46 protein-coding genes are annotated in these 51073 nt (G+C 41.8%); 24 read left to right on the top strand and 22 right to left on the bottom strand.

Annotated features, from left to right (window positions below):
* Positions 1 to 71: 71 nt before the first annotated feature.
* The 4 genes from WHS63_RS05965 to WHS63_RS05950 all read left to right on the top strand — a co-directional run bounded on the left by WHS63_RS05965 (position 72) and on the right by WHS63_RS05950 (position 6790).
* Positions 72 to 449, top strand: coding sequence for a GxxExxY protein (locus WHS63_RS05965; RefSeq protein WP_445204313.1), 378 nt, complete (start codon positions 72 to 74; stop codon positions 447 to 449).
* Positions 450 to 1003: 554 nt separating this feature from the next.
* Entirely contained in the window at positions 1004 to 4480 is a 3477-nt protein-coding gene (locus tag WHS63_RS05960) for an Eco57I restriction-modification methylase domain-containing protein (protein ID WP_445204312.1), read from the top strand.
* 15 nt (positions 4481 to 4495) lie between these two features.
* Positions 4496 to 6187 carry an RNA-binding domain-containing protein gene (locus WHS63_RS05955; RefSeq protein WP_445204311.1) on the top strand — a complete coding sequence of 564 codons (1692 nt, stop codon included), beginning with the start codon at positions 4496 to 4498 and terminating at the stop codon, positions 6185 to 6187.
* A 138-nt stretch (positions 6188 to 6325) separates the two neighbouring features.
* Positions 6326 to 6790 (top strand): hypothetical protein, encoded by a 465-nt coding sequence (locus WHS63_RS05950; RefSeq protein ID WP_445203244.1) that lies wholly within the window; start codon positions 6326 to 6328, stop codon positions 6788 to 6790.
* A gap of 45 nt (positions 6791 to 6835) precedes the next feature.
* Here the strand turns inward: WHS63_RS05950 and WHS63_RS05945 are convergent, their stop codons facing one another.
* A complete protein-coding gene (locus WHS63_RS05945; RefSeq protein WP_445204310.1) occupies positions 6836 to 7483 on the bottom strand; it encodes an NUDIX hydrolase in 648 nt (215 codons plus the stop codon).
* Between the two features lie 219 nt (positions 7484 to 7702).
* On the opposite strand from WHS63_RS05945, the gene WHS63_RS05940 reads away from it, so the two are divergent.
* The 7 genes from WHS63_RS05940 to WHS63_RS05910 all read left to right on the top strand — a co-directional run bounded on the left by WHS63_RS05940 (position 7703) and on the right by WHS63_RS05910 (position 15660).
* Entirely contained in the window at positions 7703 to 9085 is a 1383-nt protein-coding gene (locus tag WHS63_RS05940; RefSeq protein ID WP_445204309.1) for a tetratricopeptide repeat protein, read from the top strand.
* A 5-nt stretch (positions 9086 to 9090) separates the two neighbouring features.
* Entirely contained in the window at positions 9091 to 10464 is a 1374-nt protein-coding gene (locus WHS63_RS05935; protein ID WP_445204308.1) for an LPP20 family lipoprotein, read from the top strand.
* 548 nt (positions 10465 to 11012) lie between these two features.
* On the top strand, positions 11013 to 11291 hold the full coding sequence (locus tag WHS63_RS05930; protein ID WP_369489950.1) for a co-chaperone GroES: 279 nt from the start codon (positions 11013 to 11015) through the stop codon (positions 11289 to 11291).
* Between the two features lie 35 nt (positions 11292 to 11326).
* Positions 11327 to 12961: a chaperonin GroEL gene (gene groL, locus WHS63_RS05925; RefSeq protein ID WP_445204307.1), complete on the top strand. Its 1635-nt coding sequence runs from the start codon at positions 11327 to 11329 to the stop codon at positions 12959 to 12961.
* 82 nt (positions 12962 to 13043) lie between these two features.
* Complete coding sequence (locus WHS63_RS05920) at positions 13044 to 13961, top strand: PAS domain-containing protein (protein ID WP_445204306.1); 918 nt, start codon at positions 13044 to 13046, stop codon at positions 13959 to 13961.
* A 54-nt stretch (positions 13962 to 14015) separates the two neighbouring features.
* Positions 14016 to 15008, top strand: a complete 993-nt coding sequence (locus tag WHS63_RS05915; RefSeq protein WP_445204305.1) for a PAS domain-containing protein — start codon at positions 14016 to 14018, stop codon at positions 15006 to 15008.
* Positions 15009 to 15021: 13 nt separating this feature from the next.
* Positions 15022 to 15660, top strand: coding sequence for a response regulator (locus tag WHS63_RS05910; protein WP_445204304.1), 639 nt, complete (start codon positions 15022 to 15024; stop codon positions 15658 to 15660).
* Here the strand turns inward: WHS63_RS05910 and WHS63_RS05905 are convergent.
* Together WHS63_RS05905 and WHS63_RS05900 are read right to left on the bottom strand one after the other, a co-directional pair.
* Positions 15657 to 16037: a response regulator gene (locus WHS63_RS05905; RefSeq protein WP_445204303.1), complete on the bottom strand. Its 381-nt coding sequence runs from the start codon at positions 16035 to 16037 to the stop codon at positions 15657 to 15659. The genes WHS63_RS05910 and WHS63_RS05905 overlap by 4 nt on opposite strands.
* 18 nt (positions 16038 to 16055) lie before the next feature.
* On the bottom strand, positions 16056 to 16598 hold the full coding sequence (locus tag WHS63_RS05900; RefSeq protein ID WP_445204330.1) for a methyl-accepting chemotaxis protein: 543 nt from the start codon (positions 16596 to 16598) through the stop codon (positions 16056 to 16058).
* A 751-nt stretch (positions 16599 to 17349) separates the two neighbouring features.
* Here WHS63_RS05900 and WHS63_RS05895 point away from each other — a divergent pair.
* Together WHS63_RS05895 and WHS63_RS05890 are read left to right on the top strand one after the other, a co-directional pair.
* Positions 17350 to 17676, top strand: coding sequence for a hypothetical protein (locus WHS63_RS05895; protein WP_445204302.1), 327 nt, complete (start codon positions 17350 to 17352; stop codon positions 17674 to 17676).
* Positions 17677 to 17709: 33 nt separating this feature from the next.
* Complete coding sequence (locus WHS63_RS05890; RefSeq protein WP_445204301.1) at positions 17710 to 18165, top strand: GatB/YqeY domain-containing protein; 456 nt, start codon at positions 17710 to 17712, stop codon at positions 18163 to 18165.
* On the opposite strand, the gene WHS63_RS05885 is transcribed toward WHS63_RS05890, so the two are convergent.
* Together WHS63_RS05885 and trhA are read right to left on the bottom strand one after the other, a co-directional pair.
* Complete coding sequence (locus tag WHS63_RS05885) at positions 18162 to 18497, bottom strand: DUF2185 domain-containing protein (RefSeq protein WP_369489942.1); 336 nt, start codon at positions 18495 to 18497, stop codon at positions 18162 to 18164. The genes WHS63_RS05890 and WHS63_RS05885 overlap by 4 nt on opposite strands.
* A 12-nt stretch (positions 18498 to 18509) precedes the next feature.
* Positions 18510 to 19151 carry a PAQR family membrane homeostasis protein TrhA gene (gene trhA, locus WHS63_RS05880; RefSeq protein WP_445204300.1) on the bottom strand — a complete coding sequence of 214 codons (642 nt, stop codon included), beginning with the start codon at positions 19149 to 19151 and terminating at the stop codon, positions 18510 to 18512.
* Positions 19152 to 19453: 302 nt separating this feature from the next.
* Between trhA and lepA the strand changes: the two genes are divergently transcribed.
* Together lepA and WHS63_RS05870 are read left to right on the top strand one after the other, a co-directional pair.
* Positions 19454 to 21241 (top strand): translation elongation factor 4, encoded by a 1788-nt coding sequence (gene lepA, locus WHS63_RS05875; protein ID WP_445204299.1) that lies wholly within the window; start codon positions 19454 to 19456, stop codon positions 21239 to 21241.
* Between the two features lie 9 nt (positions 21242 to 21250).
* Entirely contained in the window at positions 21251 to 22027 is a 777-nt protein-coding gene (locus WHS63_RS05870) for a hypothetical protein (protein ID WP_445204298.1), read from the top strand.
* 52 nt (positions 22028 to 22079) lie between these two features.
* Here WHS63_RS05870 and WHS63_RS05865 read toward each other — a convergent pair whose 3' ends face one another.
* The 6 genes from WHS63_RS05865 to WHS63_RS05840 all read right to left on the bottom strand — a co-directional run bounded on the left by WHS63_RS05865 (position 22080) and on the right by WHS63_RS05840 (position 27768).
* Positions 22080 to 23315 (bottom strand): glycoside hydrolase family 16 protein, encoded by a 1236-nt coding sequence (locus tag WHS63_RS05865; RefSeq protein WP_445204297.1) that lies wholly within the window; start codon positions 23313 to 23315, stop codon positions 22080 to 22082.
* A 19-nt stretch (positions 23316 to 23334) separates the two neighbouring features.
* The gene (locus tag WHS63_RS05860) at positions 23335 to 23715 is read right to left on the bottom strand and encodes a DUF1987 domain-containing protein (protein WP_445199973.1); all 381 of its coding nucleotides are present in this window, start codon (positions 23713 to 23715) and stop codon (positions 23335 to 23337) included.
* Between the two features lie 110 nt (positions 23716 to 23825).
* Positions 23826 to 24518: a response regulator transcription factor gene (locus WHS63_RS05855; protein WP_369489936.1), complete on the bottom strand. Its 693-nt coding sequence runs from the start codon at positions 24516 to 24518 to the stop codon at positions 23826 to 23828.
* Between the two features lie 11 nt (positions 24519 to 24529).
* Positions 24530 to 26119 carry a sensor histidine kinase gene (locus WHS63_RS05850; RefSeq protein WP_445204296.1) on the bottom strand — a complete coding sequence of 530 codons (1590 nt, stop codon included), beginning with the start codon at positions 26117 to 26119 and terminating at the stop codon, positions 24530 to 24532.
* A gap of 118 nt (positions 26120 to 26237) precedes the next feature.
* On the bottom strand, positions 26238 to 26645 hold the full coding sequence (locus WHS63_RS05845) for an IPExxxVDY family protein (protein WP_445204295.1): 408 nt from the start codon (positions 26643 to 26645) through the stop codon (positions 26238 to 26240).
* A 67-nt stretch (positions 26646 to 26712) separates the two neighbouring features.
* Positions 26713 to 27768 (bottom strand): endonuclease/exonuclease/phosphatase family protein, encoded by a 1056-nt coding sequence (locus WHS63_RS05840; protein ID WP_445204294.1) that lies wholly within the window; start codon positions 27766 to 27768, stop codon positions 26713 to 26715.
* A gap of 155 nt (positions 27769 to 27923) precedes the next feature.
* Between WHS63_RS05840 and WHS63_RS05835 the strand changes: the two genes are divergently transcribed.
* The 3 genes from WHS63_RS05835 to WHS63_RS05825 are packed head-to-tail and all read left to right on the top strand — an operon-like array spanning position 27924 to position 33597.
* Entirely contained in the window at positions 27924 to 30641 is a 2718-nt protein-coding gene (locus WHS63_RS05835) for a carboxypeptidase-like regulatory domain-containing protein (RefSeq protein WP_445204293.1), read from the top strand.
* A 21-nt stretch (positions 30642 to 30662) separates the two neighbouring features.
* Positions 30663 to 31526 carry a DUF5689 domain-containing protein gene (locus WHS63_RS05830; RefSeq protein WP_445204292.1) on the top strand — a complete coding sequence of 288 codons (864 nt, stop codon included), beginning with the start codon at positions 30663 to 30665 and terminating at the stop codon, positions 31524 to 31526.
* Positions 31527 to 31542: 16 nt separating this feature from the next.
* Positions 31543 to 33597 carry a DUF5689 domain-containing protein gene (locus WHS63_RS05825; protein WP_445204291.1) on the top strand — a complete coding sequence of 685 codons (2055 nt, stop codon included), beginning with the start codon at positions 31543 to 31545 and terminating at the stop codon, positions 33595 to 33597.
* Positions 33598 to 33662: 65 nt separating this feature from the next.
* Here WHS63_RS05825 and WHS63_RS05820 read toward each other — a convergent pair whose 3' ends face one another.
* The 7 genes from WHS63_RS05820 to WHS63_RS05790 all read right to left on the bottom strand — a co-directional run bounded on the left by WHS63_RS05820 (position 33663) and on the right by WHS63_RS05790 (position 39822).
* Complete coding sequence (locus WHS63_RS05820; protein ID WP_445204290.1) at positions 33663 to 34826, bottom strand: sigma-54-dependent transcriptional regulator; 1164 nt, start codon at positions 34824 to 34826, stop codon at positions 33663 to 33665.
* Positions 34827 to 34991: 165 nt separating this feature from the next.
* Positions 34992 to 35909: a Ppx/GppA phosphatase family protein gene (locus tag WHS63_RS05815; protein WP_445204289.1), complete on the bottom strand. Its 918-nt coding sequence runs from the start codon at positions 35907 to 35909 to the stop codon at positions 34992 to 34994.
* Positions 35906 to 36547 carry an HD domain-containing protein gene (locus tag WHS63_RS05810; RefSeq protein WP_445204288.1) on the bottom strand — a complete coding sequence of 214 codons (642 nt, stop codon included), beginning with the start codon at positions 36545 to 36547 and terminating at the stop codon, positions 35906 to 35908. Before WHS63_RS05810 ends, WHS63_RS05815 begins: the two co-directional genes overlap by 4 nt.
* A gap of 139 nt (positions 36548 to 36686) precedes the next feature.
* Positions 36687 to 37004 (bottom strand): lipoprotein, encoded by a 318-nt coding sequence (locus tag WHS63_RS05805; protein ID WP_445204287.1) that lies wholly within the window; start codon positions 37002 to 37004, stop codon positions 36687 to 36689.
* Positions 37005 to 37544: 540 nt separating this feature from the next.
* Positions 37545 to 37727: a hypothetical protein gene (locus WHS63_RS05800; RefSeq protein WP_445204286.1), complete on the bottom strand. Its 183-nt coding sequence runs from the start codon at positions 37725 to 37727 to the stop codon at positions 37545 to 37547.
* Positions 37728 to 38197: 470 nt separating this feature from the next.
* Entirely contained in the window at positions 38198 to 38590 is a 393-nt protein-coding gene (locus tag WHS63_RS05795) for a hypothetical protein (protein ID WP_445204285.1), read from the bottom strand.
* Between the two features lie 92 nt (positions 38591 to 38682).
* Entirely contained in the window at positions 38683 to 39822 is a 1140-nt protein-coding gene (locus WHS63_RS05790; protein ID WP_445204284.1) for a PcfJ domain-containing protein, read from the bottom strand.
* A gap of 358 nt (positions 39823 to 40180) precedes the next feature.
* Between WHS63_RS05790 and WHS63_RS05785 the strand changes: the two genes are divergently transcribed.
* From WHS63_RS05785 to WHS63_RS05770, 4 genes are all read left to right on the top strand, one after another.
* Positions 40181 to 41347: an ATP-binding protein gene (locus WHS63_RS05785; RefSeq protein WP_445204283.1), complete on the top strand. Its 1167-nt coding sequence runs from the start codon at positions 40181 to 40183 to the stop codon at positions 41345 to 41347.
* 112 nt (positions 41348 to 41459) lie between these two features.
* On the top strand, positions 41460 to 42746 hold the full coding sequence (locus WHS63_RS05780; RefSeq protein ID WP_445204282.1) for a radical SAM protein: 1287 nt from the start codon (positions 41460 to 41462) through the stop codon (positions 42744 to 42746).
* Positions 42747 to 42756: 10 nt separating this feature from the next.
* Positions 42757 to 42987: a hypothetical protein gene (locus WHS63_RS05775; protein ID WP_445204281.1), complete on the top strand. Its 231-nt coding sequence runs from the start codon at positions 42757 to 42759 to the stop codon at positions 42985 to 42987.
* 18 nt (positions 42988 to 43005) lie between these two features.
* Positions 43006 to 43251, top strand: coding sequence for a thioredoxin family protein (locus WHS63_RS05770; RefSeq protein ID WP_445204280.1), 246 nt, complete (start codon positions 43006 to 43008; stop codon positions 43249 to 43251).
* Between the two features lie 37 nt (positions 43252 to 43288).
* On the opposite strand, the gene WHS63_RS05765 is transcribed toward WHS63_RS05770, so the two are convergent.
* The 3 genes from WHS63_RS05765 to WHS63_RS05755 all read right to left on the bottom strand — a co-directional run bounded on the left by WHS63_RS05765 (position 43289) and on the right by WHS63_RS05755 (position 46887).
* Positions 43289 to 44221, bottom strand: a complete 933-nt coding sequence (locus WHS63_RS05765; RefSeq protein ID WP_445204279.1) for an NYN domain-containing protein — start codon at positions 44219 to 44221, stop codon at positions 43289 to 43291.
* 136 nt (positions 44222 to 44357) lie between these two features.
* The gene (locus WHS63_RS05760) at positions 44358 to 45017 is read right to left on the bottom strand and encodes a response regulator transcription factor (RefSeq protein ID WP_445204278.1); all 660 of its coding nucleotides are present in this window, start codon (positions 45015 to 45017) and stop codon (positions 44358 to 44360) included.
* Entirely contained in the window at positions 45010 to 46887 is a 1878-nt protein-coding gene (locus WHS63_RS05755; protein WP_445204277.1) for a histidine kinase, read from the bottom strand. The genes WHS63_RS05760 and WHS63_RS05755 overlap by 8 nt, the downstream gene beginning before the upstream one ends.
* Positions 46888 to 46975: 88 nt before the next feature.
* Between WHS63_RS05755 and WHS63_RS05750 the strand changes: the two genes are divergently transcribed.
* Both WHS63_RS05750 and secDF read left to right on the top strand, forming a co-directional pair.
* Positions 46976 to 47410: an aspartyl protease family protein gene (locus WHS63_RS05750; RefSeq protein WP_445204276.1), complete on the top strand. Its 435-nt coding sequence runs from the start codon at positions 46976 to 46978 to the stop codon at positions 47408 to 47410.
* A 92-nt stretch (positions 47411 to 47502) separates the two neighbouring features.
* Positions 47503 to 50472, top strand: coding sequence for a protein translocase subunit SecDF (gene secDF / locus WHS63_RS05745; RefSeq protein ID WP_445204275.1), 2970 nt, complete (start codon positions 47503 to 47505; stop codon positions 50470 to 50472).
* A 247-nt stretch (positions 50473 to 50719) separates the two neighbouring features.
* Here the strand turns inward: secDF and WHS63_RS05740 are convergent.
* The coding region (locus WHS63_RS05740; protein ID WP_445204274.1) for a transposase at positions 50720 to 51073 on the bottom strand (354 nt) is incomplete at its 5' end.

The raw sequence follows: 51073 nt of genomic DNA, 5'->3' as shown, positions 1-51073 counted from the left end.
CTATGAACGCAAAAAAACTCTGATAACTTTGCGATTTCTTTGCGCCCTTTGCGGTTAAAAAAACATGATATATGACTGAAAACGAATTATCAAATATTATAATTGGTACTGCAATAGAGGTACATAAAGCCCTTGGCCCTGGATTGCTGGAAAGCGCATATAAAGAATGTCTGTTTTATAAATTGAAACAACAAGGGCTACAAATTGTGAAAGAAAAACCTATACCTCTAATATTTGAAGAAGTAAAACTCGATTGTGGATATCGTATAGACATTTTGGTTGAAAATAAAGTTGTTATTGAAATAAAAAGTGTTGATGCCCTGAATGATATTCATTTGGCACAAACCCTTACATATCTTAAACTTGGCAATTTTAAGCTTGGTTTATTGATTAATTTTAATGTAGTTTCTTTGAAATCAGGTATAAAAAGAGTTGTAAATGGATTATAAGAATAAACCGCAAAGAACGCGAAGTTTTACGCTAAGAACGCAAAGAATCTCAGCGACTTTTGCGATACCTTTGCGCCCTTTGCGGTTAAAGAGTAGTTAATGGATTGTAATTTTATATCCGCAATGAACGCGAAGGCTTACCCTAAGGACGCTAATATTTACTCTGCGACCTCTACGAGACTTCTTTGCGAACTTTGCGGTTAAAAAGTAGTTAATGGATTGTAATTTTATAACCGCAAAGAACGCGAAGTTCTACGCTAAGAACGCAAAGAATCTCAGCGACTTTTGCGATACCTTTGCGCCCTTTGCGGTTAAAGAGTAGTTAATGGATTGTAATTTTATAACCGCAATGAACGCGAAGGCTTACCCTAAGGACGCTAATATTTACTCTGCGACCTCTACGAGACTTCTTTGCGAACTTTGCGGTTAAAGAATAGTTAATGGATTGTAATTTTATAACCGCAAAGAGCGCAAAGTCTTACGCTAAGAACGCAAAGAATTTCGGCGACTTTTGCGATATCTTTGCGTCCTTTGCGGTTAAAAACAGAAATATTATGAGCACTATTAGTAAAAATCAGTTTAAAAAGTATATCGAGGATTTTGATTTTACAAATTTATTCAATCAACTCGGTTGGACATATCTTCATGAACAAACCCCTGTTAAACTTAAAGAAGAAACCTATATTTTCCATTCTGTAGCGGAAAAAAGCGGCTTTAGAATAATGGTTTTTATTCCTTCCGAAAATCAGGATTTGCCTGATTATGCTACCCGTTTGCAACTCGACCGAAAAATCGGGAAATTATACCGAGAACACTTGATTATTTTTTGTGATAAAAACCTTACAACTCAAATCTGGCAATTATTTGTCAAGCAATTGGGCAAGCCATCCCGGTTGAGTGAAACCCGCTGGCATAAAGGTCAGGATCCGGAATTACTATATCAAAAAACTTCAAACCTGTTCTTTACACTCGACCAGGAAGAAAATATTACTATTGCCGATGTGGTGGATGTGGTAAATGAAAACTTTAGTAAGAATGTTGAACAGGTTACCAAGAAATTTTATGAGAATTTCCGTAAAGAGCATAAAAAATTCATTGAATTTATTAAAGGTATTTCAGTCGTAACCGACCGTGAATGGTATGCCTCATTAATGCTTAACCGTTTGATGTTTTGCTACTTCATTCAAAAAAAAGGATTTCTCGATAATAATCTGGACTATCTGAAAAATAAATTAACCTATTGCCAGCAGAAAAAAGGGAAAGATAAATTCTATGTCAGTTTTTATAAAAACTTTCTTTTAGCTCTGTTTCATCAGGGATTAGGTTCTCCCGAGCAATCAGAAGAACTGAAAAAAGAAATTGGCAAAATTCCATACCTCAATGGTGGTTTGTTTGACGTTCACGAACTGGAGAAGCAATACGATAATATTGATATTAGCGATGAGGCATTTGAAAACATTTTTAATTTCTTTGACCAATACAACTGGCATCTCGATACTCGTATTACAGCTACCGGAAGAGATATTAACCCCGATGTTATAGGTTACATTTTTGAAAAATACATAAACGACCGTGCCCAGATGGGTGCATATTACACAAAAGAAGACATTACCGACTATATCAGTAAAAACTGTATTATACCTTTCCTGTTTGATGAAACCGAACGCACCCTTCGACAGGCTCAGGGTGCTGCTAAAACCGAAGGCATATTTGCTGAAATCTGGCAGGTGCTTAAAGAATCGGGCGACACGTATATTTACGACGCAGTTAAGAAAGGGATTGACACCGAAAAACTCAACTTTTCAACTTCTTTATCGCTTGACGACCCCAATCATCCATTATGGAGCGATTTGCCCGATGAAATTCGCAATGGTTTCAGAGTTGACTTAAAAAACAAAATAGTTGTTGCCGATGAAGAACCACACCTGTGGCAAATCCGGAAAGAATGGAATAAGCCTGCCCCCGAAAGCATTGCCCTTCCAACTGAAATATACCGTGAACTCATTGAACGCAGAAAACGTTACTGGGAAATACGCAAAAAGATTGATGCTGGTAAAATAACTCATATTAACGATTTTATTACCTACAACCTGAATATTCGTCAGTTTGCTCAGGATGTGGTAGATAACCATAGTGATCCTGAATTTATAAAGCATTTTTATCAGGCATTAAATAATATTACCATACTCGATCCCACTTGTGGCTCCGGTGCATTCCTGTTTGCCGCCATGAATATTCTTGAGCCCCTTTATGAAAGCTGCCTTATGCGTATGCGTGCGTTTGTGGAGGACGAAGATTTTGAAAATAATAAAGACAAATCTTCATTTCGCAATAGGTTCAAGTACTTTCGTGATGTGCTTGCCGAAACGCAAAACGAACACCACCCCAACCTACCCTACTTTATTTTTAAAAACATTATACTCCGCAATCTATATGGAGTTGACATTATGAAGGAAGCGGTTGAAATTGCCAAACTGCGTCTGTTCCTTAAGCTGGTGGCCACAGTTGACCCTGACTATTATAAACCAAACCTTGGACTGGAGCCATTACCCGATGTTGATTTTAACATTAGAGCTGGAAATACTTTAGTAGGATTTGCCAATGAAGCCGAACTGATCAGGAATATTCAGGTAGATATCACTGGCCAATTTAGGAGTGGTTATGAAAAAGAGCTAGTTTCAATTAAAGAAAAATGCGAAATTGTTGCCCGTACTTTTAAAAGATACAAAGAAATACAGCTAGACCAGGACAACGATTATCTAGATTTTAAAGCTGCAAAAGACGAACTTAATAATCGCCTGAAACAATTGGGTAACGATTTTAATATTTTACTTGCCAAAAGCCATTATAATATTGATTATAATGAAAAATCTGAAGCATCAATAAATATTTACAACAAATGGCTAAAAACCCACCAACCCTTCCATTGGTTTGCCGAATTCTATGAGATTATTCACGATAAAGGAGGGTTTGATGTGATTATTGGAAATCCACCTTATGTGGAGTATTCAAATGTAAAAAAAAATTATACCATTAAAGGGTATGAGACAGAAAGTTGTGGTAACTTATATGCTTATGTAATCGAAAGATGTTTAATCATTGGGAATGAAACTAGCAGATTAAGTATGATTATACCAATGAGCGGTACAGTTACTTTAAGAATGGGTTCATTACAAAAAATATTATCAAAAAACAAATTAACTCGTTGTTTGTATTTTGCGGGTGACTCGAATCCGGGACAATTATTTGATGGTGTTAAAAGTCAACTTAGTATATTTAATACAGAAAGATGTGATGGAATTAATAAAATCTGGACATCAAAATATAAAAGATGGTTTTATGAAGAAAGAGGTTTCTTATTTGAAACTTTAAGTTTATGTGATTCAACAAATTTTATTAAAGAATCTCATTTCAAGAAAATTCATTATGAAATTGAAAAGAGCATTTTAAATAAGTTACTAAAAAATAGATTATTGGGTGTTTATTTAACAAATTCCAACCATGATATTTTATATTATAAAAATGCGGGTAATGCTTATTATAGGATGTGTTATACGACAAAACCTATTACTAAAGAGAATGGTGTGTTAAAAGATTCATCAACATTAAATACAATTTCGTTCACATTTGGCAAACGAATCGCGCAAGGAATTATTTCTTCGAATCTTTTTAATTATTATTGGTTTATTTTTTCTGATTGTTATCATCTAACAAAACAAGATATTTGTGATTTTAGATTCATAGAAATTGAAAGAGTTACTGAAGAAAAAAGATTCAAACTGGAACAAATTTCTGTAAAATTAGAAGATAACTATCAAGCAAATTCTATTCTAAAAAAAACTAATTATAAAACTAAAGGCACAATTGAATATCAAGAGTTTTATCCACGTTTGTCTAAGTTCATTATTGATGAAATAGATATCGTATTAGCAGAACTTTATGGATTTACTGAAGAGGAGTTGGATTTTATTATCAATTACGATATTAAGTATAGGATGGGGAAGGAAATGGAGAATGGAGAGGAGGAATAAACTTGAATTTATAAAATGCTTACAGAAAAAGAAATAAAACAACTTTTGGATAAAGGCGAGGGTACGCGCATTGAGTTTAAACAAGCCCGGATTGGAGTCCCTGCTACTTTATACGATACCGTTTGCGCTTTTCTGAACAAAGAGGGAGGAATTATTTTATTGGGTGTTACGGATAACGGTGTTGTTCCTGGGCTCGATGCCGCCAATATTATGCAACTGAAACAAAATATTGTTACCGCGTTGAATAACCCCGATGTAATCAATCCGCCATACCCTTTGCCTGTAAGAGATGCAGAATATGAGGGGAAAAATATTCTTTATATCCGGGTTCCTGTAAGCTCGCTGGTGCATAAACATGCAGGAATTATTTATGACCGCGAAAACGATAGCGATATTAAGGTTATCGATGAAAGACAAATAGGCGAAATATATTTCAGGAAGCGACAAAGTTTTACCGAAACGCAGATATTCCCCGAATTAAAAATGGAGCATCTGAGTACGGATGTGTTTGCCAAGGTCAGAAAGCTTATTGCGGCCGTAAACACTACGCATCCATGGCTCACTGCTACTGATGAAAGAATACTACGCGATGTTAATTTCATAAGACGAGATTTTTCAACAGGAGAGGAAGGCTTAACCCTTGCATCTGCTCTGGTTTTCGGGAAAGACGAAACTATAGGTAATATTCTGCCCGCATATAAGTTAGATGTAATGGTGCGCAGGGAAAACACCGACCGATGGGACGATCGTCTTCCGCCACTAAGAACAAACCTTGTAGATACTTACATTAAAGTTTTAGATTTTGTAAAATCAAAATGGCCTGAAAAGTTCTATATTGAAGAAACTCAGCGAAAAGATCTGCGGGAATTGATTTTCAGAGAACTGGTGGCCAATGTTATTATTCATAGAGAGTATAATACCGCTCTGGCAAGCGAGATTATTATTTATACCGACAGGGTTGAGGCAAAAAATCCCAATAAACCCCGATTCACTGGGCCTTTGGACTTAGACACATTCAGTGCAGAACCTAAAAACCCCAATATTAGAAGGTTTTTCAGCGAATTAAACTGGGCAGACGAAATAGGTTCAGGGGTAAAAAATATTACCAAGTACTTAAATATCTATACTCCCGGTGCAAAACCATCTTTCATTGAAGGCGATACGTTTATAACTACTATTCCCCTGATTATTGACAGAATTGGCAGTAGATACGCCATGTTTATTGGTTTAGCCCGGTTAAATTCCAATCAGGTAGGGGAACGAAAATTAAATATATTAAAGAATATACCACTTAACTCAGAATTTAAAGAGTTGACAGATACTGATTTATTGGCAGTACAACTTGCTATGACATGGGAAGAAAAAAGCAGGGAGTTAGATAAATTAAGATTTTTGATTATCAACAACATACAGATTGAAAGAGTTAAAAAAGCGGTGAGTTGGGAGGAAAAAAGCGGGGAGTTATTAAAGAAAAGAGGCAAAACAATTCTGGGTATATTAATATTAACCCTTGAACCAGCAAGTCTTGAAGAACTTACAAAAACCCTTGGCTACAAAGACAAAGATCGTTTTAGAGATGATTATATAAAACCTCTCAGGGATAATGGTCTGCTTCAATACACAATCCCTGAGAAACCCAACGATCCAAATCAGGCATATTTGATTACACAACGAGGTAATGATTTTTTGGGAGGTCATCGGATTTAAGGTGAAAAAGCAGGAAGTAGTTTATGACGAAATTGCTGATAAAGATTGTGTTAGAACAAACATTAAAATATAAAGAGGGGGAGTTCGATTTAAAAAAGCGGGGAGTTTGTAAAGAAATCTTATATAACTGTGTTGAAAATGAAGATTGAACAACTATTTGGGAATGAAGAATTATTAAAACTGGAGAAGACAGCATTTCTCTGCAGTCGCAAGGTACCAGCCTCTGTGGTCTTAAAGTGCTATGACTGGGCTATCGAACAAAGAGAGCAAGGTAATTGTGTTATCAGCGGTTTTCATAGCCAGTTAGAGAAAGATGTATTGTATTATTTATTAAAAGGGAAACAGCCTATAATAATTGCATTAGCCCGTGGATTAAAGGAAAAAGTTGAACCAGAATTTAAAACACCGTTAGAACAAGGAAGAATCTTAATAATAACACCTTTTAATAAAACAGTTAAACGTGTAACCGAACAAACAGCAGAAATCAGAAATAAAATGATGATTGAACTTGCCGATACCATAACAGTTGGTTTTGTAAAAAAAGGCGGGAACCTTGATATGCTATTAAAATCAACAAATAAACCAATTACTAAACTTATATAGTCCTTTCGCTAAATAGTTTCTCAAACAAATCAGTATAGACCTTGCCTACTTTTCGGTAATTATTCTCCTCACCACCTCCTCAAATTCCGAGAGAATCATGGCGGTGGCCCCCCAAACCATCTCGTTCTGGAAACTATAATAGGGTGCGGTTATTGGGCGGCCATGGGAGGTTATCACCTTTACTGATTTTTTTGAGTCATCCAGCAAATGGGCTACATCAACCTCAACTATATACTCAACCTCCTGCAGGTTGGGTGAAAATTGTGGTTTCTGAGCAACTATGCCTACAAATGGTTGAACCAGAAGATTACTAACAGGAATAAATAGTTCCGTTAACTTACCAAGAATAGTAATTTGATTGGGTTCAACTCCAACCTCTTCATAGGTTTCCCTCAGTGCGGTTCCCTCAATGCTGGTATCGCTCTCGTCGACCTTACCACCAGGGAGGCTAACCTGTCCGCTATGGGGACCATCGTAGGTTTGGCGCTTAATCAGAACAAAGTCCAACCCTTGGCCGGAGGGGTAAAGCAGTATCATTACAGCGCTTTTCCGTGTTGCCATGTTGGGTGTAGTATTCCCAAGCAAATCGGCACGAACCGATGGCTCCATTCGCTTCTGCGCCTCATATCCGGGCAAAGGTTTTCCCAGGTTTAATTCTATTCCTTTAACAATTCTTACCGCTGAACTGCTCACATCAGTTGGTATTGTTTTTCAAAATTAGCTTTTTGGCTTACTTTTTGATTACTTACATCACAAAAAATGATATTAAAGCAAAACCAGAAAAAAGGTTTGCCAAATTTGTCTATATTTAAGGGTTGAATGAAAGTACTTAAATTAACTTAAATTGATTTTAATGTTAACCCATTGATATCATGCTTCTTAAAGAATATTAACCAAAAGCAATATTAGCCTATGAAACGACTTTTACTCCTACTTCTAGCAGCAACAGTTCTGGTTGGTGGCGGGTGTGCCTCAAAAAAGTATGCCAAAAAGGGAATGAAGTTTGAGCAAGCCGGTTTGTGGGAGCAAGCCGCCGATGCTTACATCCGTTCGCTTACCGCCAAGCGCGATAATATCGATGCCATTATTGGCCTTAAACGCGCAGGCCAACGCGTGCTGGATGAGCGTTCGCTAAAGGTTATTAAAGCATACGAGAACGACGACCTTAAACAAGCTGTTTACTCATACCTCGATGCTGAAAGCTTTAAAAACCAAGCCGCATCGCTTGGCGTTGAGCTTTCCATATCGAATATGGCAACCGATTACTTTAACGACGCAAAGCCCAAATACGTTGAAAAGATATACTCCGAAGCTCAAACCCTACTGGATGCAGAAAAGTTCAAGGATGCCGAGTCGCTGCTTACGGAGGTTAAACGCCTTCAGCCCGATTATGGAAATACGCAGGATATGCTAAAGGTTTCCAAATGCGAACCACTATACAGGCAAGCCAAGCAGTTCATGGATGCCGCCCAGTACCGTAAGGCCTATGCCAATTTAGATAAAATAGTAAAAGAGTTCACCAACTATAAGGATTCACGCGATTTACGCGATGAAGCCCTGCAAAAGGCAACCATTACCATAAGGGTTACCGACTTTAAATCAACAACCTACAGTACTGAAAGCATTGCCAAATCGGTTCAGGCCGAAGTTGTAAGCAAGCTAAACGCTCTAAATAACCCATTCATTAAGGTTATTGATGTTCAGAGTACCGATAAAATAATTGAGGAACAGCAACGAAGTGTAACTACAGGTTCCGACCTTGAGATAGGTAAATTACTTGCTGCAAAAGCCCTGCTAAGCGGCGACGTTTCGGTTATTGAAGCGACACAAGGCAAGCTAAATAAGACCGAAAAACGGGGATATATCCGCGAGGAAACTAAAACCAAGGATCCTAAAACCGGCGAGGAAAAGGTTAATGTCACCTACCGCAAGGTTATTTACTGGGTTTACAACCAAAAGAATAGCGTATCGGTTGCCCTAAAGTTCCAGCTTACCTCAACCGAAACGGGAGCAGTAATGGTATCGGATTTCATCCGGAGCAACCAAGCCGATGAGGTTAACTATGCCACATTCGATGGTCCATCATCCAAGCTGGTTCCCGGCTACTGGGAAAAAATAAATGCCGACTCGCCCAAGGATGTAATTAACGACAACCAGCTCGATGTGCGAAATCTACAGGAGTTACTTAAAGCTAAACGCGATATTGCAAGCATGAACACACTCATGTCAAACGCCATTGAGGATATAGCAAAGCGAACAGCACAAAAAATCAATCAGTACAACCCCGAAGAGTAAAAACGATGAAACGGATACTGGTATTACCGCTAGTAACAGCAATAATGCTGGGATGCGGAGGGAATAAAAAAGTTGCACAAGCACCTATCACCCCATCGTGGGTTCAGGGACGTCCCACTCAGGCCGGTTACTACATTGGAATAGGCTCCGCCCGAAAAACAACCCCTGACTACCAGCAGGCTGCCAAGCAGAGCGCTCTTGCCGACCTGGCTAGCGATATTTCGGTTTCCATTTCATCACAATCGGTGCTAAATGCCTTTGAAAGCCAAAACTACTTTTCTGAAGATTTCCGGTCATCAATTAGGGCTGAAGCACAAAAGGAACTTGAAGGTTACGAGGTGGTTGATAGCTGGGAAGACCAAAACACCTACTGGATCTACTATCGCCTATCAAAGGATACCTACAGGCGAATGGTTGAGGAGAAAAAGACAGCAGCAGCGGCCAAATCGCTCGACTTCTACGATAAGGCCATTGCAGCCATTGATGGGAACGATTCCCGAACTGCACTGCTAATGCTCATTAAGGCATTGGAACCTATTAAGCCATTTTTTGCCGAAACCATTACGGCAACATATCGCGATAAGCAAATCTTTCTGGGTAACGAGATTATATCTACCCTAACAAATACATTAAATTCGCTAACACTAAATGGACCTAAAGTTGTTAACGTTAAGTTAGGCTTTGGTATTGAAAGCAACCAGCTCACATACCTTGTTACCAGTAGTAACGGCATGCCACAAAAATCAATTCCGCTAAAAATCAACTACACTGAACGTCCACTTACCAACAACAGGATTATCACCAATAATCGGGGTGAAGCATCGTTTAGCATTGATGCCGTTCGCTCCCGCAAGCTAAGCGAAACCATTTCGGTAGAATTTGATTTTGAATCGATTGTAAAGGAAGCCACTCGCGATTTTGCTATAGGCAAAATTCTTGCCAGGTTTAAAACACCATCGGCCGAAACGCAGGTCAACGTAATCAGGCCAAAATTCATTGTGTCATCCACCGAAACCAACCTAGGTGCAGCTATAGAACGTAAGCCACTTGCCGAATCGCTTAAACGGAAAATCCTTGAAGCAGGCTTTCCCATAACCGAAAACCCAGCCGAAGCGGATTACAGGATCAACATAAACTCATCAACCAGGCAAACTGGCCAAAGCGGTCAGTATATCCAGGTTTCCCTGAACCTACAAGTTACCGTAACCAATGCAAGCGGCAATACAGTTTACTCTCACAGTACCGACCGTATAAATGCCTCGCATTTTGAAGCACAAACGGCAGGCGTAAATGCTTATACCAATGCAGCAAAGCGCATTGAGAGCAACATAGTTGAGGAACTTATTGAGAGGATAATCAAAGGCGATAGAGCTTATTAGTGTTCAGTTTATAGTGTATAGTGTTTAGTAGTGTTTGGTTTTTTGTGTTCAGCTTGCTTTAAAAACCGCTATTGGTCATTTGAAACACAAAAAACATCTTAACAAATTGTTTCTACTGACAAATTTCCTGTAAAAATATTTCAGGATACGCATTTCGGTTTAATGCACTCTAATCGCTCATTTTACCATTCCTAATCATTCCGTTCATTCCGGTTCATTCCAACCCATTTCCCCCACAATCAACTAACAACAATCAACCATCAACTACACTTGTCATCCTGAGCGCAGCGAAGGATCTGTAATAGACCACAATGGGATGATCCGCTAGCGCTCAACATGACAAAGTACTTAGAACAGCTGTCAACCAAAAACTATCAACTATCAACTTCAATTCCTGCCATTGCTGCCACTTTTAACTTTCCTCTGACATAATTCTGTCAGTTTTTTCATGCAAAAAAGTCAGTTTTAAGGTTTGGCACACGATGTGTAAATAACCTTAACGTGAAATTTTGGAAAACTAGTTGTAAACCTAAAAAACATAAGAAGCTATGTCGAACGTAAAGGTAAAACCTCTAGCCGATAGAGTGCTAGTAGAGCCCATGGAGGCCGAAGAAAAGACCTCGAGCGGAATCTACATTCCCGACACCGCAAAGGAAAAACCACAAAAAGGAACCATCATTGCAGTTGGTCCTGGCACCAAGGATGTTAACATGGAGGTAAAGGTTGGCGATGTTGTACTCTATGGCAAGTATGCAGGTACAGAAATCACCATCGATGGTAAGGATTACCTCATCATGAAACAATCCGACATTTTGGCTGTTATCTAAATCATTGATTGTAAACAATTAAAAAACGATAGACTATGTCATCAAAAGTATTAACCTTCGACATCGAAGCACGCGACAGGCTTAAAAAGGGTGTTGACCAGCTGGCAAATGCCGTAAAGGTTACCCTTGGCCCCAAAGGTCGCAACGTGGTTATTGAGAAGAAGTTTGGTTCGCAGCAGGTAACCAAGGATGGTGTAACCGTTGCCAAGGAAATTGAGCTCCCCGATCCTCTTGAAAACGTTGGGGCACAAATGGTTAAGGAGGTTGCCTCCAAAACCGCGGACAATGCTGGTGATGGTACTACCACTGCTACCGTTCTGGCACAAGCCATTGTTAACGTTGGTTTGAAAAACGTTACCGCTGGTGCTAACCCTATGGACCTAAAGCGTGGTATCGATAAGGCTGTAGCCAAAGTAGTTGAACACCTCAAAAAGCAATCGGTATCGGTTGGCGACGACTACCTGAAGATTGAACAGGTTGCTACCATATCGGCTAACAACGATAACGAGATAGGTAAACTCATTGCCGAGGCAATGAAAAAGGTGAAGAAGGAAGGTGTTATCACCGTTGAGGAGGCTAAAGGTATTGAAACAACCGTTGAGGTTGTTGAGGGTATGCAGTTCGACCGAGGATACATCTCGCCATACTTCATCACCGACCCTGAAAAGATGGAAGCCGTTCTGGAAAATCCCCTCATACTGATTACTGACCGCAAGGTTTCAACCATGAAGGATTTGCTTCCTATTCTGGAACCAGTTGCTCAGAACGGTCGTTCGTTGCTCATCATTGCCGAGGATGTTGAAGGCGAAGCCCTTGCTACCCTTGTTGTTAACAAGCTACGTGGCTCGCTAAAGATTGCTGCCGTTAAGGCCCCTGGCTTTGGCGATCGTCGCAAGGAAATGCTTGAGGATATTGCCATCCTCACCGGTGGAGTGGTAATTAGCGAGGAAAAAGGCTTACGCCTTGACAGCGCTAAGATGGATATGCTTGGCCGTGCCGAAAAGGTTACCATTGACAAGGAGAACACCACCATTGTTAACGGTGGCGGAAAGAAAGAAGCCATCGATAAGCGCGTGGCTCAAATCCGCACCCAGATTGAAAACACCTCCTCCGATTACGATCGCGAAAAACTACAGGAGCGCTTGGCTAAGCTAGCTGGTGGTGTTGCCGTACTCTATGTTGGTGCTGCCACCGAGACCGAAATGAAGGAAAAGAAAGACCGCGTTGACGATGCCCTTAGCGCTACCCGTGCCGCTGTTGAAGAGGGTATTGTTCCCGGTGGTGGAGTTGCCTACATCCGTGCCATTGAAGCTCTTGAGAACCTCAAGGGTAACAATGAGGATGAAACTACTGGCATCCAGATTGTGAAGAGGGCTATTGAAGAACCTCTCCGCCAGATTGTGGCTAACGCCGGCCTTGAAGGTTCAGTAATTGTTCAGAAGGTTAAGGAGGGCAAAGCCGACTTTGGTTACAATGCTCAAACCAACAGCTTTGAGAACCTGTTCCAGAGCGGTGTTATTGACCCAACCAAGGTTACCCGTGTAGCCCTTGAGAATGCCGCTTCAATTGCCGGTTTAATCCTTACCACTGAATGCGTAATTACCGAGAAGAAGGAAGATAAACCTGCCCCAATGGGTAACCCCGGAATGGGCGGTATGGACATGATGTAAAATTCATGGCAAAATATAGTGGAAACGGAGGGATAATTCCCTCCGTTTTTTTATATTTGGTTAATTCCAAATATTACCTGTCATGTCCAGTAAGAAAAAGAACCCTGCTTTTGTAAATCAAATTTTTGAAGAAACCCGAAAAAATATTTCTGACAAGCTTCATTTAATTGCCATGCTTGTTGCCATTCCTTCATGCACATTGTCAGGTATTCGTCTTTTTACCATTGGATTTAAACCACTTTTTCTTATCGATGTAGTCTTTGCTGTAATTGTTACCATTACATATATTTTTAAGACACGTTTTCACTACCAATTGCGTATAACTTTCCTATTGGCTTATTTTTTCTTAATTGGAATCCTATCGCTTCACACCTTCGGGTTGATGGGGTTTGGCATGTTAATACTTTTTATTGTATCGGTAATACTTACTGCGCTTTTTGGGCTTAGGTACGGACTGGTTGCCATTGTCATATCATTGATTACTGTTAGCTTTTCACTATATGCATTTTACAAGCATTGGATCACCTTCGATTTAAACTTTAATTTTCTTGCCTACGACGGATACCACCTATTTACTAGAGGTATTTTCTTTTTTTCTTATTTAATTGTAACCGTTGTTATAGTTGGCTTCATAAACCGAAGTTTTGCTCAGGCTTATAGTAAACTTGAAGTAAGCGAGTCGAGGCTAAACCTTGCCATATCGAGTGTAGATGAGGTGGTTTGGGATTTCAACCTAACTAATCGTAGCTTTTTTGTAAGCGAAAAGTTTGATGACGTAGTAAAAATTAGTTCAAAAGACAACTTTAAAACCCTAAAGGATTGGCTATTACGCATACATCCCGACGATAGAAAACCTTTGCTCGAAAGAATACGTAACCATATTTTAGGTGAAACCCCAGTGATTTGGGCAGAATATAGATTTAAAGACGACTATGGACAATGGCAATGGTTGCAAACCCGTGCTAGAATTATTGAACGAAAAGCCAATGGTTTCCCCTAAAGAGTTATTGGTACACACTCCAATATTACCATCTACAAAAAGTTACACGAAGAGTTGCTGGAGGTTGAAAACCGTTACCGAACTCTATTCTTAATGGCCAACGACCCAATACTTATAGTTGCGAAAAATGGTTTAATTGTTGATGCAAACCTAAAAGCATCAAAAATTTTTGGATACACATCCGATTCAATTACAGGTCAAAACATTGCTGACCTATGTTCGAAAAGCGATAGTAACTCACTGAACTTTTTCAATCTCTTTGCAGATAATAAAATTATCCCTACTAATCGGTTTGAATTAATAATGCTTCGGAATCAATCAGAACCATTTCCGGTTGAGGCAAGCATTGCTTCAATTACCGATCTTGGGGAAAGCTTACATCAAGTTGTAATACACGATTTAACCTTGCTGCAAAGGTTTGAGCGTGAAAAAATAAATGCGGTTGCTGAAATGGAAGAACGGGAAAGGCAGCGGCTTGCCAGTAATTTGCACGATGATGTGGGCCCCCTGCTTTCAAGCCTTAACATGTACCTTTCGCTTTTAGCTAACCATAAAGGCAATCAGGATGAACTGGTTGCCAGTATGCAAGACATACTCCGCGACACCATTGCCAGCGTTAGGGAGATTTCACACAATTTAAGCCCACAAAACCTACTAACTGACGGTCTGGTGATTGCCCTTACTCGTCATTTTGAACGGTATAACAGTATTATCAATATCCATTTTGATCATAATCTTGAAAATCAACGATTATCCAGGATAATTGAAATTACCTGCTACAGGATTTTAAAAGAGTTTCTGAATAACACCATTAAGTATGCGAATGCAAGTAATGTATACGTTAAGCTTTTCCTTGAGAACTCAAAATTAACACTCACGTACACTCACGATGGGGAGGGTTTCGATTTTAAGAAGGAAATGCAGAAATCAAAGGGTATTGGTTTGATAAACATAGTTGAAAGGCTTAACTCCATTAAGGCAAAATACAGGGTTAATAGCGAACCTTTCAAGAAAGGCTTCAGCTTTGAGCTAACCATGAATGTTTAAAACATAAGCTAATATGAGCCCCAAGCGAATAGTAATAGCTGATGATCACCAAATCCTTCGTGACGGTATAAAAGCGCTGCTTTTAGCCATGGATGATGTTACCCTGGTTGGAGAAGCAGCCAATGGCTCGGAACTCATTGACTTGATCAATAGAACAACTACCGACCTTATACTGCTTGACATTCGGATGCCAGTAATGGATGGAGTTGAAGCCGCAAAAATTATTAGAGGAAAAGGCTATCAGATGCCCATTCTGGTGCTTTCTATGTTCGACGATTTTAATTTTTACGATGCCCTGTTGGACATTGGGGTTAATGGCTTTTTGCTTAAGGAAAGCGGCTATAACGAATTGAGCCAGGCCATTAAATCGGCACTTGAAGGCAGAGCCTATTTCTCTCCCGAATTGATGTTAAGGTTGCTGCGATCAAAGAAGCAAGAAACATCAATTAAAATAAATGAAAGAGAACGCGAACTAATTACACTTATCTGCAGAGGGTTTTCATCGAACGAAATTGCCAAACAGCTGAACCGAAGCATAAGTGCAGTGGAAAAGGCGAGGGCCGAGTTACTTGTTAAGACAAAAACACCAAATTCTACCGCCCTGGCAGTTTATGCAATAAAGCATAATCTAGTTAACCTAAGCGATATCTAAAAATCAAAAATCTCGACTAATTTCTCAAGGGTAAGGTCGTCCTTATGAAGATAATATGTTGCACCAGAAAATAGCATGTTTTTCATGGTTTCAAGGTCTTTGTTAAACGAAACGGCCACCACTCTAGTGGCACGATAGTATTCCTTACTAATCTCCTTAGTAGCAGCAACACCGCCAATGCCTGGCATATTAACGTCCATGAAGATTACATTGTAAGGTGAATTCTTACTCACCATTTCAACTGCATCCTCACCATTTGATGCTGTTTCCAATTGGCTAAGCTTATTTCCTAACACTGTTTGAACTAACAGGCTTAATGTTTTTACAAAGGTTGGGTTATCATCAACAATCAAAACCCTATAGCTGTTAAGAGTCATGGTATTTCATTTTTTTAGTTAAATAAACTTAGATTTTAATCGCTTCACTCTAGATATATCTAGCTTAAAATATCCAATTGATTCAACCAATTGCTCTGCCTGGGCATTTATTTCCTCAGCACTGGAAGCCAGTTCCTCACTGGTTGAAGCATTTTGCTGAGCAATACTATTTAGTTGCTGTATAGCAGCATTAATCTGATTTATTCCATTCCGCTGTTCCTGAGTTGCAGCGGCTATCTCCTCAACTAAAAGGGAGGTCCTTTCAACTTCTGGGAGCAATCCATTAATAAGGCTCCCCGACTCCTCCGCAAGGTTTTGGCTGTTTTTTGAAATTTCAACTATCTCACTTGCTGCATTCTTACTATGCTCTGCCAGCCTGCGAACTTCAGCAGCAACTACAGCAAAACCTTTCCCATGTTCACCAGCACGAGCGGCCTCAACGGCAGCATTTAATGCTAATAGATTGGTTTGGAATGCTATATCGGATATTATATTGATTTTATCAGATATGGCACGTGCTGCATTAACACTTCTGCTTGAAGCCTCACGAACCCTTTCCATTTTACCCTGCATCTCTTTAGCAATAAATTTTGCCTGTTGTGAGTTGTCGGCATTCTGCTCGATATTGGATGCTATTTCCTCAATCGATGCCGAGACCTCCTCTACTGAGCTTGCTTGATTGTTTGCTCCTTCAGAAATTTGCTCCGAATTTGAGGTAAACTGGACACTAGCTGTGGAAAGCTGATTTGCAGACAATGAAATTGCTGTAGTTACCTCTGTGAGCTTGGCGGTAAGCTTCTCCGTGGAATTAGCCAGAACACCTGTTTCATCGTTACGTTTTAGTAAGTCCTTATCAACATTAACTGATAAGTCACCTTCGCTCAACGAATCCAAAACATTTACGATATTTAGCAAAGGCTTTTTAATAATGCGGTTAACATAAACATAGGCCAAAACACTAATTGCAACCTGCAGAGGAAATCCCCAAAGGTTGTGTATAGGCCCAATTTTAGCAATAACTCCTGAGATAAAGGCAACAAGTATTATTGCCAAACCAGTAGCAATCCCAATTTTGAATAGTAGAGATTTCTTGAACAATAGACGCATTACGATGATCATAATTGTAATACTAACTGGTCCTGCTAGAATTACTGAAAGCCAAGTTACTCCGTACATACCGTAATAATTATTAGTTTCAATACAAAGGAATACATTTGTTCTGCTGCAGTAAAGATGTTTTTTTCAAAAATGAATGAAGAAAACCTCATAGTTCATAAAAACCTTTACTAAATTGCTGGGTAAATTGAAAGAGATGAAAAAATCAATAATTGGACTTACGCTTGGCGCAATAGCCGGAGTATTGGATATAATTCCTATGATTCTTCAAGATTTAAGTTGGGATGCTAACCTTTCGGCATTTACGCTTTGGTTGGTGGTAGGATTCTTGATTTCAGTTACGGATATCAAGTATCCGGGCTGGCTTAAAGGGGTATTGCTAGCATTTCTTGTTCTTCTGCCATCGGCCATTATTATTGGTGCAAAAGAGCCTTTTAGCTTGATTCCTATCGCAATTTTGACATCGATACTAGGGGCACTCCTGGGCTATACTTACCATAGAGTTGTTAAAAAACTTAGCTAACTTTGTAGGAGAATTAATATAATCCAAATAACCATGACATTAGAGGAACGTATAAACCAGGATATCAAGGCAGCCATGATGGCAAAGGATAAGGTACGCCTTGAGGCTTTAAGAGCCGTTAAAAGCGCCATTCTGCTTGCTAAAACCGATGGCGAACACAAGGATTCACTATCGGCTGATGTTGAAATGAAAATCCTGCAAAAACAGGTTAAGCAACGCAAGGATGCTGCCGAGCAGTACATTCAGGCTGGGAGAAAGGAGTTGGCCGATAAGGAGTTGGCCGAAGCCTCAGTAATTGAGGAATACCTTCCCAAGATGCTCAGTTCTGATGAGCTAAAGGCTGAGCTCCAAAAGATTATTGCTGAAGTAGGGGCAAAGGCTCCTTCCGATATGGGAAAGGTAATGGGAGTTGCATCAAAGGCACTGGCTGGCAAAGCCGAAGGTAAAGCCATTGCCGATATGGTAAAGCAGCTTCTTGCAGGTAATTAGTCCTCCACTGGTCGGAACTTGTCAGTTCCCTCAATACGCTCCAGCTCCGACCCGGTTTTCAGTTTCAGGTACGGAATTATAGCCGGGTCGCAGTTGGCAATATAGTTCAGATCGAACATCATGAAGTGGTAGGGATTCTCAACGTATTCCTCATCTTCGGTACCGGAATAAAAGCGCCAACCGCTATCCTCGGTTTCCTCAGGCCTTTCACGATGCATGTAACCCACAGGCTCACCATCAACGGTTATTTTGTCCGAAGCGTAGCAGTATCTTCCCGAGGGTATTAAATCCTTAACGTCTTCAGGTCTTATTTTATACTTAAACTCCCCCATGTTTTACCATTATTAAATTAAAAAGTACAATGCAAAAAAGTGACACGCACTGCCAAGTATTATAAAAAGGTGAAATATACCGTGAACAAAGGCATAGTGATCTTTAAGGTAGAAAATAACGCTTGAACTGTAGGCTAAACAGCCTGATAGAAGAAACCATAACGATAGGTTGGGAGTATTTTTAATGATAGGAACAACGGCAATTAATCCAATCCACCCCATTGCAATGTAAAGCCATGCCGATACGCTTCGGTACTTTACGGAGTAAAACCATAGCTTAAACACCACTCCTGCTATAGCCATTCCCCAAACCAGTCCAAAAACAGTCCAACCCAACCAACCCTTTATGCTCAGTAAAGCAAAAGGGGTATAGGTTGCTGCTATTAAAATATAGATTGAAGAATGATCAAACTTGTTTAGGTTGAACTTAACCCGAGGGTTAATAGCGGAATGGAAAAGTGTTGATGCTGTGTAAAGGTTTATTAATCCGGCTCCAAATATTGAGTAAGTAACGATATGCCAGGCTGTGCCATGTAAAGCCGCGCGTATAACCAGTAGAACTGTGGCAGCAATAGCAAGCACTATACCAACCCCATGGCTTGTGCTATTAACAATCTCCTCATACTTTTTAATTCTTTTCCTTGACGAATTCATACAAAATGCTTTTAAAACCTTATAAAGGTAGTTAAAATTGGGGTTTGTTAAAGCTAATTACTATTTCATTTGGTTAAGGATGCTGAATATTCCATGGCCAGAAAGCCTGAAACGCTTTACTATGCCCTAAACTCCTATGCTTTCCTTTATAATCAAAATTCAGCATGAAAGTTTAACGCTTTTAACTTTACCCATTAATCCTTGTCCTTTAAACTTTATCCTTTATCCTTTATCCTTTCCCCCTCCCCTATCCGTAATTCACAACTTTTCAGTATCTTTGCAGTTCAATTGAATAGAATAGGATGGAGAATATCAGGAACTTTTGCATTATTGCCCATATTGATCATGGGAAAAGCACCCTGGCCGACAGGCTACTGGAGTTAACCAATACCCTATCGGACCGCGAGTTACAGGAACAGGTGCTGGACAGCATGGACTTGGAGCGAGAGAAGGGCATTACCATTAAAAGCCACGCCATACAAATGGAGTACACCTTTCAGGGCAAACAGTATAAGCTTAACCTGATTGACACCCCGGGACACGTAGATTTTTCGTACGAAGTGTCGCGAGCCATAGCCTCATGCGAGGGCGCACTGCTGGTGGTTGATGCCACTCAGGGCATACAAGCCCAAACCATATCGAACCTCTACCTTGCACTTAACCACGACCTGGAGATAATCCCTGTTATCAACAAGATAGATATGGATGCAGCCATGGTGGACGACGTAAAGGATCAGATTGTTGATTTGCTTGGCTGCAAACGCGATGAGATAATCCCTGTTAGTGCAAAAACCGGCGAAGGTGTGGACAAAGTACTTGAGGCTATTGTTACCCGTGTTAAACCGCCCGTTGGCGACCCAAATGCACCCTTGCAAGCTTTGATATTCGACTCAGTTTTCAACTCGTTCCGCGGCATTATTGCCTACTACAAAGTATTTAACGGAACTATTCGAAAAGGCGATAAGGTTAAATTTTTCAATACAGGACGGGAGTACGAGGCCGATGAGGTAGGTATTCTTCGGCTAAAGTTACAGCCTCGCGATTACATTAGCGCTGGCGATGTAGGTTACATCATATCGGGCATTAAGGAATCGAATGAGGTTAAGGTGGGCGATACCATCACTCACGTGGAGCGCCCCTGCAATAAGGCCATTGCCGGTTTTGAGGATGTTAAGCCTATGCTGTTTGCAGGCCTTTACCCGGTTGATGCCGATGAGTATGAGGATCTCAGAGCTTCGCTTGAAAAACTGAAACTTAACGATGCCTCCATCACCTTTGAGCCCGAATCGTCGCTTGCACTAGGTTTTGGGTTCCGATGCGGATTCCTGGGGCTGCTGCACATGGAAATTGTGCAGGAACGCCTATACCGCGAGTTCGACATGGATGTAATTACCACCGTGCCCAACGTTTCATACCTTGTTCACACAACAAAGGGAGAGGTTGTTGAGGTTCATAACCCCAGCGGCTTACCTCCTCAAACCACCATCGATTACATTGAGGAACCCGTAATTTCGGCTCAAATTATTACAAAATCGGAATACCTTGGTGCAGTAATGAAACTCTGTATCGACAAGCGAGGAATTCTCAAAAATCAGGTATTCCTTACCTCCGACAGGGTTGAACTTTCGTTCCGGTTACCCCTGAGCGAGATTGTGTTTGACTTTTACGATAAGCTCAAGTCCATTTCACGTGGATACGCCTCGTTCGATTACGTGATGGATGGCTACCAGGAAGCAAAACTTGTAAAACTCGATATACTCCTTAACGGCGAAATGGTCGACGCACTTTCGTCGCTAATCCACCAGGATCATGCCTACGATTTTGGCCGCAAGATGTGCGAGAAACTAAAAGAACTCATTCCCCGCCAGCAGTTCGATATCGCAATCCAAGCTGCCATTGGCTCAAAGATTATTGCACGCGAAACTGTAAAGGCGCTTCGCAAGGATGTAACCGCAAAGTGTTATGGGGGTGACATCACGCGTAAGCGAAAGCTGCTCGAGAAACAGAAGAAGGGAAAGAAACGTATGCGCCAGATAGGTACAGTTGAGGTGCCCCAGCAGGCTTTTCTGGCAGTTCTAAAAATGGATTAGCATAATAAAATGGTATTACAAAAAATACGAAAGGCCCGAAGGACGCTTCAGCTGGGATTAACTTCGGGACAAACAGGCATTTATAACCGTTACCTTAGAGAGAATGAGGGTTGGGATGCTCACCTTACCAACTCAAAACAAGCTATTACCAATGCTGTAAATCGCTTTAACCCAAAGAGCGTATGTATTTTGGGTAGCGGTTTACTACTTGATGTTCCAGTTGATGAGCTGCTCACACGAGGTATAGGCTTAAACCTTGTTGATTTAGCCCACCCTGCTAGTATCATCAAAAAGTACTCATTAAACCCTCAAATACAATTTGAAACGCACGACCTAACAGGAGGGCTAATACACTACCTACAAACAACCAAGCTAAAGGATATAAACTTTTTCACACTCATAAACCTTGTTTCAAGGGCAAATGCCTACACCACCGATGCCGATCTTGTTGTTTCGCTAAACGTGTTAAGCCAGCTAAGCGATATACCCATTGAATTCCTTAAACAAAAGAAAAAGCTTACTGACTGGCAGTGTGTTGAATTAGCAAGTACAATTCAACAAAAGCACATAGAAAGCCTTCCGAAAGGGAAATCGCTATTGATATCGGATATTCTGGAAGAGTTTTACGATGAGCGAGGTTCGCTTATTGCTACTCGCCCAACTGTATTTATTGACCTATCAAACCTCACCCAGGTTCAGGAATGGCAATGGGATTTTGACACAGCCAAAACCTATAACGAGGATGCCATTACAAAGCTAAGGGTAGTTTCAGGATTAGTGCACTAAAAAAGGGCTAACCCTAACAGGGAAGCCCTTATGTTTAGTGTATTGTTTTGCTCTATTTAACCGGCACCCAGCAACGCACCCAGTCAATTTCCATGTATGCTGGAAGTTTAGCATCGTCAATTTTACCGTTTACGCTCGATGCAAAAACCAGGTACATTGGTATATCAGGAGTAACATTCCTTTCAACTTTATATGGAGTTCCATTTATACTCCAAACTATGTTACTGTTGTTCCATTCAACTCCCAGAATGTAGAAATTCTGACTACACTTAACCCCGCCTATGCTACTAATGCTCTTTGATATTTTATTATTGCCCTTGGGGGTGTAGTATGCACCGGAGAAAGAGTTAGGCTTGCTATCGGTCTTTACAAAAATGTCAATCTCAGGTAATACAGTATTACCAACAAGATAAAAAGCATGTGTTACACCCGGAGTGCACGACAGGCGAATTTTTGCCTCAACCCTTCCTTCCTTTAACCTCAGGATATGGCCAGTGTTGATAACGCCCGAAGTGTACTCGTAAGTTTTGGGTACAAAGCCAAACTTTGAATCCCAGCCAATCCCTTCGGACTTTTCCTTTCGGGTTACAATGCGCAAAACGCTATCCTTGATCTCAAAATTTTTATCGGTATAGTTCTGCTTATCGGTGGTAAATGAATAGTTCTTGTTAAGGAGCGCATCGCCCCAAAAGAACTTTGTAAGCCATTTTTGATGATCAATGGCATTGGAATCAAAATCGTCGTAGAATTCAAGTTTCCACTCTCTAATCTCATTGAACTTGCTGCTGTCGCGCTCTAAACTGAGAAACCATTTAATTTTATCGGAATTTTGTAGCTTTTGGTACTCAACCAGCTTAGCGTAAACCTCGCTTTGTTCAAACTTATTCTTTGATAAAAGATATTTTTTGCGATTTTGAAATTCAGCTGATTCCACCTTGCTCTTTAGCTCAAGATACCTTGAAACTGTAGATGTAACCTCACCCCCTTTGTTCAGGTAAGCTTTAACCTCCTTGGATTTAGCTATGGAAATAAACTCCTTTTCGGTATTGAACTCTGCGGAGCCCTTATATGTCAACTTTTTAAGTTCGGCCTTAACCCTCTGATGCTCACCACTCTTAAACCACTGGGTTAGTTCGCGGAAGCGTTTTAGCTCAGCAGATTCGGTGTATTCAATAAACTCATTGTACTCGTTCTGAAGAGCGCTTCTTTTTGACTCAACCTGTTGGGTATCCTTAAATGCGCCAAAAAGGCGATTGGTAAAAACTTTAAATTTCGAGGGAACTGCCATTGGTTTAAGGTTTAGGGTATTACTGTTGAATTGGTATCATTTTAAAGGGAATCTTCAGGTGTTCAGCATAATCCTCTCCCGCCTCAATCATATCCTCATCGTCCTCCATGTAATGCCAGTTCACTACCACTGAAAAACCCTTTTTATGAACTTCGCGGAATTTTTCGAGAATCTTCAGGATCATCTTTGATGAGGATGTATTGTAGTAGTCGAACTTCATGTTAATTTCGGTTTTCTCGTTAGGATTTTCAATGTACTTGTCTATCCACTCCAGAACCGGCTGATAAAATGAGTTAACATCCTCAGGCAAAGAGTTTCCTGCAAATTCAATAATCGCTTTATCTTTATCGAGAACAACCTTTGGGGTTTCCATGGTTGGCTCTATCTCAACTCTATCCATATCAATTATGGCTTTTTATACTTAATAACCATAAAGTTATTAAATATTTATTAAAAACCAAACCTTACCAATACAAAAAAACGAAAAAAAGTTGAATAAATTGACTGCAGCTAGTAAATCATTTTAAAACCTTTGCCACGAACGTTAATAATTTCAATGGTTGGATCGTTGGCAAGGTATTTACGTAACTTTGTAATATAAACATCCATGCTCCGGGCGTTAAAGTAGCTATCGTCGGCCCAAATGGTTTTAAGGGCAAAGTTGCGGTCAAGCAGGGTGTTGCGGTTTAGGCAAAGATACTTGAGCAATTCGCTTTCCTTGGTAGTTAGCTTACGCACATCATCCTCGTAGGTAAGGGTTTGTTTGGTGGCATCGAAAACGTACTTGCCAATCTGGAAAAGGGTTTGCTCTGCCCCGTTGGCATCCTTGCGTGTACGGCGTAGGATAGCCTCAAGCCTCATGAGCAGTTCCTCAATGCTAAAGGGTTTGGTCATGTAATCGTCCGCGCCAATGGCAAATCCTTCAATTACATCCTCCTTCATGGATTTGGCGGTAAGGAAAAGAATGGGCATGCTGGGGTTTACCATTCTGATTTCTTTGGCTAGGGTAAAACCATCTTTTAAAGGCATCATCACATCAAGGATGCAGATGTCGTAGTAGTTGTTCTGGAAGCCCTTGTAAGCCTTTTCGCCATCCTTATACAGGTCAACATCGTATTCTTTAGCTTGAAGATACTCCTTGAGTAGGTATCCGAGGTTTTCGTCGTCCTCGGCAAGCATTACTCTAATTTTTCGTTGGTTCATGGTTATACTAGTTATTTAGGTATGTACGATTGTTCTGCCGGTCCGCTCCAGGGCATGAAAAACGAAAAAGTACTCCCCTCGCCCAGCTTGCTCTCAACCCATATTTTTCCGCCATGCGCCTCCACAATCTTTTTAACGTAGCTAAGGCCTAAACCAAAGCCCTTCACGTTATGTATATTGCCGCTTGGAACCCTGTAAAACTGGTCAAAAATCTTTTTCAGGTTGTCGCGGCTAATGCCAATACCATTATCCTTAACTGCAACAACTATTCCATTAGACACGTCTTTGGTGATAATGTTTATTACCGGATTACCATTTCGGTACTTGGTGGCATTATCGAGTAGGTTATTTATAACATTTGTGATATGAACCTCATCGGCCTTAACGATGGGCGATTTGGCGTTGAATTCATGAATAATTATTCCATCCTGTGAGTTGAGCTGCAGGGCAAAGTTATTGGTTACCTTTTTGATAACGTCGTGAACATCAACCTCCTTGATCTTAAGCCGCAGCTTGGCGCGTTCAAATATTGCCATTTGTAACACCTTTTCCACCTGCAAGCCGAGCCGCTTACTCTCATCGGCTATAACACCACCCAGGTAATCGAGGTTTTTACGCTCATGGGGTATGCTTTTATCGTTAAGCATTTGCGCAGCAAGCGATATGGTTGATATGGGTGTTTTTAGCTCGTGGGTCATGTTACTTACAAAGTCATTTCTTATTTCCGATATCCTTTTCTGCTTGAAGATAATGTAAAGCGTGATTGTAAATATAGAAATAATTAACAATGTGAGCAATAGGGTTCCAAAGGTCATGGGGCCCAATGATCCCAGCAGGTAAGTTTTTTGGTTTGGAAAGTAAAGGGTTAAAAAGTAACGGCGTGCAAAGAAATCGTTAGGGAAAAGCTTGTCGCGCAAAACAAGACCCCTGAAGTTTGCCTTAAACCGTGGGCTGCTGTAAATGGTGCTATCCTTCTCGTTGGTTACCCGATACTCGTACCGGGCATCAATGCCCTTGCGGGTAAGTTCGCGATGAATAATGGAATCGAGCTGTTCCTGCGAAATCCTTTCATGTAGCGGGAGCTCAACCCGGATCATACGGTCAACAATGTTCTCAACAAAAACCGTTTTCTTGAGCAGCTTGTCGTTTACATTAACGCTAAGCTGTTGTCGATTCGATTCAGCTGGATCCGATGAAATTTTTACCGGTAAGTTACCCAGTAAGCTCGAATCAAATAGGGTTTTGGTTATTGCTGGCAGCTTAAGGGTATCGAGGTTATTCAGCGTAAAAACCTGTTGGCTTATTTGCTTGGTTCTGAATCCACTTTTGGTCTTGTTCAGGATATCCTGGCGGTACGACATCCGTGCGGAACCGCTGGTGTTTACCGAGTAGTAGGGCTTTATTTCATCAATTACCTGAACTATGGTTTCCTGCTTTTCTACCTCATCAATTATGCGTTCCATTGCCAGGCTGGCTGTTTGGGCAAACTGCTCCTCTTTGATTTGCACAGCAATCCTTATCCATTTGGACTGTAGTAGAACCAAGCCTATTGACGCAATGGTAATAACCCCTGTAAGTATGAATAGTAATTTCCTGCTCATGAGAGCAAAGGTAATTTTTATGAAATGGCTTGGGCTACTCTTAACAAAGTTTAACCCTGAAGAGTGTTTTGATAACAGAATTACGTAGATTGCTGATTATGAAACTAAACCGTTTTAACTATTCAGCGCAGTAGGGTTCCTTAAGCTTTAGGAGGGAGGGTTGAACGTGGGTTATAACCTGAATTCCTTTTATTGATTTCAAATGCTTAAGCATATCGGCAATAAACTGTTCGTCGGTATCGCCACTTATCTCCATAATATAATCAATGTTTGATAGCTTTGCATGTAGAACCCTACCCGTAACCTTATTGCCTATAAGGGTGATTACCCTTCCTGCATAGGTTTGCCTATCGGTAAACGAAGGGAAGCCCAAAATATCCTCAAGTTCAGTATTATGGGTTAGAGAGAAAGTGCACGCCTGATTGATATTCCAGACCATTTGGCTTATACTCAACGATGAGGCAATAGCCAGGAGCTTGAACTCAGTTGGCTCATCTTTAAGTATTTGCTTTTTTGATGCAACCATGAGGTAATGGGTTTGTCCACAAAGTTAAAGTTTTTGAATAAAAAAACGGGCGTTGGCCCGTTTTGTACTACTTTTTCTTTATCAGGAATAAATACACCGGGAAATGGTCGGAATATCCACCGGTAAAATTGTTTCCAACGTAGGTTCGCCAGGGGTAACCGGCGAATTGACCGCTTGGTTGCTGTAAAAATGGTTTGTTAAACACTTTTGACTTGAAGAATGTCCACGTTGACTTATCGCCGTTCAAAAGGGCTTGGGTAATAATTAGGTTATCAAAAAGATTCCATGAATCGCGGTAGGCCAATGTTCCAATCCCTTCGTGGTATAAGCTGCCCATGGCATTGAATAGTTCGCCTGGCTTCAGCTTTTCACGGTAAGGATTTGCTCCCAGTCCCTTTACAATGCTGGGGCTATCGGGGTCATCGTTCAAGTCGCCCATAATAATAATCTTGGCATTTGCATCGGTTGCCAGAATGGAATCGACAATGGAACGGGTTAGCCTGGCTGCCGCCATACGGAAAGGCAGGCTACGCTTTTCGCCACCCCGGCGCGAAGGCCAATGGTTAACAATGATATGCAGAGGCTCCCCATCGAGTAAACCGCTAACAACCAGCTGATCGCGAGTCTTAAAGTTTGGGTTATCGGGAATACGAAGCGTAGCAGAACGGTGCGAAGTTACCTTAAAGAACTCGGGACGGTAAAGCAAACCAACATCTACTCCACGGGCATCGGGCGAATCGTAATGCACAATTGAATACCCTGAAGGTTTAAGCTTTGGGGAAGCAATTAAATCTTCAAGTACGTTTCTATTCTCAATCTCACAAACTCCAAGTATTGCAGGTCCCCCGGGAAATAATTCCCCGCCAATTTGCGAAATTACATCTGACATGTGGTCAATCTTATGCCAGTACCGGGCCGACGTGAACTTATTTGCTCCCTCAGGGGTAAACTCAGTATCGTTTGGGCCTGGTATGGTATCGAACAGGTTCTCCAAATTGTAAAACGCTATGCAGCTTACCTTATACTGTTCTTTTTGGTCAGTGGCCTGAGCAAATAGCAGATGAACAGAAAGTAGCAAAAAAGCAAACACCATTGTGGCCCTTTGTAGTAATATTTTACACATATACTGTTAATTTATAGAAAAAGTATGCCGACAAAGATAAAACTAAACGAAAAAAAAGAATTTAAAAAATGAAAAATTATATTAAAAAGTGTCATTTTTGCAAGTGCAATTATAGTTTTAAATTTTAGAATTATCCACTGAAACTGAATATTTAAATGAGGCGATTACTTTTAATGTTAATGGTTGGGTTGTTTTACAGCACAACCACTGTACTGGCTCAATACAATGTGAGCGGGTACGTTAAGGACTCCCAAACCGGTAGTGCTTTGCCCGGTGTAACCGTACAAGTGGTGGGAATAAACCAAGCCGCAACCACCGATGCTAACGGCTACTATCAGTTCTCGGGTCTTCAGGCAGGCAAGTACATCATTGACTACATCCTATCCGGGTACCAAACGGTTGAAAATGAGGTAAATGTTGAAGGCGATCTTCAACTGCCCGATGTTACAATGAATAGAGGTTTACCCGACGATGCTTACGCAACGTTTAACGAGGTGACAGTTTCGCTCGACGACCTCGAGAGCGAATCGAAAGGGCAAGCCGTGAGCGGATTACTTCAATCGCAAAACGATGCTTTCTCCTCAGCTGCTTCGTTTACTTTTAGCGCAGCCCGCTTTAATATTAGGGGATACGAACCGGAATACTCGCTATTGTTCATGAACGGTGTTCCTGTTAACGATCCTGAAAGCGGTTTTGCCGGATGGAGTTCATGGGGCGGTTTAAACGATGTAACCCGAAACAGGGAGTCGAGAAATGGGTTAACTCCAACCGATTGGTCGTTCGGCGGGCTTGGCGGTGCAACCTTCCTGAATGTACGGGCATCGCAGCAACGTATCGGAACACGTATTTCTTACGCATCGAGCAATAGAACCTACACCAACAGGCTCATGTTTACCCATTCAACCGGGTTAATGGAGAATGGGGTTGCTTTCACCCTAAGCGGTTCGCGCCGTTGGGCTGAAGAGGGTTATGTTGAAGGTACCAACTACGATGCATGGGCTTACTTTATTGGCATTGAAAAGAAATTTAACGATAAGCACTCCGTTGCATTCACTACCTTTAATGCACCAATAAAAAGGGCCATGCAGGGTGTATCGACCGATGAGGCCAATAACCTTGCCGGATCTAACTTTTACAATCCCAACTGGGGTTACCAAAACGGCGAAAAACGCAACGCTCGCGTTAGGTTCCAGCAAGAGCCTACCTTTATTCTTAACCACTACTGGGATATTAACTCAAACCTGAAGCTGACCTCTACAGCTGGATTCTCGTTTGGCACATACCAAACAACCGGCCTTAACTGGTACGATGCTCAGGATCCCCGCCCCGATTACTACCGTAAACTCCCCAGCTACTGGGTTGATTCCGATCCTGCAGTTGTAAGCCAGTTAGCCGATGCTTTCAGGAATGATCCATCGGTTGGACAGCTTGATTGGGATTACATGTACCAGGTAAACTACAACAGCAAGGATGCCAACGACAGCCTTCGCTCAAAGTATATTGTTGAAAACAGAATTACTGACTCACGCCAGCTTACTTTATCGAGCGTGGTGAACTGGAGCGTCCTTCCGGAACTTAAGGTTAATGGAGGAATCGATGCGTCAATCTATAAGGGAAAGAACTATAAACGAATGGACGATTTGCTGGGTGGCCAGTACTGGTTGGACATTGACCAGTTTGTTGAGCGCGATTACTTTGATAACCCAAACCTCGCTCAGAACGACTTGGATAATCCGAACCGTAAGGTTAAGGTTGGCGATACCTTTGGCTACAGCTACGATGCCAACGTAAACAACGGAAACCTATGGGCAGTGGCAAACTACACCCTAAACCGTATCGATATTTATGCCGGAGCAAACTACAGCTATAGCGAGTTCTGGCGTACTGGGAACATGCGGAATGGCCGCTTCCCCGATAACTCCAAGGGCGACTCGCCAAAGCAAGTGTTTAATAACTATGGGGTAAAAACCGGTGCTACGTGGAAAATTACCGGTCGCCACTACCTCGATGCTAACCTTGCCTACCTTACCCGGGCTCCGTTCTTCCGTAATTCATACATTTCGCCCCGTACCAGTAACTTTGTAATTCCGGGCTTAACCAGCGAGCGAATTGCCGCTGTTGATGTAAACTACAACCTTCGTACCCCATACATCAAAGCCAGAGTATCGGCATACTACACAAAGTTCATGGATCAAACCGAACTCAAATCGTTTTACGACGATACCTATCGCACCTTTATAAACTACACCATGCGTGGGATAGAGAAAGTTCACAGAGGTGTTGAAGTTGGAGCCGAAATTAAACTTTCCACAACATTAACCCTTAATACTGCTGCCTCGCTGGGTTCATACCAGTTTACCTCAAGACCTCTGGCAACGGTTACTCAGGATAACCTGGGAACAGTGCTGCAGCAGGATCAGGTTGTTTACATCAAGAATTTCTATGTACCTAACACGCCTCAAACTGCAGCAATGTTAGGTTTAAGGTATGCATCGCCTAAGTACTGGTTTTTGGGTGCCGAGGTTAGCTACTACGATCATTCCTACATTGATTTTGCCCCTGGCAAGCGTACCGCTGAAGCCTTACAGGGACTTGAGCCCAACGACCCCCGGCGCGATGCGCTAACCCGACAGGAAAAAATGCCTTCGGCCATGCTTATCGATGCTAATATTGGAAAATCGTGGAGGTATAAATCGTACTTTATTAACCTTAACTTCCAGGTTACAAATATTCTTGATAAAACCGATTTCAGAACCGGAGGGTTTGAACAGGCCCGCTACTCAATTACCGAGCAAACTTCAGACAAGTTCCCTCCCAAGTATTTCTACGGTTTTGGTCGTACATACTTCTTGATTTTAGGTCTCAGATTTTAAAAACGAATTAAATTGGTTAAGATGAGAAAAGTAGCACTTATACTCACAATCCTAACAGCAGGAGCACTAATGTTATCAGCTCCCGGATGTGTGGATTTCACATACGATGAGGTAGAGCCCAGGGTGGATTCAACAACGCTTGTAGCCAATACTACCATTGCTGAGCTTAAGGCCATGTACCCTGGGGAACTGTACCAGCTAAACGAAAACACTTTCTTCCAGCGCGATTCAATTATCATTGAAGGTGTTGTTACTTCCGACGATAAGGAAGGCAATTTCTACAAAAGCATCTTCATTCAGGATGCAACAGGTGCAATTGAGCTAAAGCTCAATAAAACATCGCTATATAACGATTACAAACGCGGTCAAAAAATTGTGGTATACTGCAATGGTCTTTACCTTGGCGATTACGGTGGGCAAATACAGCTTGGTTCCATATACAATAATAATGGAAACTGGGAAATTAGCGGGTTGGAAGGTGATCCAATAATTAAAATGCACGTATTCAAAAAGGGGAAACAGCTTGTTGACGTTGCCCCATTATCCATGACCCCTGCCTTGCTCACGCAGGTTAACATTGGTAAATTGGTAAAGTTTGATAATGTGCAAATAAAGGATACCCTGTCGCCAATTACCGATACAACTTATACTTATGCCGATAACGTTAACAAGGTTACGGTTAACCATACCCTGGTTGCCTGTTCACAAACGTACCCAAGTACAGTTGTTCTACGCACAAGTGGCTTCGCACGCTTTGCAGGTACAACAATTGCCACCAAAAATGGAACAGTTACAGGTATTCTAACCTACTATAAGGGAACTTACCAGCTGCTTATGCGCGATTTAAACGATATCAATTTTACAAACGATAGGTGTCAACAGTAAAAGGGAGAAGATGTATATGAAAAGGAAATATTTTATAGTACTTGCCATACTGGCCCTTGCTGGGTTAGTATTAGTAACTGGCTCCTGTGTAAAGGAAGATTTTGATACACCTCCCGTATACAGCAAGGTTGCCACCTGGGAAAAGAGTATTACCATAGCTCAGCTAAAGACGCTTTACAATACAGCACCAGCGCTAATTAAAGATGTTGCTCCGGCTGGATTCTGGAAGAACGTTTACGATGAAAACCAGAGAGATTCCATTTCAGGAATATTTGTTGATGCCTATGTGCTCTCAAGCGATTCAGCCGGGAACTTTTATGAAACCGTAACCATAGCCGATGAAACCGGAGGTATTGAACTAAAGATAAACACAAGTGACATTTACGCTACCTACGGACTAAAACCCGGTAAAAGAGTGCTTGTTAAAGTTGATAATCTGGCTATTGACAACTATAACGGTATGTACCAAATAGGCTTGGGCTATACCGATGGTGGTGTACTCAAGGTTACAGGTATCGACCCCTCGGCAGTTGCCAAAACCATTCAGGTAACCGGGGAAAAAATCAGCTTAAATCCAGAAACAATCACCATCCCAACTTTAAGCACTGATAAGGTGCAAAAGCTTGTTAAGCTTGAGGGTGTTCAATTCTGGAACCCTGCCGCAACCTATAGTATTCCCGGTGTGAATACAAACCGTATACTTGTTGACCAGAATGGTAACCAAATCATTCTGCGAAATAGCGGTTACGCAAAATTTACCAAGGATCAAGTTCCAACCGGTAGTGGTTCTATAACCGGTGTTCTAAGCATATTTGGTAGCACCTACCAGCTCCTTATTCGCGACACCCTTGATGTTAAATTTAACCAGCCCCGATTTGGTTCAGAGGTGCCTGCTAAAAACACTACCATAGAACAGCTTAAGCTCTTCTATGATGGTTCTGCGCTATATCAAATACCATACGATTTAGTTATTGAAGGGGTTGTTACGGCAAACGATGAGTCAGGAAACCTTTACAAACAGCTCTTTATTGAAGATGAAACGGCTGCCATTGAGTTTAAGGTTGATGTTGCCGGTTTATATGCCGATTTCCCCGTGGGCACTAAAATCAGGGTAAAATGTAAGGATCTTTATATGGGCACCTACGGTGGTGTTATACAGCTTGGCGGCAATTTTGGTGGTCAAATAGGAAGGCTTGCAGCAAGCGATTTCTACAAAAATGTTTTTGTAATTAGTACCGGCAACGAGGTTAGCGTAACTGAAACCTCTATTGGTCAGCTAAGCAACAATTTAATTGGCAAGGTTGTTACCCTGTCAGGAGTTCAATTTGCCGATTACGAGATGGGTAAAACCTATGCTGAAAGCGCTTCAACTACAAATAGAATACTTGAAGAGGTGGCAACCGGCAAAACCATTATTGTTAGAACAAGTAACTATGCAAACTTTGCTGGAGTTCAACTGCCAACTGGCCGTGGTAAAATCACAGCTATTCTTACAAAGTACAACAGCGATTTTCAGCTTACCATCCGTAAAGTTGGGGAGGTTCGCTTAATTGAACCTAGGTTGAACAAAAATTTCATTTTGAATCAGGACTTCACCCTGGCCACGGTAAATAGCCCAATCAGCATTAACGGTTGGCAAACCATTGCTGTAGCCGGAACAAAGGTTTGGAATGCTAAGCAATATAGTGGAAATGTATATGCACGAATGAGTGCTTTCCAGTCAAACGAAAGTAGTAATATTGCCTGGTTAATTTCACCAAAAATTACCATTCCAAGCGGGAAAGACGTTTTCTTTAAATTTGATACCGAGTATTCCTTCTGGGCTAATGCTACCCTTGAGGTATACATATCCAAGAACTATGACGGAACTAACCCTGGGACTGCTGAATGGACAAAACTCGATGCAACAATTGCAAATCAATCGGTTGGCCAGTACACATGGGTAAATTCAGGATTGATAAAACTTAATGATTTTGCAGGTGATGCCTATATTGGTTTTAAATACACCGGTAGCAACACGCTTTCAACAACCTTTGATGTTGATAACATAGCAGTTTTCACCTTGCAATAATCGTTACTATCAAAATAAAAGGCCGGGTTTCCCCGGCCTTTATTATTTTGCTTACTCCCATTACCCTAAAACACTGGCCCGGCAAAGGCTTTAACATCGTTACCGGTTATTTGCTTATCGCAAAGTATGATCAAACGCTCAATAACGTTTCGCAACTCACGAATATTCCCAGTCCATTTGAGCTTCTGAAGCTCTTCAATGGCATCGGGGTTAATAATCTTGGGTGGGATACCATACTCGGCGCAAATCTGCTCGTTGAAGTGCTGAGCAAGGAGGGGTATATCCTCTAGCCGGTCGCAAAGGGGCGGCACATTAATAATTATAACGCTAAGGCGGTGGTACAAATCCTCGCGAAAGTTTCCCTTTTCAATTTCCTGCGTAAGGTTTTTATTGGTTGCAGCAATTACACGCACATTTACAGTAATATCCTTATCGCTGCCTACCCTGCTAATCTTATTCTCCTGCAAAGCCCTAAGCACTTTTGCCTGGGCGCTAAGGCTCATATCGCCAATTTCATCGAGGAATAGGGTACCACCGTCGGCCTGCTCAAACTTACCCTTCCGCTGCTTTATGGCCGAGGTAAATGCGCCTTTCTCATGTCCGAAAAGTTCGCTCTCAATCAATTCCGAAGGGATTGCAGCACAGTTAACTTCCACAAACGGCATGGCTGCCCGGTTACTCTTCTCGTGTAACCAGCGGGCTACCAGTTCCTTGCCAGTTCCATTGGGGCCAGTTATTAGAACACGAGCCTCGGTGGGTGCCACGCGGTCAATCATCTCCTTAACCTTTACTATTGCGGGCGATTGCCCTACAATATCGTAAGCCTTGGAAACCTTTCGCTTAAGCGTTTTTGCCTCCTGAATCAGAACTGTTTTATCGGTTGCATTCCGAATGGTAATTAGCAAGCGGTTAAGATCGAGAGGTTTTTCAATGAAATCGTATGCCCCCTTTTTGATTGCATCAACAGCCGTGTCGATATTACCATGTCCGGAAATCATTACCACGGGTACATCGGGCTGACGCTCCTGTAACTTCTCAAGCACCTCTATTCCATCCATCTGCGGCATTTTGATATCGCAAAGCACCAGCTCATAGGCACCATTATCAAACATCTCAAGTCCGGCATGGCCGTCCTCGGCAACATCAACACTATGCCCTTCAACCTCCAGGATATCTTTCAGTGTATTGCGAATAGCCTTTTCGTCGTCAATTACCAATATTTTGGACATAACCAGTATTTTGGTGTAAAGATAAAAAAAATAGTTAGATGTTACCAGCTAACAGTTCCAGCCCCAAAACCCTAAAAACTGCTCGTTTCAATCCTATAATTCGTAATTTCAGAACGGGTAGGAGAACCCTTTATCCTTTATCCTTTATCCTTTATCCTTTACCCTTTACCCTTTATCCTTATTACTTAGTTCCACCCAAAATCCTTCCTTCAGGGCGTAATCGGACTGAAACATCCTTTTGATGCCAAGCTTCTGTACCAGTAAGTTTACAAATATCGATGCTGGAATAATCAAATCGACCCTTATAGGGTCAAGCCCTGGCAGTGCAAGCCTTTGGGCGTGTGTTGACGTAACAAAAAAGTGATGTAGATTTAAGTATTCATCAACAGGTATCTCGGCCGAAAACTTTGATGTGTCATGAATAATCCCTTTGTGCGCTAGTATTTTTCTGAAGGAATCGAACGCACCTGAACTACCAGCCATAACCCTAGGATTTAGGTTTGCTGCCGCCAGTAACAATGGTTCAACTGTTTGAAGCATGTAGTTTTCAATGGCTTCAAGCTCATGGGTAGTAATGGGATCGGAAATTGGGAAACCCTCGGCAATTCGGGTAACGCCAAGGTTAAAGCTTTGCAACCAGAATATTTGTTCCGAGTTGGCTAAAATGGTCTCGTTGCTACCGCCTCCAATGTCAACCACAACTGCTGGACTTTTACCTAAACTTACAGCTGCATTTACCCCCTTCCATATCAGCTCAGCTTCCCGATTACCATCAATAACCTCAACATCGATGTTGAACCTTTGCTTAACCTCATCTACAAACTCTTGCCCATTCGACGCATCGCGCACAGCCGACGTGGCAAATGCGAAGCAACGGTTAGCGCCTAAGCGTTTTGCAGTAATTAGTTGTGTGTTTATAGCTTTAAAAGCCCTTTGCATGGCTTCGGGTGTAAGACTACCGCTACTAAAACCGCCCTCGCCAAGCTTTACAGGCAACTTGCTCTCATGAAGAATTTTCCCAGAGGTTTGAGCCACCAATAAGTTAAAGGTATTGGTGCCCATATCGATAATAGCTACAATCATCCTTTATAGTTCCACTCCCTGTAGAATTGCTCTAAAAAAGTTTCCATAAACCTATGCCTCTCCTCGGCCAGGGCTTTAGCCGTAGCGGTGTTCATCCTATCCTTCAGGAGTAAAAGCTTTTCGTAGAAATGGTTAATGGTGTGCCCTTTGGCTGTTTTATACTCCTCAAAGGTTGAATGAAACTGAGGTTCCACATTGGGAAGGTACAAGGGGCGTTGCTTTGAGCCCCCAAAGGCAAAAGCCCGGGCAATGCCAATTGCGCCAATGGCATCGAGCCTATCGGCATCCTGAACAACCATGGCTTCAATACTACGTGGTGTGGTATCGACACCAGCCCCTTTATATGACACCTGCTCCACAATCCCTAAAATGTCAGCAATCTGTTTACTGTTGTAACCGGCTGCCTTGAGTATTAAGGTTGCATTCGGATATCCTTCTCCTCCCTTTAACTTCCAGTCGTCGGTATCGTGAACAAGTGCTGCCGGCTCAACAAGCAGAACATCGGCCCTTTCGTGCTTGGCTAAATGTATTGCCAGCTGTGTTACTCTATGAACATGCCACCAGTCGTGCCCGGTAGTGTCGTGCTCAAAAAAATCCTTAACCAGCCTGTAAAGTTCGGCTATATCTGTCTGATTCATTAATATTAGTTGAAATATAAAGGATGATTGAAATTAACGAAAATAACAGTCTACATTTTAAAATTAGTGTTAAATTCATTTATTTAACATCTGCTATTTAATAAAAAAGCGCGTCTTAAACGCGCTCAAAAAAATCATCCTAATACTTTATTGTTTCATGAAGTTCGAGCGTGTCTCTTCCTGAAAACTCTTTTATTAACACATTTCTATTAAAAACTGAAACATGAACACTGTCCCCAATTACTATTAAATCTAATTTCCAATCATCATTATATTCATTGTATATTGTAAAACCATTAGGAACTATGACTGTATCTCTCCAAATACCTTTATTGTCAAAATAACTAACTTTATAAGTTTGCTGATTACCCGTAATTACTACAGGAAAAGTATAATTACCTTTATAGCATGATGTTAGTGCTACAGTTAACACTAGACCTAACAAAAAACGTTTCATGTTTTTCAGATTTTAAGTTATACACAAAAGTAAAAAAATTCTACTGATTTAATACACTTGGTGTGGCAAAGAAATAAATTCAATTAATATCTACTGTCCTACAAAAAGATTTTAAGATTTAATAAAACCTTTATATGTATAACTTCTGATATGAATAGCAAATGTAGGAAATGAGTTTTCTTATAATATTTCTTCGCCTCCGGCGAAACAAAATCATTTTAACTCGTATCGATTAAACTCTTTTATAGAAATTTTAATATTCCTCGTGGAAGTTAAAGATTCAATGTTGTATAGTTTTGACATTTGTCATGCTGAGCCCAGCCGAAGCATCTCTTTGTACCTTAAATCCTTTTTTCCCTTTTAGCTGGTTTACTTGTAATCGCTCTTTGCCATGTTTTTCTATGTGCGAAACAACGTTTCACCCTTACTATTTGGAAAAAGTATTGCGTGCATCGCTATACAAGTGTGAATAGTCGTGGAATTACAAGTGTTTAGCACTTACGAGGCTGGAAGCGTTGTTCGTTGTTCGTGAAAACTACCTCACCTCCAGCCCTTTTCCCTAGAGGGAATGGAGCGGAAGAAGCAGGCAATGGCATAAAAGCCTGACCCGACAATGGGTCGTGGGTGGAACGTTGTGGTGGGCTTAGTAAGCGATACCACATGAGTCACGCCGAAGGCGTGGCGAATTGTATCGCGCAGCAGTTCCACCCACGGGGCACCCATCGGGTCGGGCTTTTCAGCCTTGATTTTCTTTGGTTCTTTCTTGTATCAAGACAAGAAAGAACGTGTAAATCGCTCTTTGCATTGCCTATCTGTTGCGATGCAACGTATCACCCTTGCACTTTGGAAAAAGTATTGCGTGCATCGCTATACATGTGGGAGTGGCCATGGGATTACAAATGTTACGCCCCTACGGGGTTGGAAAGGTTGTACGTTGTTCATGTATTGTTATTCGTGAATGCCATTCAGTACACTGTGTATCACTGTGTAACTCTGTGATACTTTCCTTTGCGCGGTTCATGAGACAATTGCATGCTGAGCTAGCCGAAACAACTCTTTGCTCTTTTTTCACTTTTAGTTTTGACTGAGATCCTTCGCTAACGCTCAGGATGACAATGAAAGTGTCCTAAATCATTTTTATAAATCTGTCCAAAGAATATGGGGTTAAACCACTTTTTTTATTGTCTAATGGATTAGTCGTAAAATAATGCACTCCCTTTAGGATCTTCCTCAAAATCGGTAGAACGACAGCGCGGGCAGCGGGGAGATGCTTTAAACCTAAACTGTCCGCCACACTTACATTTGCCCACAAATTCCTCAATTGCAGCCTCATAACTATCCTTTGGAAGTGGCTCACCCGGAAAAAGTTCCTTGATTAAACTATCGTAGTGTGCGGTAGCAAGGCTATATGGCTGATTCAAACCTTTAAGATACCTTAAGTGTAATTCGCCCAACTGCTCAAATTTTACAGACTTATGTTTTCCGCATGTATCGCAGCGGAGCATGTGAAAAGTAAATCCACCGCCATCCATTATTTTAAAACGTCGGCCGCAATTTTTACAAATACCATAATACTGTATACCCATAGCTTTTAAAATTTTGTTTTGATGACAAATATGAAATGGTGAAACGACAAATTCTGTCGGTATTAAAATTAGTGGAAATTTTTGCCATTTGGCTACTCCCACCCCTCAAGTCCATCGAATAGAGTTGGGCCGGATTGAATGTTTTTGCGCTTGTTACTCTTTTTTCTGTAGTTAAGGAAGAAAAATCGCTGGGCATCAAAAGTTGAAATTGCCTTTCTTACCCTGTTTACCGTTTCCTTGCTCACCTCAACATTGGCCACCCCTTTTATTTGAGTGATTTCAAAGCGTCGTTTAGCTGAGTTCTTCTCAACCTGAACCGTTGCTTTTTCATCGCCGCTGACATGCAAGAAAAACGAACGTTTTGCCATTAATTCCCGCGTATATGAGGCCACACAGTTCCGCATTTTTTTGCCCTCGGCAGCAAGAGCCGCAGGCGAATCAATCAGAGTAATCCCCTTGGGCAGGGTTAAGCTATCAGTATAAAGTGGTTTTGGTTTTTTGCTTAAGCTCGGAAAGGACTTTAGGTTTATTGCATAATCGTGAAAACCGGCCAATAACTCGCGGGTTGAGTCGTAGCTATTATTGAACCTGATTGGGCTAACATCACCTGAACTTTGAGTATTTTCCTTGGATAGCAATTCGAGCATTTCGCTCAGTTTTTGATGTGCAATGCAGCAATCAGCCTTTACCTTACAGTAGTAGGTTAAGTTGATGTAACGGAAATACTGATAATTTCGGGCATACTGCAATGTTAACTTTTCAATACGCTCTAGTGTAGTTTGAGCATTTTGAGCAACCATGAGGAGCAGTAAAGCCACGTTTATCTTGTCCCACGAGTCGAAAAAAGGTTGCGATAACACATTCCTGTAAAACATCCGTGGTGAAACCTTTTCTGACAATTCATCGCTAACTATTAACTGTGCGAGCGCCAAAGGATTGGTAACTCTTCGTTCAATAATTGGCTTAAGCAGCAAAGCATGTGCGAAAAGAATAGGGTAAGGAAACGCTTTTAGTAGCCAATCTATCCCAAGCGGATTACAGAATGTATCCAAATGTTCGGCAGAGCTGAGGAAACTAAAATTCGAAGGAATTGAGAGCACTGTGCCTGTGGAATTGCTTACCTCAACCACAAACTTTTCAGGCGTAGTGCCGTTTTGCTTGTTCCAAAAAATCCATCGTGTAAGGTGTTGCTCCTTAACTTTACCGTAGCTCAAAGTTGATTTCCCCAGCATAAACTAATGATATGATAAATTATCACTCCTTGCCTCCCTACCTAAAATTAGGAACTAAACCGTGCGAAACCAAGGTTTGAACTATCAAATTTTAAACATGTTAATAATTTAACTATATTGCTGTCTGTCTTTTTCTTATACATAACATAGACCTGATATCCGAAAGTGAAATGTGCCCAGAAATCAGAATATCAAAACCACATGTTGCATCTTTCCTGCTAATAGCTTATTGACAAAGGAAGATTGAAATAATGATTACATTAAAAGTTGCGTGCTTCAATTTTTTGCATATTACACTGTGCAAATAAACAATAAAATGCACAGTATATTGTGAAATTAATTAACTTTACCTAAAAAAATGGAGCAGCTTAACATCATTTACCACGAGTTAACAGATAAGGTAAAAACTGGATTTACAAGGTATTTGCTTCCAAAAATCAACTGGAATGCAAGACTTATAGCCATTACAGGGCCAAGAGGAGTTGGAAAAACTACACTAATGTTACAAAAAATTAAGATTGAAAACAAAATAGATGAAAGTCTTTACGTTTCGCTCGATAATATTTATTTTTCAAACCATACATTGTTCGAATTGGCTGGTTACTTTTATAGGTATGGCGGCCGCCATTTATTTATTGATGAGGTACATAAGTATGAAACCTGGTCACAAGAAATAAAAAATATTTACGATAGTTTTCCCGATTTGCAAATTGTGTTTAGCGGTAGTTCTATTCTCGATATTTATAAAGGTTTTGGTGATTTAAGCAGGCGTGTTGTCCCCTATCATTTAAATGGATTATCATTTCGCGAATATTTGATATTCGAAACAGGGCAAGATACGGAAGCATATAGCCTTGACCAAATACTTTCTCAAAAAGTGAAAATAAAACTCGAAAATCCTTTGATTCACTTCAAAAAGTACTTAAATCATGGGTATTACCCGTTTTACAAGGACGACGATTTTATGATTCGATTAACAGGAACTGTAAATGCTGTATTAGAGGTAGATATTCCAAAATATTTAGACTTGAAGGTTTCAACCATCGATAAACTAAAACATTTGTTGCAAATAATTTCCGAAAGTGTTCCTTTTAAACCAAATTACTCTAAAATTGCTGATATAATCGGGGTATCCAGAAATTTATTACCTGATTATCTTGCTTATCTTGAAAAAGCTGGCTTAATTCTTGAGTTAACCAACGAAACCAAAGGTATTAGAAGGCTAGGAAAAGTAAACAAGGTTTACCTGAACAATCCGAACTTAGCCTACATGCTAAGTGGTGAACATGCCAATATTGGCAATATCAGAGAAACATTTTTCTTCAATCAACTTAAATTAAATCACAAAGTATTTTCTTCTGAAACAGTAGATTTTAAGGTAGAAGGTAATGAATTTGAAATAGGTGGCAAGAGCAAAGGCAATAAACAGATTTCCAAACTTTCCAATGCCTATATAGTAAAAGACGACATTGAATATGGTTTTGGAAATACCATCCCGCTTTGGCATTTTGGTTTGTTGTATTAGTAATAGCTAATTTACCCCAAACCCCATTTCTAAACACTAACTATTTCCCCTTTGCATTCAAAATCGGCTAATGGTAAAATGTTTACTACCTTTGTTGCCAATAAGCAAATCTATGACTCGACGTATTCAACCCTTTGCCGTTTACAGCGATGGCAGGGGGAATATATTTGAAAACCCCAAACTATTTGCGGCGGGACGCTCGGGAAACCATGTTTATCCCCTGTACCTCGACGAAATGATACCCCTGCCCTATGGCAGCGAACTTTTTGAGCTTCCCGGTCGTAAGGTTTTAGGCTATTCCCGAAAGGGTGAGCTGGTTGAAAGCAATCAGGGGATTGCCTGCGCTGCCTTTATTGCACCGGCCCACACCCAGCTCTCCATAGCTGCATGGGCTAACACTCCCAATGCTCCTGTTCTTCCGTTGTACGCCTATACGGCTATTGGCTGGTACAACGGACAGTTCTACGTTCCAGCCCTGCGAATCGACCCCGATACCCGACAGGATTGCGAAAACTTCAACCAGAAAATTATTATTAAACGAGGCAAAGAGCTAAAATTGCGATTCCCAAACAATAGGCTAATCCACCACCTGGTGGATAACTGCGCCTTTAGCTACCTTTGCCCTGCTGCCCGAAACTACGTGATGAATAGGTGGGAGGCTCCGTTACCTACCTCGCCCACCTGTAACGCACGCTGCGTGGGGTGCATTTCCAAACAGGACGGGAGTGAATCGCCGGTGCACGAGTCGCAGCACAGGCTTACCTTTGTGCCTACAGTCGATGAAATTGTTGGAGTAGCCGTTCCGCACCTCGAAACAGCACCTAACCCGGTGGTGAGTTTTGGCCAGGGGTGCGAGGGTGAACCCCTGATGCAGTGGGAGTTGCTACGCGATGCCATAAAGGCTATAAGAGCAAAAACCTCAAAGGGTATAATTAACCTGAATACCAATGGTAGTAGGCCAAAGGCGGTTGAGGAGCTTTTTAGGGTTGGACTCAACAGCATTAGGGTAAGCATGAACTCAGCTCAGGAAAAATGGTATAACCTATACATCCGTCCGGTAAACTTCACCCAAGCCGATGCCATTGAGTCGCTCAGAATTGCCCGACGGTTTAATGCATGGTCGTCAATCAACTACTTTGTAATGCCCGGCATTACCGATACGGCCGAAGAGCTGAATGCGCTGAAGGAGATTATTGAATATGCGCGTATCAACATGATACAGTGGCGCAACTTCAACATTGACCCCGATTGGCTTTTTAGCCGAATAGAATTTGACGGACAGGGCGAGCCCCTGGGGATAAAACAAATAATGGAACAAATACGTAAACTATACCCCTGGGTTTACTTTGGTTACTTTAACCCGCCATCAAACATTATTGAGAAGTATCAGTTTAAATAGATATAGAACAATGGAAACATACATCTGTAAGGCTTGCAATTTAAAGTTTGATGCTAACGGAAGTAAAACGGAATGGATTGATGCCGCATTTGGACCATGCAGCAAGATGGTAGCCAAGTGTCCAGAATGCGGAAATGAGTGCGATGAATACCGTGCTCCCAAGCAGGGTTCGGCTGATAGCCACCATCATGTTTCACATACCCCAGCCTGCGGTTCCTGCTGCGGGGGATGTGGACTATAACCAATAAATTAAAATGATATGGTTGAGATTAAAGTCCTTGGAATAGGATGCCCAAACTGCCACAAGCTGGAAGCTATGTGCCACGAGGTGGTAAACGAACTGGGCATTGAGGCGCGCATTGAGAGCGTAACGGATATGAATCAATTTATGGATTACGGGGTGCTGCTAACCCCTGTCCTGGTTATAAATAACGAGGTCAAGGTTCAGGGGAAATTACCCCTTAAGCCCACTCTTGTAAACTGGATTAAGCAAGGGGCCAAATAGCATGAATGCCTGCATTTGCAGGCATTCAATGTAAGTTCTACCAAGTATTCACATCGTAATCGGGCACCTTGCGAACTCGCTTGGCTACCTCCTGGCCTTTCTCGTTAATGCCAATTACAAACTCAACCATATCACCCTCAATGAGTTCCTCAAACTCACCATCCTCAACATCCTGATAGTGGAAGAAAAGGTTGTTGGGCGGATACTGAATGAAACCGTAGCCATTGTTCACACTTAAAATGCGTGCACGCTTGGCTTCCTCATCGGTAATGGTTTCTTTAGTCGCCTGACGGGGCTGGCTGTAGTCCTGAACCGCAAAGAGGTTCTCAACCACCTTATCCTTACGCTTTAACCCATCGTTAATGAGTTCGTGCATGGGTAGGGGGTAAGTAACCTCACGAAGCAACTCCTGCGAGGTGCGCGTGGTTACCTCGCGGCCTTGGTCGTCGGTGTAATCAAAATCCCACGCTAAAACCATAACCTTAGTTCCCAACGAGTTGATTTTGCGGATAAGCGGAACGTAGTCGCCATCGGAGGTGATAAGCACCAGAACGTTAAAGCGCTTGTAGAGCGTTTGCTCAAAAGCTTCAAGGGCAAGCCACACATCAATTCCTTTATCCTCGCGGCGTCCACCACGCGGGCGAATGGGAAGGTAGTGGGTAATAACCCCTTCGGACATCAGGATATCATCGAATACCCTGTCGTTGTAGAGCTGATTTCCACGCTGGCTTGCCTCCTGGGCGCTGATGCGGCCACGGAAAAAATGTGCCTCAATCAGCTGGCAGAAATTAGGGTCTACACCCTCCTCGTTGGCAACCATATGCCGAATAAACTCATGTAAACCGGCAATATTCAACCTCTTTTTCCGCTGATGGAAGTAGTTGTAGTAGTTGCTTACATGCAGGAAGTAGTTCCCGTCGTAGAACACGCCAATGCGTATCAAATCCTTTCTCTGGTTTTTTAGAGCCATGTTTAATAGATTTTGGATTGTTAATTAACTTAATTAGCTGCTAGTCTCTTTGAGTGCAAAGAGGCTGCAAATATAATTCTTTAGCACTCACACAAAAAAAATATATCTAAATAATGCGATATCTTAATGCAAACGTTTACAGGTCGATAATTCCATTTTTAATGGCATACTTAACCAAATCGACAGTAGTGGTTAACTCCAGCTTCTGCATGATATGATTTTTATGGGACTCCACGGTTCTAACGCTGATAAAAAGTTTATCGGCAATAAGCTGATTTGAGTATCCCTGGGCAACCATGCGCAGTATCTCCATTTCGCGAGGCGTCAGTTTTTTATCCTCGTATTCCTCAACCCTTTCGGGGTTTTTGATTTGCCTGAGGTAACTTTTAAGGATGATTCCCGATACCTCCTTGCTAAAATACTCGCTCCCGCCATAAACCTGCTCAATTGCCTCAACCAGCTCCTCGCGCGAGATGCTTTTATGCAGGTACCCCTTTGCGCCATTGCGGAGCGAGTTGAAAATGTACTCCTGCTCGGTATGCATGGAAAGGATTATCACCTTGGTTCCAGGGTAGCTGGTGGTAACAACCTTTGCCAGCTCAATCCCCGACATTTCCGGCAGCGATATATCAACCAGCAAAACATCGGGCTTTGCACCCTCAATCTGGCTAAGCATGGTTTTAGCGCAATCCGATTCTGCCACAACCTCAATGTTTGGCAAGTTAGTCAGCAGCGATCGGATGCCATCGCGAACCAGCTGGTGGTCTTCAACCAGTGCAACTCTTATCTTATCCATTTACCGTTTGATTTTGTGGCTTTAATGGAAATTGGGCAACTATTTTAGTGCCCTTCCCCTGTGAGGAGATAATATTGATACTTCCGTTCAGCAGGATTGCCCTCTCCTTCATATTGTATAAACCATTACCGGTATCGGTGGGCGTGGAAGTGTTAAACCCTACGCCGTTATCCTCAATAATCAGGTGTAGGTTGCTAAAGTCAGCGTAAACAGTAATGTTGGCTCTACTTGCCCCGGAATGCTTTATTACATTGGTAAGGGCTTCCTGAACTATCCTGTATACATAGGTTTTAAGGAGTTGGTCGATAGGTTCCGGCAGAACACCAACGGTAAGACCAACACTAATTCCCGAATTGCTTTCCACCTCGTTGCACAGATTCCGAAGCACCACCGCTAAACTAAACTCCTTAAGGGCGGCAGGCATTAAGTTATTGGAAATGCGCCGCACTTCCTCAATTGTATGATTGAACATTTGCTTTACCTGTGCAAGGGTAGCATTCAGTTCGCCATCTATATCGTGGGGTATGCTTTCGAGCTTAAGCTTTATGGCCACAAGGTTCTGTCCCAACCCATCGTGTAGCTCACGCGATAGCCTCTGGCGCTCTTTTTCCTGACCATCAATTACCGATTTCACCTGGCGCATACGTTGCAGCTGCAGCTCACGCTCCATAAACTTACGGTGGGTAATATCGCGCACCACAACCGATTCAGCTACTTGACCCCTGAACTTAATGGATTTTACCTGAACCTCAACATAAAGCATATTGCCATTGTCTTGCCGCAACAAGCCCTCCACCGTAGGCTGACGTCCTTCCCTGGCCTCATTAAGCAAATCCTCATCAATCTTAATGATATCGAAAAGGCGAAGCCTGTATAGGGAGCTCTCTGGGTATCCGGTCATCTCAGGAAATGCTGGGTTGAAAAAAATAGGGACTCCCTCGTGGTGTATCACAATGGCATCAACCGATGCCCTATAGAACTGATTTAGCCTATCGTTAACCTCAAGCTGGTTCGATTTAAGCTCATTGAACTGAAACCTGATGCGGTAAGCCATTGGCTTTAGAATAGAAATGAACTCGCCCTTAGTGTTTTCTATCTCATGGTTTTCGGTTATACTCTTTTCAACCAGTAACAGCTCATTTTCAAGACTTGTTGCCTGCTGCATTACCTGAAATAACATTAATGCCAAAATAATCAATGTAATTATTACCATTGCAATAAAAGTCCTAACCAGTATTCGGCCAATGTTTGGTTTGAGTTGGTTATCCAAAACTTCCTGATACCCTGAGACAGAAACTGGTTTACTTAACTCAACCCACTGGCTGGCGTTTTGGTTTAACCTGATATTGTTACCAAGCGCAAGCTTAAGTTCGGCGCCAATCCACACCGCTATATCGGGATTAACCCTTTCAACAAGCAGAGCAAACAGATTGTCCCCATTATTCGCAAGCCTTAAAAGGGTGTAATCGTTTAACAATTTCAAATTCTTTAGCTGTGTTTCGTTTTGGTTGAAGTGAACTGTTAAATTCCCAGTATCGTCCAGGGAGTATAAAGCTTCCTCGTTCTCGGTTTTTACAATAACCCTGTTAATGTCATCGCTTTCAGTAAGTAAATGTTTTATTGAATTCCGAAATTGAGAATCGTTAAATGTGCTATTCTGATTCAGGTTAACCTGCGATAGCTTAATGCCTATCCCTTCAAGTCTTAGGGCAATAGCATTTACTGTTACCCTTTTAAATTCCTTTGCCCTGCTCAACTCGCTTGCAAACCAAAGAAGTAAAGCTGTAAATGCTAAAACAAATAGGAAAAGGTAATGGCGTTGGAATGAATATTTTAAAAGATTTTTGAATAAAATATTCCTATAGTTCATGGTTTAGGCAAATAATTTTAGCATTGTAATTTACGGAAACAATGAAATAATTCAATACCTTCAGCTGAAAAATTTTTAGTTGCACAGCATGGTTAAAAGCATAAGGTTTAGGGTGATTGATTTTGACGAAGATGGCTACCATTGGCTGGTTGAGTGCTCAGTAAACAATGCAGATTACTGGTTGGTGGTCGATACCGGGGCTACCCGAACAGTAATTGACCAATCAGTATTAGGTGAAATTGAAGTTAAAAGTCACCCTCAGGGTTTGGTTATTGGGTTTGGGTCACAAACCAACAGTATCGATACAGCAACCCTAAGCTCTGTCTGGATTGGTGGAATTGAGTTCACTAACCTTGAAGTGGCTGTTGCCGACCTAAGTAACCTCATTGAGCTCTACTCCCAAATGGCTAACGTTAAGCTGGCAGGCATTCTGGGGTGCGATTTTTTGATGCGCAATTCCACAAGCATAAACATTCACAGGAAACGCATTTACCTGAAACCTGTTAAAGGTGAAAATGAGTAACAGCTAAAGGCTGTTTGTATGTTAAAAAAAATTATATTTGCCCGATATTTTTGAAAACTGGCAAATTATCAACTTTTTAATACTTTAGAACGATGCAGAATAAAGGTGCGATCCGATTTATTGCCATTGCATTAGCGCTGGTGTGCTTGTACCAGCTTTCGTTTACTTATGTAACCTGGCGGGTTGAAAGCAAAGCCCGCGAATATGCAACGGTTAACAACATTTTTGATTCCAAGAAGTACGAGCATTACCTCGACTCCATGTCGCAGGAACAGGTGTACAATTTCCTTTTCGTACGAAAGTATAACTACAAGGAGTGTAAGGAAAGGGAAATAAACCTTGGCCTCGACCTGAAAGGTGGTATGAACGTTATGCTCGAGGTGTCAGTTACCGATTTGGTTAAAGCCTTGTCCAACAACAGTCAGGACAGCGCTTTTGTAAAAGCGCTAAACCTGGCAACCCAGATGCCCGGTAGCGAACACTTTATCGATAAGTTTGGCAAAGCCTTTAAGCAGGTGGCTCCAAACGCTCGGTTGGCTTCAATTTTCAATACCCCTGAACTACGGGGTCGTATTAACTTCGATTCTTCGGACGAGGATGTACTTAAGGTGCTGAAGCAGGAAGCCGAAAATGCTATTGATAACTCCTTCAACATTCTTCGTAACCGTATCGACAAGTTTGGTGTTGCACAACCCAATATTCAACGCCTCGAGAATTCAGGACTCATTCTTATCGAATTACCCGGTATTAAGGAACCTGAGCGTGTTCGCAAACTTCTACAGGGAACTGCAAGCCTTGAGTTTTGGGAAACCTACGAGTACAGCGAGTTGTTCAACAACTTTATGGCGGCCAACAGCACCCTTGCCGAAATCAATAAGGCAAGTCAGCCAACTGTTACCGAAACCGCTAAAAAAGATGAAACCACTGAGCAGAAGGATGAACTGCTAAGCAAACTTAAGGAAACCGAAAAGACCGATACCCTAAAGGCCGCAGCCGACATGGCTAAGGATTACCCCTTATTCAGCATTCTGCAGCCTAACCTATACAACAATCAACCCGCACCTGGCCCTGTGGTTGGCTATGCCCATATTAAAGACACTGCCCAGGTAAATGAAATTCTCAGAATGCCCAAGATTAGGGCATTATTCCCTCCCGATGTAAAATTCCGTTGGGGAGTTAAATCGCCCAAGTGGGACAAGAATAAGGTATTCTATGAACTTATTGCTCTTAAAGTAACCACCCGCGATGGCAAAGCACCCCTCGATGGTGGAGCCATTACCGATGCCCGCGAAGCTTTTGGCGATCGCAAGGGCGAAGCCGAGGTTGACATGGAAATGAATGCCGAAGGTGCACGTATTTGGGCACGTATGACCGGCGAAAACGTTGGTCGTTGCATTGCCATTGTGCTCGACGATTACGTTTACTCATTCCCTCGTGTTCAAACCGAAATTAAGGGTGGACGTTCACAAATTACTGGCGATTTCACCATAAACGAGGCTAAGGACCTTGCCAACGTGCTAAAGTCGGGTAAACTTCCTGCTCCTGCTCATATTGTTCAGGAACAATTGGTTGGTCCATCGCTCGGCAAGGAAGCCATTAACTCTGGAATGAACTCCTTTATTGTGTCGTTCATCATCGTGCTGCTTTACATGGTTGTTTACTACAGCCGTAGCGCTGGTTTAGTAGCCGACTTTGCCCTTGTAACCAACCTGTTCTTCATCATGGGCGTTATGGCATCGTTTGGTGCAACCCTAACCCTACCCGGTATTGCAGGTATTGTTCTTACCCTTGGTATGGCCGTTGACGCCAACGTACTTATTTTTGAGCGTATCCGCGAGGAACTCCGAGGTGGTAAAGGTTTGAGTTTAGCCGTTAAGGACGGTTACCGCAATGCGCTATCCGCTATTATCGACGGTAACGTTACCACACTGCTAACCGGTGTTATCCTTTACCTGTTTGGTTCAGGACCTATCCGTGGTTTTGCTACTACCCTGATGATTGGTATTATCACCTCGATGTTCTGCGGTATATTCATTACAAGGCTATTCCTGCTTTGGATGGAAAAACGCAACATTCCAATGATTTTCTCTACCAAACTTTCGGAAAATGCTTTCCAAAAAGTTAACATCGATTTCATTGGGCTACGTAAAAAGGCTTATGTCTTCTCCGGCACTTTGATTGCCATTGCAATTATTTCGTTAGCCGTTCGTGGTTTGAACCCGGGTATCGATTTTGCCGGTGGACGTTCATACATTGTTCGCTTCCAGAATACCGTTTCTACCCAGGAGGTAAGCAAATCGCTTAAAACATACCTTGGCGAAGCCCCCGAAGTAAAAACCATTGGCGCATCGAACCAGGTAAAAATTACCACCAAGTACAAAGTAGCCGATAACGACCCCAATGTAGATAACGAGGTTGATTCATTGGTTTACCTCGGTGTTAAACCGTTTATGGCCGATGGCGCTAACTTTAGCGACTTCCAGCACGATTACAAGCAAAGCTCCATTAAGATTGGGCCTACCATTGCCCACGATATCAAACGCGATGCTTACATTGCGGTGTTCTTTGCCCTTATAGTAATTTTTGTTTACATCCTTATCAGGTTCAGGTACTGGAGCTACAGTGCCGGCGGTGTTATAGCTCTTTTCCACGACTCGCTAATCACCATTGGATTGTTCTCAATCCTTTACTACAGGGTACCTTTCAACATGGAGATTGACCAATCGTTTATTGCAGCTATCCTAACCATTATTGGTTACTCCATTAACGACACGGTTATTATTTTCGACCGTATCCGTGAGTACATGGGTCTGCACCCCAAACGCACCAAGAAGGAGAATATGAATAGCGCTATTAACGATACGCTGAGCCGTACATTCTCTACATCATTCTCCACACTCACTGTACTTATCCCAATGTTCTTCTTTGGTGGTGAAGTAATTCGTGGTTTTGTCTTCGCTCTTATCGTTGGTATTCTAATTGGTACCTACTCCTCAATTTTTGTAGCAGCACCAATTGCTTACGATCTAGAGAAACGTAAAGAGGATAAGAAAAACAAGTAATCTATATCGATGCTTAAAAAAAGGCGACCCTAACGGTCGCCTTTTTCTTTTACTAATCTCCCCTAAAAATATTTCCGCCTCACCTTTTTTTATTTGCCCAATTGAATTTGTTAATTCATGGTATTTTTGGCTTTGTTGTTCATTTTAACATTCCTCAAACATCAACATATTCCGTCTATTCCGCCTCATTCCTTCATAAAATCACCCATGTCTAGTCCTGAAATAAGTCTACAGGTTAGAAATAGATTTAAGCGACACACATAAAAACATCATCAGGGGTTTTAAGGCCCAAAGATACATGTAATCTTTTGGAGTTGTAAATACTCACGGCCTGATCGACTGCTTTTCTGGCCAGGTGGGTAGAGGGGAATGTCTGGTCGAGGAAGAACTCGTCTTTGAGGATGCCGTTGACGCGTTCGGCCACGGCGTTCTCGTAGCAGTGGTTCTCCTGGGTCATGCTGGGGAGTATGCCGTGGCTGAGCAGGCAGTCGGTGTAGGCGGCGGAGCAGTACTGGACGCCCCGGTCGGAGTGGTGGATAAGCCCCGGAGCAGGGCGGGCCACCTGCAGAGCTCGCTTGAGGGCTCGCAGGCAGCCCGCCAG

It is taken from the genome of Tenuifilum sp., from assembly GCF_037481895.1.
In the GTDB taxonomy this organism is placed as follows: Bacteria; Bacteroidota; Bacteroidia; order Bacteroidales; family Tenuifilaceae; genus Tenuifilum; species Tenuifilum osseticum.
The sequence above is the reverse complement of the archived record's forward strand: the minus strand, read 5'-3'. Positions and strand labels throughout refer to the sequence as shown.

Excerpts from the sequence above, each read along its gene's own strand:
- WHS63_RS05965 (WP_445204313.1), top strand. The coding sequence starts at position 72 with ATGACTGAAAACGAATTATCAAATATTATAATTGGTACTGCAATAGAG.
- WHS63_RS05960 (WP_445204312.1), top strand. The coding sequence starts at position 1,004 with ATGAGCACTATTAGTAAAAATCAGTTTAAAAAGTATATCGAGGATTTT.
- WHS63_RS05955 (WP_445204311.1), top strand. The coding sequence starts at position 4,496 with ATGCTTACAGAAAAAGAAATAAAACAACTTTTGGATAAAGGCGAGGGT.
- WHS63_RS05950 (WP_445203244.1), top strand. The coding sequence starts at position 6,326 with ATGAAGATTGAACAACTATTTGGGAATGAAGAATTATTAAAACTGGAG.
- WHS63_RS05940 (WP_445204309.1), top strand. The coding sequence starts at position 7,703 with ATGAAACGACTTTTACTCCTACTTCTAGCAGCAACAGTTCTGGTTGGT.
- WHS63_RS05935 (WP_445204308.1), top strand. The coding sequence starts at position 9,091 with ATGAAACGGATACTGGTATTACCGCTAGTAACAGCAATAATGCTGGGA.
- WHS63_RS05930 (WP_369489950.1), top strand. The coding sequence starts at position 11,013 with ATGTCGAACGTAAAGGTAAAACCTCTAGCCGATAGAGTGCTAGTAGAG.
- groL (WP_445204307.1), top strand. The coding sequence starts at position 11,327 with ATGTCATCAAAAGTATTAACCTTCGACATCGAAGCACGCGACAGGCTT.
- WHS63_RS05920 (WP_445204306.1), top strand. The coding sequence starts at position 13,044 with ATGTCCAGTAAGAAAAAGAACCCTGCTTTTGTAAATCAAATTTTTGAA.
- WHS63_RS05910 (WP_445204304.1), top strand. The coding sequence starts at position 15,022 with ATGAGCCCCAAGCGAATAGTAATAGCTGATGATCACCAAATCCTTCGT.
- WHS63_RS05905 (WP_445204303.1), bottom strand. The coding sequence starts at position 16,037 with ATGACTCTTAACAGCTATAGGGTTTTGATTGTTGATGATAACCCAACC.
- WHS63_RS05900 (WP_445204330.1), bottom strand. The coding sequence starts at position 16,598 with ATGGAAAGGGTTCGTGAGGCTTCAAGCAGAAGTGTTAATGCAGCACGT.
- WHS63_RS05895 (WP_445204302.1), top strand. The coding sequence starts at position 17,350 with ATGAAAAAATCAATAATTGGACTTACGCTTGGCGCAATAGCCGGAGTA.
- WHS63_RS05890 (WP_445204301.1), top strand. The coding sequence starts at position 17,710 with ATGACATTAGAGGAACGTATAAACCAGGATATCAAGGCAGCCATGATG.
- WHS63_RS05885 (WP_369489942.1), bottom strand. The coding sequence starts at position 18,497 with ATGGGGGAGTTTAAGTATAAAATAAGACCTGAAGACGTTAAGGATTTA.
- trhA (WP_445204300.1), bottom strand. The coding sequence starts at position 19,151 with ATGAATTCGTCAAGGAAAAGAATTAAAAAGTATGAGGAGATTGTTAAT.
- lepA (WP_445204299.1), top strand. The coding sequence starts at position 19,454 with ATGGAGAATATCAGGAACTTTTGCATTATTGCCCATATTGATCATGGG.
- WHS63_RS05870 (WP_445204298.1), top strand. The coding sequence starts at position 21,251 with ATGGTATTACAAAAAATACGAAAGGCCCGAAGGACGCTTCAGCTGGGA.
- WHS63_RS05865 (WP_445204297.1), bottom strand. The coding sequence starts at position 23,315 with ATGGCAGTTCCCTCGAAATTTAAAGTTTTTACCAATCGCCTTTTTGGC.
- WHS63_RS05860 (WP_445199973.1), bottom strand. The coding sequence starts at position 23,715 with ATGGATAGAGTTGAGATAGAGCCAACCATGGAAACCCCAAAGGTTGTT.
- WHS63_RS05855 (WP_369489936.1), bottom strand. The coding sequence starts at position 24,518 with ATGAACCAACGAAAAATTAGAGTAATGCTTGCCGAGGACGACGAAAAC.
- WHS63_RS05850 (WP_445204296.1), bottom strand. The coding sequence starts at position 26,119 with ATGAGCAGGAAATTACTATTCATACTTACAGGGGTTATTACCATTGCG.
- WHS63_RS05845 (WP_445204295.1), bottom strand. The coding sequence starts at position 26,645 with ATGGTTGCATCAAAAAAGCAAATACTTAAAGATGAGCCAACTGAGTTC.
- WHS63_RS05840 (WP_445204294.1), bottom strand. The coding sequence starts at position 27,768 with ATGTGTAAAATATTACTACAAAGGGCCACAATGGTGTTTGCTTTTTTG.
- WHS63_RS05835 (WP_445204293.1), top strand. The coding sequence starts at position 27,924 with ATGAGGCGATTACTTTTAATGTTAATGGTTGGGTTGTTTTACAGCACA.
- WHS63_RS05830 (WP_445204292.1), top strand. The coding sequence starts at position 30,663 with ATGAGAAAAGTAGCACTTATACTCACAATCCTAACAGCAGGAGCACTA.
- WHS63_RS05825 (WP_445204291.1), top strand. The coding sequence starts at position 31,543 with ATGAAAAGGAAATATTTTATAGTACTTGCCATACTGGCCCTTGCTGGG.
- WHS63_RS05820 (WP_445204290.1), bottom strand. The coding sequence starts at position 34,826 with ATGTCCAAAATATTGGTAATTGACGACGAAAAGGCTATTCGCAATACA.
- WHS63_RS05815 (WP_445204289.1), bottom strand. The coding sequence starts at position 35,909 with ATGATTGTAGCTATTATCGATATGGGCACCAATACCTTTAACTTATTG.
- WHS63_RS05810 (WP_445204288.1), bottom strand. The coding sequence starts at position 36,547 with ATGAATCAGACAGATATAGCCGAACTTTACAGGCTGGTTAAGGATTTT.
- WHS63_RS05805 (WP_445204287.1), bottom strand. The coding sequence starts at position 37,004 with ATGAAACGTTTTTTGTTAGGTCTAGTGTTAACTGTAGCACTAACATCA.
- WHS63_RS05800 (WP_445204286.1), bottom strand. The coding sequence starts at position 37,727 with ATGGGTGCCCCGTGGGTGGAACTGCTGCGCGATACAATTCGCCACGCC.
- WHS63_RS05795 (WP_445204285.1), bottom strand. The coding sequence starts at position 38,590 with ATGGGTATACAGTATTATGGTATTTGTAAAAATTGCGGCCGACGTTTT.
- WHS63_RS05790 (WP_445204284.1), bottom strand. The coding sequence starts at position 39,822 with ATGCTGGGGAAATCAACTTTGAGCTACGGTAAAGTTAAGGAGCAACAC.
- WHS63_RS05785 (WP_445204283.1), top strand. The coding sequence starts at position 40,181 with ATGGAGCAGCTTAACATCATTTACCACGAGTTAACAGATAAGGTAAAA.
- WHS63_RS05780 (WP_445204282.1), top strand. The coding sequence starts at position 41,460 with ATGACTCGACGTATTCAACCCTTTGCCGTTTACAGCGATGGCAGGGGG.
- WHS63_RS05775 (WP_445204281.1), top strand. The coding sequence starts at position 42,757 with ATGGAAACATACATCTGTAAGGCTTGCAATTTAAAGTTTGATGCTAAC.
- WHS63_RS05770 (WP_445204280.1), top strand. The coding sequence starts at position 43,006 with ATGGTTGAGATTAAAGTCCTTGGAATAGGATGCCCAAACTGCCACAAG.
- WHS63_RS05765 (WP_445204279.1), bottom strand. The coding sequence starts at position 44,221 with ATGGCTCTAAAAAACCAGAGAAAGGATTTGATACGCATTGGCGTGTTC.
- WHS63_RS05760 (WP_445204278.1), bottom strand. The coding sequence starts at position 45,017 with ATGGATAAGATAAGAGTTGCACTGGTTGAAGACCACCAGCTGGTTCGC.
- WHS63_RS05755 (WP_445204277.1), bottom strand. The coding sequence starts at position 46,887 with ATGAACTATAGGAATATTTTATTCAAAAATCTTTTAAAATATTCATTC.
- WHS63_RS05750 (WP_445204276.1), top strand. The coding sequence starts at position 46,976 with ATGGTTAAAAGCATAAGGTTTAGGGTGATTGATTTTGACGAAGATGGC.
- secDF (WP_445204275.1), top strand. The coding sequence starts at position 47,503 with ATGCAGAATAAAGGTGCGATCCGATTTATTGCCATTGCATTAGCGCTG.